This window comes from Actinotalea fermentans (assembly GCF_007991475.1).
Taxonomy (GTDB): domain Bacteria; phylum Actinomycetota; class Actinomycetes; order Actinomycetales; family Cellulomonadaceae; genus Actinotalea; species Actinotalea fermentans.
This window is the reverse complement of sequence record NZ_BJYK01000010.1, coordinates 1-57,438: the sequence shown is the minus strand read 5'-3', so window position 1 is coordinate 57,438 and position 57,438 is coordinate 1. Positions and strand designations below refer to the sequence as shown.

At 72.8% G+C, this 57,438-nt stretch carries 42 protein-coding genes; 25 read left to right on the top strand and 17 right to left on the bottom strand.

Translation table 11 applies throughout. The features are described 5' to 3' along the window. Nucleotides 1-68 precede the first annotated feature (68 nt). A complete protein-coding gene (gene mgrA / locus AFE02nite_RS15315) occupies nucleotides 69-1,127 on the bottom strand; it encodes an L-glyceraldehyde 3-phosphate reductase (protein WP_034246255.1) in 1,059 nt (352 codons plus the stop codon). A 113-nt stretch (nucleotides 1,128-1,240) separates the two neighbouring features. On the opposite strand from mgrA, the gene AFE02nite_RS15310 reads away from it, so the two are divergent. Both AFE02nite_RS15310 and AFE02nite_RS15305 read left to right on the top strand, forming a co-directional pair. Beyond that, nucleotides 1,241-2,005 (top strand): methyltransferase domain-containing protein, encoded by a 765-nt coding sequence (locus AFE02nite_RS15310; protein WP_034246257.1) that lies wholly within the window; start codon nucleotides 1,241-1,243, stop codon nucleotides 2,003-2,005. A 150-nt stretch (nucleotides 2,006-2,155) separates the two neighbouring features. Further along, on the top strand, nucleotides 2,156-8,740 hold the full coding sequence (locus AFE02nite_RS15305; protein WP_034246259.1) for an Ig-like domain-containing protein: 6,585 nt from the start codon (nucleotides 2,156-2,158) through the stop codon (nucleotides 8,738-8,740). A 4-nt stretch (nucleotides 8,741-8,744) separates the two neighbouring features. Here the strand turns inward: AFE02nite_RS15305 and AFE02nite_RS15300 are convergent, their stop codons facing one another. From AFE02nite_RS15300 to AFE02nite_RS17525, 3 genes are all read right to left on the bottom strand, one after another. After that, complete coding sequence (locus AFE02nite_RS15300; RefSeq protein WP_146819974.1) at nucleotides 8,745-11,087, bottom strand: ATP-binding protein; 2,343 nt, start codon at nucleotides 11,085-11,087, stop codon at nucleotides 8,745-8,747. Nucleotides 11,088-11,158: 71 nt separating this feature from the next. Then, on the bottom strand, nucleotides 11,159-12,253 hold the full coding sequence (locus AFE02nite_RS15295) for an FAD-dependent oxidoreductase (protein WP_034247425.1): 1,095 nt from the start codon (nucleotides 12,251-12,253) through the stop codon (nucleotides 11,159-11,161). Nucleotides 12,254-12,408: 155 nt separating this feature from the next. Further along, on the bottom strand, nucleotides 12,409-13,008 hold the full coding sequence (locus tag AFE02nite_RS17525; RefSeq protein ID WP_052113837.1) for a TetR/AcrR family transcriptional regulator: 600 nt from the start codon (nucleotides 13,006-13,008) through the stop codon (nucleotides 12,409-12,411). 108 nt (nucleotides 13,009-13,116) lie between these two features. Here AFE02nite_RS17525 and AFE02nite_RS15285 point away from each other — a divergent pair, with 108 nt between their 5' ends. The 3 genes from AFE02nite_RS15285 to AFE02nite_RS15275 all read left to right on the top strand — a co-directional run bounded on the left by AFE02nite_RS15285 (nucleotide 13,117) and on the right by AFE02nite_RS15275 (nucleotide 18,452). Beyond that, nucleotides 13,117-13,650: an acyltransferase gene (locus AFE02nite_RS15285; protein ID WP_261765662.1), complete on the top strand. Its 534-nt coding sequence runs from the start codon at nucleotides 13,117-13,119 to the stop codon at nucleotides 13,648-13,650. Between the two features lie 137 nt (nucleotides 13,651-13,787). Next, complete coding sequence (locus AFE02nite_RS15280; protein ID WP_052113835.1) at nucleotides 13,788-15,986, top strand: NTP transferase domain-containing protein; 2,199 nt, start codon at nucleotides 13,788-13,790, stop codon at nucleotides 15,984-15,986. 45 nt (nucleotides 15,987-16,031) lie between these two features. Further along, nucleotides 16,032-18,452 (top strand): GH36-type glycosyl hydrolase domain-containing protein, encoded by a 2,421-nt coding sequence (locus AFE02nite_RS15275; RefSeq protein ID WP_034247423.1) that lies wholly within the window; start codon nucleotides 16,032-16,034, stop codon nucleotides 18,450-18,452. 15 nt (nucleotides 18,453-18,467) lie between these two features. Here AFE02nite_RS15275 and AFE02nite_RS15270 read toward each other — a convergent pair whose 3' ends face one another. The 3 genes from AFE02nite_RS15270 to AFE02nite_RS15260 are packed head-to-tail and all read right to left on the bottom strand — an operon-like array spanning nucleotide 18,468 to nucleotide 21,616. Beyond that, entirely contained in the window at nucleotides 18,468-18,893 is a 426-nt protein-coding gene (locus AFE02nite_RS15270; RefSeq protein ID WP_034247421.1) for a hypothetical protein, read from the bottom strand. Nucleotides 18,894-18,917: 24 nt separating this feature from the next. Further along, nucleotides 18,918-20,396, bottom strand: a complete 1,479-nt coding sequence (locus AFE02nite_RS15265; protein WP_034247419.1) for a family 20 glycosylhydrolase — start codon at nucleotides 20,394-20,396, stop codon at nucleotides 18,918-18,920. Further along, nucleotides 20,393-21,616, bottom strand: coding sequence for an N-acetylglucosamine-6-phosphate deacetylase (locus AFE02nite_RS15260; protein ID WP_261765661.1), 1,224 nt, complete (start codon nucleotides 21,614-21,616; stop codon nucleotides 20,393-20,395). The genes AFE02nite_RS15265 and AFE02nite_RS15260 overlap by 4 nt, the downstream gene beginning before the upstream one ends. A 139-nt stretch (nucleotides 21,617-21,755) precedes the next feature. Between AFE02nite_RS15260 and AFE02nite_RS15255 the strand changes: the two genes are divergently transcribed. The 6 genes from AFE02nite_RS15255 (at nucleotide 21,756) to nagB (ending at nucleotide 28,000) form a co-directional block, all read left to right on the top strand. After that, nucleotides 21,756-22,907, top strand: coding sequence for an ROK family transcriptional regulator (locus AFE02nite_RS15255; protein ID WP_052113923.1), 1,152 nt, complete (start codon nucleotides 21,756-21,758; stop codon nucleotides 22,905-22,907). 145 nt (nucleotides 22,908-23,052) lie between these two features. After that, a complete protein-coding gene (locus AFE02nite_RS15250; RefSeq protein ID WP_261765660.1) occupies nucleotides 23,053-24,342 on the top strand; it encodes an extracellular solute-binding protein in 1,290 nt (429 codons plus the stop codon). A 124-nt stretch (nucleotides 24,343-24,466) separates the two neighbouring features. Continuing rightward, entirely contained in the window at nucleotides 24,467-25,423 is a 957-nt protein-coding gene (locus tag AFE02nite_RS15245) for a carbohydrate ABC transporter permease (protein ID WP_052113922.1), read from the top strand. Next, the gene (locus tag AFE02nite_RS15240; protein WP_034247871.1) at nucleotides 25,420-26,271 is read left to right on the top strand and encodes a carbohydrate ABC transporter permease; all 852 of its coding nucleotides are present in this window, start codon (nucleotides 25,420-25,422) and stop codon (nucleotides 26,269-26,271) included. Before AFE02nite_RS15245 ends, AFE02nite_RS15240 begins: the two co-directional genes overlap by 4 nt. Further along, a complete protein-coding gene (locus tag AFE02nite_RS15235; protein WP_146819970.1) occupies nucleotides 26,271-27,218 on the top strand; it encodes an ROK family protein in 948 nt (315 codons plus the stop codon). Before AFE02nite_RS15240 ends, AFE02nite_RS15235 begins: the two co-directional genes overlap by 1 nt. Beyond that, nucleotides 27,218-28,000: a glucosamine-6-phosphate deaminase gene (nagB, locus tag AFE02nite_RS15230; protein ID WP_034247865.1), complete on the top strand. Its 783-nt coding sequence runs from the start codon at nucleotides 27,218-27,220 to the stop codon at nucleotides 27,998-28,000. Before AFE02nite_RS15235 ends, nagB begins: the two co-directional genes overlap by 1 nt. 22 nt (nucleotides 28,001-28,022) lie before the next feature. On the opposite strand, the gene AFE02nite_RS15225 is transcribed toward nagB, so the two are convergent. After that, nucleotides 28,023-28,574 carry an arsenate reductase/protein-tyrosine-phosphatase family protein gene (locus AFE02nite_RS15225; RefSeq protein ID WP_261765659.1) on the bottom strand — a complete coding sequence of 184 codons (552 nt, stop codon included), beginning with the start codon at nucleotides 28,572-28,574 and terminating at the stop codon, nucleotides 28,023-28,025. A 111-nt stretch (nucleotides 28,575-28,685) separates the two neighbouring features. Here AFE02nite_RS15225 and AFE02nite_RS15220 point away from each other — a divergent pair, with 111 nt between their 5' ends. Both AFE02nite_RS15220 and AFE02nite_RS15215 read left to right on the top strand, forming a co-directional pair. Next, nucleotides 28,686-30,530 (top strand): DUF4012 domain-containing protein, encoded by a 1,845-nt coding sequence (locus tag AFE02nite_RS15220; RefSeq protein ID WP_034244910.1) that lies wholly within the window; start codon nucleotides 28,686-28,688, stop codon nucleotides 30,528-30,530. Nucleotides 30,531-30,634: 104 nt separating this feature from the next. Then, a complete protein-coding gene (locus AFE02nite_RS15215; protein WP_034244909.1) occupies nucleotides 30,635-31,141 on the top strand; it encodes a hypothetical protein in 507 nt (168 codons plus the stop codon). Between the two features lie 153 nt (nucleotides 31,142-31,294). Here AFE02nite_RS15215 and AFE02nite_RS15210 read toward each other — a convergent pair whose 3' ends face one another. Then, on the bottom strand, nucleotides 31,295-32,893 hold the full coding sequence (locus AFE02nite_RS15210; RefSeq protein ID WP_146819969.1) for a polysaccharide biosynthesis tyrosine autokinase: 1,599 nt from the start codon (nucleotides 32,891-32,893) through the stop codon (nucleotides 31,295-31,297). A gap of 161 nt (nucleotides 32,894-33,054) precedes the next feature. Between AFE02nite_RS15210 and AFE02nite_RS15205 the strand changes: the two genes are divergently transcribed. From AFE02nite_RS15205 to AFE02nite_RS17520, 6 genes are all read left to right on the top strand, one after another. Then, the gene (locus AFE02nite_RS15205; RefSeq protein WP_261765658.1) at nucleotides 33,055-34,596 is read left to right on the top strand and encodes a sugar transferase; all 1,542 of its coding nucleotides are present in this window, start codon (nucleotides 33,055-33,057) and stop codon (nucleotides 34,594-34,596) included. Between the two features lie 256 nt (nucleotides 34,597-34,852). Beyond that, entirely contained in the window at nucleotides 34,853-35,947 is a 1,095-nt protein-coding gene (locus AFE02nite_RS15200; protein WP_034244908.1) for a hypothetical protein, read from the top strand. A gap of 24 nt (nucleotides 35,948-35,971) precedes the next feature. Further along, nucleotides 35,972-36,835, top strand: coding sequence for a glycosyltransferase family 2 protein (locus AFE02nite_RS15195; RefSeq protein ID WP_146819968.1), 864 nt, complete (start codon nucleotides 35,972-35,974; stop codon nucleotides 36,833-36,835). Beyond that, nucleotides 36,832-37,938 carry a glycosyltransferase family 4 protein gene (locus AFE02nite_RS15190; protein ID WP_034244906.1) on the top strand — a complete coding sequence of 369 codons (1,107 nt, stop codon included), beginning with the start codon at nucleotides 36,832-36,834 and terminating at the stop codon, nucleotides 37,936-37,938. Before AFE02nite_RS15195 ends, AFE02nite_RS15190 begins: the two co-directional genes overlap by 4 nt. Before the next feature lie 353 nt (nucleotides 37,939-38,291). Further along, entirely contained in the window at nucleotides 38,292-39,317 is a 1,026-nt protein-coding gene (locus AFE02nite_RS15185; protein ID WP_034244905.1) for a hypothetical protein, read from the top strand. Between the two features lie 322 nt (nucleotides 39,318-39,639). Beyond that, nucleotides 39,640-40,392: a glycosyltransferase family protein gene (locus AFE02nite_RS17520; RefSeq protein ID WP_186814581.1), complete on the top strand. Its 753-nt coding sequence runs from the start codon at nucleotides 39,640-39,642 to the stop codon at nucleotides 40,390-40,392. Between the two features lie 18 nt (nucleotides 40,393-40,410). Here the strand turns inward: AFE02nite_RS17520 and AFE02nite_RS15175 are convergent, their stop codons facing one another. Together AFE02nite_RS15175 and AFE02nite_RS15170 are read right to left on the bottom strand one after the other, a co-directional pair. After that, on the bottom strand, nucleotides 40,411-41,016 hold the full coding sequence (locus tag AFE02nite_RS15175) for a class I SAM-dependent methyltransferase (RefSeq protein ID WP_186814580.1): 606 nt from the start codon (nucleotides 41,014-41,016) through the stop codon (nucleotides 40,411-40,413). 93 nt (nucleotides 41,017-41,109) lie between these two features. Beyond that, nucleotides 41,110-42,444 (bottom strand): UDP-glucose dehydrogenase family protein, encoded by a 1,335-nt coding sequence (locus AFE02nite_RS15170; protein ID WP_034244903.1) that lies wholly within the window; start codon nucleotides 42,442-42,444, stop codon nucleotides 41,110-41,112. A 175-nt stretch (nucleotides 42,445-42,619) separates the two neighbouring features. Here AFE02nite_RS15170 and AFE02nite_RS15165 point away from each other — a divergent pair, with 175 nt between their 5' ends. From AFE02nite_RS15165 to AFE02nite_RS15155, 3 genes are all read left to right on the top strand, one after another. Next, nucleotides 42,620-44,899: a putative bifunctional diguanylate cyclase/phosphodiesterase gene (locus AFE02nite_RS15165; RefSeq protein ID WP_034244899.1), complete on the top strand. Its 2,280-nt coding sequence runs from the start codon at nucleotides 42,620-42,622 to the stop codon at nucleotides 44,897-44,899. A gap of 1 nt (nucleotide 44,900) precedes the next feature. Beyond that, on the top strand, nucleotides 44,901-47,201 hold the full coding sequence (locus AFE02nite_RS15160) for a putative bifunctional diguanylate cyclase/phosphodiesterase (protein ID WP_052113560.1): 2,301 nt from the start codon (nucleotides 44,901-44,903) through the stop codon (nucleotides 47,199-47,201). A 68-nt stretch (nucleotides 47,202-47,269) separates the two neighbouring features. Beyond that, nucleotides 47,270-47,893, top strand: coding sequence for a 2-oxoacid:acceptor oxidoreductase family protein (locus AFE02nite_RS15155; protein ID WP_186814579.1), 624 nt, complete (start codon nucleotides 47,270-47,272; stop codon nucleotides 47,891-47,893). A gap of 46 nt (nucleotides 47,894-47,939) precedes the next feature. On the opposite strand, the gene AFE02nite_RS15150 is transcribed toward AFE02nite_RS15155, so the two are convergent. From AFE02nite_RS15150 to AFE02nite_RS15130, 5 genes are all read right to left on the bottom strand, one after another. After that, nucleotides 47,940-48,986 (bottom strand): LacI family DNA-binding transcriptional regulator, encoded by a 1,047-nt coding sequence (locus AFE02nite_RS15150; RefSeq protein WP_034247990.1) that lies wholly within the window; start codon nucleotides 48,984-48,986, stop codon nucleotides 47,940-47,942. Nucleotides 48,987-48,988: 2 nt separating this feature from the next. Further along, nucleotides 48,989-50,506, bottom strand: coding sequence for a GH1 family beta-glucosidase (locus AFE02nite_RS15145; RefSeq protein ID WP_261765657.1), 1,518 nt, complete (start codon nucleotides 50,504-50,506; stop codon nucleotides 48,989-48,991). After that, nucleotides 50,503-51,417 carry a carbohydrate ABC transporter permease gene (locus AFE02nite_RS15140; RefSeq protein ID WP_146819964.1) on the bottom strand — a complete coding sequence of 305 codons (915 nt, stop codon included), beginning with the start codon at nucleotides 51,415-51,417 and terminating at the stop codon, nucleotides 50,503-50,505. Before AFE02nite_RS15140 ends, AFE02nite_RS15145 begins: the two co-directional genes overlap by 4 nt. Then, a complete protein-coding gene (locus tag AFE02nite_RS15135; RefSeq protein WP_034247991.1) occupies nucleotides 51,414-52,445 on the bottom strand; it encodes a carbohydrate ABC transporter permease in 1,032 nt (343 codons plus the stop codon). The genes AFE02nite_RS15140 and AFE02nite_RS15135 overlap by 4 nt, the downstream gene beginning before the upstream one ends. A gap of 132 nt (nucleotides 52,446-52,577) precedes the next feature. After that, nucleotides 52,578-53,888, bottom strand: coding sequence for an ABC transporter substrate-binding protein (locus AFE02nite_RS15130; protein ID WP_034247992.1), 1,311 nt, complete (start codon nucleotides 53,886-53,888; stop codon nucleotides 52,578-52,580). Nucleotides 53,889-54,524: 636 nt separating this feature from the next. On the opposite strand from AFE02nite_RS15130, the gene AFE02nite_RS15125 reads away from it, so the two are divergent. Together AFE02nite_RS15125 and AFE02nite_RS15120 are read left to right on the top strand one after the other, a co-directional pair. Further along, on the top strand, nucleotides 54,525-55,583 hold the full coding sequence (locus AFE02nite_RS15125) for a YihY/virulence factor BrkB family protein (protein WP_146819975.1): 1,059 nt from the start codon (nucleotides 54,525-54,527) through the stop codon (nucleotides 55,581-55,583). Nucleotides 55,584-55,701: 118 nt separating this feature from the next. Next, nucleotides 55,702-56,106: a cupin domain-containing protein gene (locus tag AFE02nite_RS15120; protein ID WP_034250103.1), complete on the top strand. Its 405-nt coding sequence runs from the start codon at nucleotides 55,702-55,704 to the stop codon at nucleotides 56,104-56,106. 348 nt (nucleotides 56,107-56,454) lie between these two features. Here the strand turns inward: AFE02nite_RS15120 and AFE02nite_RS15115 are convergent, their stop codons facing one another. Beyond that, entirely contained in the window at nucleotides 56,455-56,967 is a 513-nt protein-coding gene (locus AFE02nite_RS15115) for a methyltransferase family protein (protein WP_146819963.1), read from the bottom strand. Between the two features lie 88 nt (nucleotides 56,968-57,055). Between AFE02nite_RS15115 and AFE02nite_RS15110 the strand changes: the two genes are divergently transcribed. Further along, entirely contained in the window at nucleotides 57,056-57,259 is a 204-nt protein-coding gene (locus AFE02nite_RS15110; protein WP_146819962.1) for a hypothetical protein, read from the top strand. The last annotated feature ends 179 nt before the right edge of the window (nucleotides 57,260-57,438 follow it).

The window sequence follows — 57,438 nt, the reverse complement described above, 5'->3', positions numbered from 1 at the left end:
GGTGGGTCAGGGGATGAGCCGGGGCTGGGCAGGGGCCCGGTGGGGCTGCGGGCGACCGCCGTCGGGCGTCAGCGCTTCTTCGGGCGCGGCGGGCCCTCGGCACCGCGCGAGGTCGCCCAGATGTCGATGCCGGCGTCGACGGCGTGCTGGTCGATCGCCGCGAGCTCCTCGTCGGAGAACTCCAGGTTGGCCAGCGCACCCAGGTTCTGCTCGAGCTGCTCGAGGTTGCGGGCGCCCATGACGAGCGACGTGACGCGGGTGTCACGCAGCGCCCACGCGAGGGCCATCTGCGCGAGCGTCTGCCCGCGGTCGCGGGCCATCGCGTCGAGCGCACGGATGTGCGTGAGGGCCTGCTCGGTGAGCAGCGTCGGGGCGAGGGACGTGCCGGTCGCGGCCCGCGAGTCGTCCGGCACACCGCCGAGGTACTTGCCCGTGAGCATGCCCTGCGCGAGCGGGGAGAACGCGATGACGCCGACGCCGAGCTCCTCGACGGCGTCGAGCAGGCCCTCGGTCTCGATCCACCGGTTGAGCATCGAGTACGAGGGCTGGTGGATGAGCAGCGGGGTGCCGAGGTCGGCCAGGATCGCGGCGGCCCGGCGGGTGTCCGCGGGGGAGTAGCTCGAGATCCCCGCGTACAGCGCCTTGCCCGACCGGACGGCCGTGTCGAGCGCGCCCATCGTCTCCTCGAGCGGCGTCGTCGGGTCGAAGCGGTGGCTGTAGAAGATGTCGACGTAGTCCAGGCCCATCCGCGCCAGCGACTGGTCCAGGCTCGCCAGCAGGTACTTCCGCGAGCCGCCGCCCTGGCCGTAGGGGCCGGGCCACATGTCGTAGCCGGCCTTGGTGGAGATGACCAGCTCGTCGCGGTACGGCGCGAGGTCCTCGCGCAGGATGCGCCCGAAGTTGCGCTCGGCCGACCCGTAGGGCGGGCCGTAGTTGTTCGCCAGGTCGATGTGGGTGATGCCCGCGTCGAAAGCGCGGCGGATCACGGCGCGCTGGGTGTCCAGCGGGCTCCGGTCGCCGAAGTTCTGCCACAGCCCGAGGGACAGCAGCGGCAGGTCCAGCCCGCTGCGGCCGGTGCGGCGGTAGGTCATGGCGTCGTAGCGGGCGTCGTCGGCGAGGTACGTCATGGGTGCAACTCTGCCACCCGGGCGTCGCCGGGCCGTGACGCGCGGCGTCCGGTCCGGACGCGCGGTGGCGCCCCGCGCGGGAATGCCGTTGACGCGGCGGCGAGGATGCGGGGATGCGGACCTTCGAGGAGCTGGTCGACGAGGCGGAGCGCGCGGACGTCACCGGGTGGGACTTCGGCTGGCTGGACGGCCGTGCCACGGAGGAGCGTCCGCCCTGGGGCTACGCGCGGCTCGTCGCGGGCCGGCTGGCGACGGCGCGGTCCGCGCTCGACCTGGACACGGGTGGCGGTGAGGTGGTCGCCCAGATGCCGGTGCTCCCGCCCCGCATGGCCGTCACCGAGGCGTGGCCGCCCAACGTCGCCCGGGCCCGCGAGCTCCTGGCGCCGCGCGGCGTGGACGTGGTGGCCGTGGAGCAGGGTGCGCCGCTGCCCTTCCCGGACGGGATTTTCGAGCTGGTGACGAGCCGCCATCCGGTGGCGCCGGCGTTCGGCGAGATCGCGCGCGTGCTCGCCGACGGCGGGACGTACCTCGCCCAGCACGTCGGCCCCGGGTCCGCGTTCGAGCTCATCGAGTGGTTCCGCGGCCCCCTCGGGGACGACGCGCGCCAGGAACGCGACCCGCGCCGGGAGGCGGCGGCCGCCGCCGCGGCGGGGCTGGACATCGTCGACCTGCGTACGGCGCACTGCCGGATGGTGTTCGGCGACGTCGGCGCGGTGGTCTGGATCCTGCGGCGCTGCGTCTGGTGGGTCCCCGACTTCGACGTGACCAGGTACCGCGAGGCGCTGCTCCGGATGGACGCGCACATCCGCGCGCACGGCAGCTTCGTCGCGCACTCGACGCGGACGCTCATCGAGGCCCGCCGAGCGCCCGCGCGGTAGCACGGGGCGGGCGCGCAGGCCGCCCGGGCGAAGTGTGCGGGTGGTGTGCGGGTGCTGCCCGTGGTCGCGGGCCGCTGCCCGCCGGGACGCTGGGCGTGGCATGGCGACCCGTGACCGGGGCCGTGCCTCCCTTCGACCCTGAGGACCCCCGTGCCTGCTGCTGCCCGCGCCCGACGACGGCGCGCCCCCCACCTGCTCGTCTCCGCCCTCGTCGGCGGCCTGATCGGCGTCGGCATCCCGGCTGCGGCCGCGCCGATGCCGGCGACCGCACCCGCGACCGCCCCGGCGACCGCACTCTCGACCGCCGCCGGACCCGCCGCGTACAGCCTGCAGCCCGTCAGTGGCGACTACCCGGGTGAGGGCGAGATCCTGAACACCGTCGTCGACGTGAGCGCGTCGGGGACCGAGGTGCTCTACGCGACGTACGGCCTGCCGGGAGCCCGCAGCGGCCTGCTCCTGCGTGACCGCGTCGCAGGCACCACGCGGCTGGTGGACCACGTCGCGGGGGCGCCTGACCAGCCCGCGGGAGCGTTCGGCGCCCAGCGGGCTGCGCTGTCGGCGGACGGTGGCACCGTCGTCTGGGTGACCCTCGACGACGAGTCCGTCGCCGAGCCGGGCGCGGCCGCCGAGGAGGCCTTCATCGCCCGGCCGGACGGGTCGATCGCGCGCCTGCCGCGCTCCCCGGAGGCGGGAGAGACGCCCGCCCGCGCCGTCGACGTCTCGGGTGACGGCTCCCGTGCCGTCGTGCTCCTCGGCGATCCGTGGAGCGAGGAGCCGAGCCACCGCGTCGAGGTCGTCGACGTCGTCGCCGGCACGGTGGAGGCGTCCCTGGCCCTGCCGGACTGGGCGAACGACGTCACGATCAGCGACGACGGCAGCACCCTCGCCTGGGTGGAGCTCGTGCCGGGCCCGCTCGACGAGAACGGCGAGCCGACGTCCGTGCGTGCGGTCGCGGTCGCCGCGGCCGACCTCACGCGCCGGGCGGGGCTGACCGACGCCGCCTACGGCACGCAGCCGTCGCTCGACGCGGACGGGTCGACGGTCGTCTACCAGGCCGAGGACGGGCTCGTCGCCGTCGACACCAGCGCAGCCGTCCCCGTGCGCACGCCGGTCCCCGTGGCCGAGGGCGTGTCGTCGGCCGCACGCCCCCGCATCAGCGGCGACGGCACCGTCGTCGTGTACGACGACGTCCAGTACGACGAGGGCTCGCTGCCCGGTCGCGTGTGGGCGGTCACCCTGCCCGACGGTGTGCCGGTGAAGGTCGCCGGATCGTCGGAGGACGAGCCGTGGGAGGAGCCGGTCGAGGGCCAGCCCACGTACCCCTTGGGCGAGCGGGCCTGGCGCGCGGCGCCGTCGTACGACGGCTCGGTGGTCGCCCTGTGGGTGGGCGACACGGTGGTCGCGGCCGTCCGCAACGAGGGCCCGGCGGACACGACCGCACCCGTGTGGCCCGACGGCGCCGCACTGACCGCGACGCCCCTGGCGCGCGACGCGCTGCGGCTGGCCTGGCCGACCGCGACCGACGACGGTCAGCTGCGCGGCTACGAGATCGTGGCGGACGGGCGCCCGTTGGCGGTCGTCCCGCCGTCGGCCCCGTCCTACGACGTGAGCCTGCTGATGGACCGGGCGCACGTCTGGACGACCTACTCCGTGCGGGCACTGGACGCCGCCGGGAACGCCGGGAGCCCCCTGACGGCCGAGGCGCGCGGCGGCGCGCAGGTATTCCTCTCCCGGCAGGGTCCGGACACGATCGTGCTCTCGTGGGAGGCCGCGGACGACCGCGTCGGCGGCACCGTGGCGGCCTACCGGGTGCTGCGCCGTGACGGCGGCCAGCTCGCGAGCGGTTCGGTCGGCGACACGTCGGCGTGGGTCCCCGTGGCCGACGTCGCGGCGTCGGCGGCGACCGAGTTCACCGACGCGGGCCTGCCGCTCCTGACCTGGTTCGACTACCGCGTCGACGTGGTTCTCGCTGACGGGTCCACGCGTGCGTGGTCGGCCCCGACGACGGAGCGCACCGACCTCCCCGAGCGCGGCGATCTCGTCCCCGCCGAGGTGCGCGCCGTCGACGTGCGGATGGAGTTCGAGGGTCTGCCCGCGGGTGTGCCCGTGGACCACTACCGGCTCGAGCGCCAGATGTGGTCGCCGACGCGTGAGACGACGTGGACGGCAGCCGGGACGACGGGGCCCGGTACGGGCATGCTGAGCATCTCCGCAGGCGACCTCGTGCCCCGCGCGACGTACCTGTGGCGAGTGGTCGCCGTGCTGGGCCTCGACTGGCCCGAGCGCGAGCACACCGGGACCCTCCTCACCACGACCGCGAGCGAGGGCGTGCAGCGGCTCGCCGTCGAGGCGCCGCGCACGGCCGACGGCGCCGCCCTGGTTCTCGGCAGCGACCTCACCGCCGTGGCGGAGGGCGAGCCGGGCATGACGGCCGCGCTGCGCATCTGGGCCGACGCGGGCCAGCGCACCGTCGCGGCCCCCGACGTGACGATGCCGATGGCGGAGACCGCGCCCGGTGTGTACGCGATCGCGCCGTACCGCCTCGACGGCGAGCTGCCGGCGGTCGGGTGGGCCGAGGTGGTCCTCGCCGACGGGGCGCGCGCCCACACCCGCGGTGGGACGGTGGGGCCGGTCAGCGGTCGCCTCGACCTGTCCGTCGCCGCGAGCGAGCACGACCTGCCCGGGCTGGAGCTCGTGCTGGCCGGCCCGCGGGGTACCCAGCGTCAGTCGGCGACGGCTCCCGGTGAGGCGGCGGTGCCGCTCTCGCCAGGGACATGGACGGCGAGCCTCGTGACAAGCGACGGAGACACCGTCGCCCGCTCGACGTTCAGCGTCCGCGCGGCGACGCCCGTGGCGCTGGACCTGACCCCGGTGCGGCACGCGGTCGTCACGGTCCGGGTGCTGCCGCCGGACGGCCAGCCGGCGCCGGCGCAGACGGTCCGGGTCCACGACGCGGAGGGGACCCTCCTGGCGACCCGGCGCCTTGCCTCCGGGGCCACCGACGTCGGCGTCGACGGGCTCCCGCACGGGACCGAGGTCGTCGTCAGCACGCGGCTGGACGACCAGTCGCGAACCGTCAGCCAGCCCTCGGTGCGCACCGTGCTCGAGCCGGGCGCTCAGACGGTCGAGCTCCGCTCGGAGGTGCTGCCCGCCTCGTCGGTCACCGCGAGCGTGCGGGCCGACGGCGCCGCGCTGCCGGGGGCCACGGTGACCGTCCGCCAGCGGGTGGACGGGCGCGACTGGGTGTTCAACGCGGTCACGGCCGCCGACGGCGTCGCGGCGATCCCCGCGCTTGCGGGCGCCGCGGACGTCACCGCGACGGCGCCGGGCCGGCTCTCCGGCGGTACGCCGGCGCGCCTCGCACCCGGGGACGCGAACCGGGTCGCACTGGACCTGCTGCCGGTCCCGGCGTACGTGGTCCGGCCCCGGCTGTTCACGACCAACGCGGGTGGCGAGCCGACGGAGCAGCCCATGGACTGGGCGACCAACACCCACCTGCGGGTCTCGCTCACGGTCGCCGGGCGCTACGTGCCCGCCGGTCCGCTCGTGCCCGTCGTGGGCGCGGAGGGTGACGTGGTCGAGCTCTGTGCCTACGGCCTGGAGCGCGGCCTCAGCCACGGCTGCGCCCGGGTGACCCTCGGCCGCGAGGCCGACGTCGAGCTCCGGCTGGACCTCGTGCAGGCCGGCGGGGTCACGGCACGGCTCGTCGACGGGTCCGGCGTCGGCGTCGCCTCGTGGACGGCGACGGTGCTCCGCCAGTCGACGACCGGGACGTGGGCCCCGGCGGGCACCGCAGGCGGCTACGGCGCCGAGGCGACGCTGGGCGTGCCCGAGGCCGGCACGTACCGGGTGGTGTTCCGGTCGGGCAGTGCCCTGTCGGCGCCGGTCGTGGTGTCCGTCGCGGACGGTCGCCTCGTCGACCTGGGCACGGTGCCGCTCTCCCCGGAGACCACCGGCACGGCCACCGTCATGCAGGCGCTGCCGACGCCGGTCATCCCGGGCGGGCTCCTGACCTTCCGGGTCGAGCTGCCCGCGGGCGGCGACGGCCGGTCCGCGCTGCGCGCGACGATCCCCGCGGGGACGACGCTCGAGGCCGCGTCCGTCACCGTCGACGGCGCGCCCGTGGCGGCGACGTTCGCCGGCGGCGAGGTGCGGGTGCCCCTGACCGGCTCAGCCGCGACCGTCGTCCGGTACTCCGTGCGGGTCGACCCGGCGGCGCCGTCGGGCACCGTGCGGTCAGCGGTCGCCGTGGTCGAGGACTTCGGCGGCACGCTGCGGCAGCTCGGCGCGGTCGTCGGCCAGGTGGCCGGGGTCACGTTGACCGGGCCGCGGACCGTCGTCTCGGAGTCCTTCCGGCTCACCGGGACGGCTCCCGCGGGCGTGCCGGTCGAGGTGCGCCAGGGCGACGTCGTCGTCGGTGGTGCCACCGCCGGACCGGGTGGGCGCTTCACGGTCGACGTCACGCTGCCCATCGCCCAGCGCGGTTCCCTGCACGAGCTGCGGGCGTACGCGAGCGCCGACGGCGTCGCGCTCTCCTCGGGCCCGTGGACGGTCCGGTACGAGCCGACGTTCGTCCAGCCGACGCGCATCGTCGTCGACAACGCCGGCGTGACCGCGGCGGGCTCGCGGAGCATCGCGATCGACCCGAGCCAGGGCGTGGCCGCGTTCACGATGGTCTACGTCCCGAGCCGACCGGTCACCGTGACGGCCGAGTTCGCCGACGCCTCCCGGGTGCACGACTACGTCGCGCACGTGGGCAACGCCGTGGCGACGGGCACCTGCACGGGGAACGCCTGCACGGCGGTCGTCCACCCGGCGTCGTCGGCCGAGGTCGGGGACATCTGGGTGGACTACGAGGTCGACGGCGTCCCGGTCGCCACGATCGACGACCTGGACGTGCCGACGGTCACGGAGCTGCGGCACCTGACGCAGGCCCCGTTCAACGACCCGCGGGAGGCGGTCGTGGAGGGCTCGGGCGACGAGCGCGCCGTCGGCTTCCTGCTGGGCGGGACGGGTGTCCCGGTCGAGGGCACGGTGCGCACGACGCTCGTCGAGGAGTACGAGCCCACCGCGGCGGACCAGCTGTTGCAGCGGGCGAGCGGTGTGCCCGCCCACGGCTTGTCCGTGACGGGCACCGAGCACTCCGACGGGTACGAGATCCGGATCCGCGGCACCGTCCCGGTGTCCTACCTGGCGCCGGACTCGGCGCTCGTGCCGGACGCGGTCGCCTTCATGCCGCTCGGCTGGGTGGACAAGGCGGGGGTCGCGATCGACATCGTGCTCAAGCTGAAGTCCGCGGGCGGCATCACCGTGAACCAGCTCAAGTCCTGGCTGGGCACCGGCGACGAGGAGTACAAGCTCGCGGAGCTGGAGACCTACATCAACGAGGAGATCCGGCCCTGCTCGCCGGACATCGCCGACCAGATGCAGGAGCAGGTCGACTACAGCCGCGCGACCGTCGTGGTCTACCGGACGGGCAGCGACCTGCTGAACCTCCTCGGCCTCCTCGGCGGCTCGTGGGTCGGTGGCGCCCTCGGCGGCATCGTGGCGCTCGGCGCGGACACGGCCATCTCGGAGACGCTCGACCTCGGCATCGGTCAGATGGTCAACGACGAGATGGCGCAGATCACCGAGTACGTGATGGCCCGCGAGAAGAAGTGCGACAAGCGGATCCAGTGGATCCCGCGCGAGCCCGGCAACCCGCCGGCCGCACGGCCGACCTGGATCTTCGACCCGAGCGGCTTCGTCTACGAGGCGCTGGAGAGCCAGCGGGTCGATGGCGTGACGGCCACGGTGCTGACCGGCCCGGGCCCCGACGGCCCGTGGACGCAGTGGGACGCGGCAGCCTTCGGGCAGTCCAACCCGCAGGTCACGACGTCGGACGGCCGGTACGGCTGGGACGTGCTGCCGGGCTGGTGGCTGGTGCGGTACGAGAAGCCGGGCTACCGCACGGCGTACAGCGAGCCGCTCCAGGTGCTTCCGGAGCACTACGACGTCAACGTCGGCCTGCACCGGCTCGCCGCCCCCGCGGTCGCGTCGGTCGCGCTGACCGAGGGCGCCGACGACGTCGACCTCACCTTCGACGAGTGGATGTCGGTGGCGTCGGTGCAGGCGGGCGTGCGCGTCACGTCGGCCGGTGCGCCGGTCCCGGGCACGCTCGAGGCGGTGGACCCGCAGCAGTCGCCCACGGGGGAGCTGGCGCGTTCGTTCCGGTTCCGTCCGTCGGCGCCGCCGGCGCCGGGGTCGGTCCTGCAGGTCACCGTCCCGGTGACGGTCGTCGACCACGGCGGTGTCGCGCTCGAGGCCGAGGCCGTCCGCGAGGTGACGGTGCCGGGACGGGTCGGGTTCGTGGGGTCGGTCGCGGCGGTCGGCGCGTACGTCCAGGGCGGGCGCGCGGGGAGCGTCGCGCTCGCGGTCACGGCGCGGGCCGACGGCTCGGTCGCGGGGCTCACGACGCTCGGGCTGCCGCGCCTGGGGACCCTGCGTTCGACGGGCCACGACCTGGTCACCGTCGACGGCGCGCGGGTGGTGGTCACGGGCCGGGGGACCCTCGGCGGCCGGGGCGACTACGCCTTCACCGTGACGCTCGACCGCGGGCGCACGTTCCTCGGCGACCGCGTGCGGCTCCAGGTGCGCGAGCGGGCGACCGGGCGGGTCGTCTACGACACCCAGCCGGGTGCGCCCGACGCGGCGGCCGCGACCACGCGGCTGGTCGGTCTGGTCGCCGTCGTGTGACGCGTCAGCCCAGGGCGGCGTGGACGGCGCCGGCCGCGTCGAGTGACCGGCCGGCGTCGGCCGCGTCCTCGTACGCGTCCTCGCCGAGGGCGTCGCGGGCGGCCGCCACGGCGGCGCGGAGGAGCCGCTCGTCCGGCTGGTAGTAGCCGTAGACCCGGGCGCCGACCTCCTCGCGCAGGCCCTCGGCCGCGCCCAGCAGGAGCGCGACCCGCTCGTGCCGCCCGGCGGCCGACTCGACGACCGCGAGGGCCTCGAGGAAGAACGCGAGGTTGGCGAGGTCGCGCGTCTCGCCCGAGAGCCGGATGCCCTCGTCGAGGTGGGCGCGGGCGGTGTCGTGGTCGCCGTCGCCGATCGCGGCCTGGGCGAGGGTGAACAGCGCGATGTAGGCCGCCAGGCGGTCGCCGCGCTCGTCCGCCGAGGCCAGGCCCACCCGGGCGGCCTCGCTCGCGCCGGCGCGGTCGCCGCCCAGCAGCAGCGTCGTGCCGAGCCAGGCGTGGCACAGGCCCTTCAGCCAGCGCGTGACGAGGCTCCCGGACGTCGGCAGCGCGGCGGCCGTCCGGAACGAGGACTCGGCCCCGGCGAGGTCGCCCGTGGCCAGCCGCACCAGGCCCTCGCCGGCGTGCGCGTGCGCCGCGACGTCGACGTCGTCGTGCTCGCGGGCGTACCGCCCGGCGGTCGCCCAGCGCTCGGCGCTGTCCTCGTACCGCTCGGCGGCGAAGCTCATCGCCGCTGCCGTGAGCGAGGCGTAGGCGTGCACGCGCGGGGGAGCGGGGAGCTCGAGCGCGGCCAGCGCCCAGCGCAGTCCCTCGTCGAGCTGCCCGCGCAGCCACCAGTAGAGCCACATCGCCCACGTCAGGCGCCCCGCGACCAGGCCGTCGCCGGCCCCGACGGCGCGCTCGAAGGCGGCGTCGACGTTCGCCTCCTCCGACTCCATGCGGGCCAGCCACGCCACCTGGTCGTCGAGCATGTAGCCGTCGGCGGCCCGCTCGGCCAGGCCGAGCACCCAGGCGGTGTGCGTCGCGACGGCGCGCTCCCGCTCGTCGCCGGTGAGGATCGACCGCGCGTACTGGGCGACGGGCTCGAGCATGGTGAACCGGCGCCGGCCGTCCGACCCCGGTCGGACGACCACGAGCGACTGCTCGACGAGGGCCTCGAGCGTGGCCAGGGTGTCGGTGCCGTCGGGCAGGACCCGCGCGGCGACCGCCTCGAACGCCTCGAGCGTGGCGCCGCCGTGGAAGACGCCGAGGAGTCGGAACGCGGCCTGGCTGGGCTCGTCCAGCAGCCGGTAGCTCCAGTCGAGCGTCGCGCGCATCGTCTGGTGGCGCGACGGCAGGTCGCGCGCCGTGGAGGTGGGGGCCTCGTCGAGGCGGCGCAGCAACGTGCGCGGGTCGAGGAGCCGGGCCCGGGCCGCGGCCAGCTCGAGGGCGAGCGGGAGGCCGGCGAGGCGCCGGCACGTCTCCGCGAGCGCGGCGACGTCGTCCGGTCCGAGCGGGAGGTCGGGGGCGACCGCGCGGGCGCGCTCGAGGAGCAGCGCGCCGGCGGGCGACGCGACGAGCCGGGCGAGGTCGTGCTCGTCCGCGGCGGGCAGGGCGAGGGGCGCGACGGGGTACTCGTGCTCCCCGCGCACGCGCAGCGGCGACCGCGACGTGACGAGCGCGACGAGGTCCGGGCACTGGGCGACGAGCCGGGCCACGTCGGGGGCGGCCGCCAGGAGGTGCTCGGCGTTGTCCAGGAGCAGCACGGCCCGCCGTCCGGCGAGGTGGCCGGCGACGGCGGTGACGAGGTCGCCGTCGGCGCGCAGCCCGACGGCCCGGGCCAGGGCGGGGAGCACCTGGGTGGCGTCCGTGAGGTTCGCCAGGCCGACGGCGAACGCCTCGCGGGTGTCGGCCGCGGCGTCGAGCACCGCGACGGCGAGGCGCGTCTTCCCGACGCCGCCCGGGCCGGTGAGCGTCACGAGCCTGGCGCCGCCGGAGGTGAGCAGGGTGCGCAGCGCGGCGAGGTCGGCGTCGCGCCCGTGCAGGGCCGTCAGGGGGACCGTGACGGACGTCGCGACCGGCTGCTCCGCCCGCGGTGCGGTGTCGGGCTGCGCGGGGCCGGGGACGAGCGAGGCGGCGGCGCGGCGTCGCACGGCGGCGATGAGCGCGGCCCGCGCCTCGGGGTCCAGGCCCAGGGCGTCCGCGAGCGAGCGGACCGTGTGCGGGTACGGCCGGGTGCGGACGCCGCGCTCGAGGGCGCTGACGCCGTGCGGCGTGAGGTTCGCCCGCGCGGCGAGCTCCTCCTGCGTGAGCCCGGCGCGTTCGCGCAGGTCACGGAGCAGTACGCCGAAGGTCGGGTCCGCGACGGGCACGGTCGCAGTGTAGGGGTCACGCCCGTCGACAGCTCCGGCCGCCCGGGTGACGTCGGCGGCTCAGGCCAGGCTCAGGCGCGGCCGAAGAGCTCTGCGACCGCCGTCGAGAACAGGTCCGCACCCTTGATCTGGCTGGTCTGCTCGGGGCCGACGACCTCGCGGCCGCCCCCGGGCACGCCGAGCTGCGACGCGCCGCCCTGCGGTCCGAGCGGCAGGACGATGCGCTCGTCGGCGGCCCGGTAGCGGGCGCTCGGGCGGCGTCCGGCGATGAGGTCGGTGATGTTCTGGGCGACCACGAGGGCGTGCTCGGCGGCGGCCGACGCGCGCTTGCTCTCCGGCACGTCGGTGATGTCCCCGACGGCGAAGACCGTGTCCTGCCCGACGACCGTGAGGTACTCCGTCACGCGCAGGCGCCCGTCCGGGCGCCGGGCCGCGGCGAGGTCCTCGTCGACGTAGCCGGTCTGCGGCCGCGAGCCGAAGCACCGGAACCACATCTGGGCCCGCACCTGGCTGCGGTCGGTGGTCTCGACGGTGAACGGCTCGTACGTGCCGACGTCGATCGGGGGCAGGTAGGCGAGGCGGGCGCCGGTGAGGAAGTCGACGCCGCGCTCGGCGAGCTGACCGCGGACGGCGGTGCGCAGCTCGGGCAGGAAGTCGCCGGCCGTGAGGACGTCCTCGGCCTCGTCGACGACGGTGACCGCGAGGTCGGGAAAGGCCGAGGTCAGCTCGCCGGCCAGCTCGAGACCGACGGGCCCGCCGCCGACGACGAGCACGCGCTCGCACCGGGCCAGGTCGTCGCGCAGGCGCTGCAGGCGGGCCACGGCGACGGCCGACTCGTCCTCGAGGAACTTGGCGGGGAAGGGGTACGCCGTGCCCGTGGCCAGCACGAGGTAGTCGGGTCGCACGGACTCGTACGGCGAGAGGTCGACGCGCGTCGGCGACACCCGGCGGGCCCAGTCCCGCACGACGCGCCCGCGGGTGAGCAGCTGGTCGTAGGGGTAGAAGACGCGGTCCTGCCAGGCCGGGTCCACGACGGCGCGCAGCGCCGCGCTCGAGTGGACGAACGCGTCCTTGGGCTCCACCAGCACCACGTCGGCGACGTCGTCGAGGCGCTTGGCCACACTCGCTCCGCCGTAGCCGCCCCCGACCACCACCACGCGTGCCATCGGTTCCCCTCGCAGTCCGCCGTCCACCGGCCGCGATCGTTCCCGGCCATCGTTCCCGGCCATCGTGCCACGCCCGGGTCCGATGCCGGACCCACCGCCCACGCGCGGCGGCGTGCCGCGTGGCAGGGCGCACCCGGGCGCCGGCCGCGCGCGCCTCAGGCGGGGGTGGGCACCGAGCGCAGGGCGGGCGTGACGATCTCGACGACGCGGCGGGCGACGTCGCGGGCGTCGTCGAGCGGGACGCCGACGAGCGCCCCCTCGAGCATCGAGAGCACGAGCATCAGGTCGCTCGCCGACATGTCGGGGGAGACGATGCCCGCCTCCCGGCCGCGGGCGAGCGTCGTCTCGAACATCGCAATGATCCGGGCGATGAGGTGCTGGATCCGTGCCTCGCCGTCGGACTCGCGGGCGAGCACCATGGCGACCCCGCGGGCGTGCGCCTGCACCTCGGCCATCCGCTCGAGCAGCCGGAAGACGAGGTCGGGCTCGTCCTCGTGCTCCGCGACGAAGGCCTCGTGCTCGGTGATGTGCCGCTCGTAGATCGCCACGGCGAGGTCGACGCGCCCGGCGAAGTGGCGGTAGAGGGTGCCGCGGCCGACGCCGGCCCGGCGGACGACGGCGTCGAGCGGGACGTCGGGGCCCTCGAGCGCGAACTCCACCTCGGCCGCCGCGACGAGGGCGGCTCTGTTGCGTCGCGCGTCGCGCCGCAGGGAGACCTGGTCGTCGGTCACGTCGTCGGTCACGTCGTCGCTCACACTGCGAGCGTAACCGTGACGTGCGTCACACGTCTGCCCGACGATGTGGCGGCTCGTGGTGGTTCGGCTCCGGTCGCGCGCGCGTGGATCGTCGGTAGCGTCGGACCGGTGACGAGGGTTGTCGGCACCGTCCGTCGCGCGCTGCTCGGGGCTGCGCGCGACGTCCTGCTGAACGCGGTCATCGGGTCTCCGCTCCTGCCCACGCGTGCCCGCTGGGTCGCCCTGCGTGCGGTGGGGATGCCGGTCGAGCGGTGCGGCGTCGCCTCCCGGGTGTGGTTCGGGTCGCGGGACGTGCGCATCGGCCGCGGGACGTACGTGGGGCACCACTGCCTCTTCGACACCTGGGCGCCGGTGACCATCGGGGCCCGCTGCGCCATCGCGATGCAGGTGTCCTTCGTGACGAGCAGCCACGAGCTCGGCGGCCCGGACAAGCGCGCGGGTGCGATGACGGCACGGCCGGTCACGGTCGAGGACGGCGTCTGGATCGGGGCGCGGGCGACGGTGCTGCCGGGCGTGACGATCGGGACCGGCGCGGTCGTGGCGGCGGGCGCCGTCGTCACGGAGGACTGCGCCCCGCACACCCTCTACGCCGGCGTGCCGGCCCGCGCCGTGCGCGCCCTGGACAACGCCCCGGCCCGGTAGGGCGCGACGCGGACGGTCTGGAGTTCCTGGCACGGACGTGGCAGACTGTTGTTAGTAAGTTTTCCTAACAAATACGATGCGCGGGCCGGGTCCGACGACGCCTCCCGCGCAGACGGCCCCGCAGCGGCAGGAGAGTCATGGCCAGCGATCCCCGAGCCCCGTCCGAGCGCCGGTCCAGCCGCGCCGCCGTCGTGCTCGCCGCGGGGCAGGACGACGCGTCGCGCGACCTGCTGACCAGGCCGCTCGGCGACTCGACCGTCGCGCAGGTCGCGCTCGCGAACGTGCGCGCGCTGGTCCCCGCCGAGCGGATCGTCGTCGTCGTCGCGCAGGGCGACACCGCGCTCCCGGCGCTCCTGGGGGACGACCTCACATACGTGGAGCAGACCGAGCGCCTCGGCACCGGCGACGCGGTGCGCGCCGCCCGGGGCGCCGTCGGGCCGGGCGTGGACCGCGTGCTCGTGACGTACGCCGACACGCCCCTGCTGCGCGTCGAGTCGCTGCTGGGCCTGCTGACCCGGCACGAGCTCAAGCAGGTCGCCCTCTCGCTCCTCACCGCCTCCGTGCCGCACCCCGACGCCGCGTACGGCCGGATCGTGCGCGAGGCGGGCCGCATCGTCGCCATCGACGAGCAGGTCGAGCGCGAGCCGGGCGACGGGGTCGTGGAGGTCAACGTCGGCGCCTACGTCGCCGCCCCGGCGCTGCTCTTCGAGGAGCTCGACCACATGGCCGCGGCCGGCGAGCACCGGCTGACGGACCTGGCGCGGCGCGTCATCGGGCGCGGGCTGGAGATCACCGCGTACCGGATCCGCGACACGGACGAGGTGCAGGGCATCAACACCCCGGCCGAGCTCACTGCGGCCGAGGACATCGTGCTCAAGCGGCTCTTCGTCCCGCGCAAGAACACCGACACCCGGATCGTCTTCGGCACGGGCGGGTGGCGCGCCGTCATCGGCGAGGGCTACACGCTGGCCAACGTCCGCCGCCTCACCCAGGCGATCGCCAACGAGGTGGTGCGCCAGGGCCTGGAGGACAAGGGCGTGGTCATCGGCGGCGACCGGCGGTTCCTGTCGCGCGACTCCGCGATCGCGGCGGCGGAGGTCTTCGCCGGCAACGGCGTCCCCGTGCGCCTGCTGCCCGACGACGTCCCGACCCCCCTGGTCACGTTCGCCGCCCCGCACCTGGGCGCGGCCTACGGGATCATCGTCACCTCGAGCCACAACCCGCCGGAGTGGAACGGGATCAAGGTCTTCCGCTCGGACGGGTCCCTGCCGCTGGACGAGGAGACGGACCGGTACACCGACGAGGCGAACGCGATGCGCGTCCGCGACGTCATCACGCTCGACATCGAGCTCGCGCGGTCGGCCGGGATGATCGACGAGCGCCCGCTCACCGAGCCGTACATCGACGCGATCGAGCAGATCATCGACGTGGACGCCGCCCGCGGGTCCGAGCTGCGCGTGGTCGTCGACCCGATGTACGGCACCTCCCAGCTGACCCTCGGCACGATCCTGTCCGACATGCGCGTGCGTGCCGACTTCATCCACGCGGCGCACAACCCGCTGTTCGGCGGCGTCGCGCCCGCGCCGGACCTGCAGCGGCTGTCCGCGCTCATCGGGATGATCCGCGACGAGCCCGGGCGCTACCAGCTGGGCCTGGCCACCGACGGCGACTCCGACCGGATCGGCATCGTCGACGAGCGCGGCGAGTACGTCTCGACCAACGACCTCCTGCTGCTCCTGTACTGGTACCTGTGGGAGGTCCGCGGCGAGCGGGGCGGCGTCGTGCGCAACCTCGCGACGACGCACCTGCTGGACCGCCTGGCGGCGCACTACGGCGAGCCTGCGCTCGAGGTGAAGGTCGGCTTCAAGCACGTGGTGGCCGCCATGGAGGAGATCGGCGCGGTGCTCGGCGGGGAGTCCTCGGGCGGCCTGACGATCCGCGGCTGGCTGCTCGGCAAGGACGGCATCTTCGCGTGCGCCCTCGTGGTGGAGATGCTCGCGCGCACCGGGAAGACGATCTCCCAGCTGCTCGACGACGTCCGCGCGATCACGGGCACCCTGCACACGCTCGAGGCCGCGGTGCCGTCGACGCCGGAGATGCGCGTGGCCGTGCCGCGGCGCCTCGCGGCCGAGCCGCTCACGCACATCGGGCCCTACCCGGTGCTGCGCGTCGGCCACCTCGACGGCGTGAAGCTCTACCTCGAGAACGACAACTGGGCGCTCCTGCGCTTCTCCGGCACCGAGCCGCTCCTGCGGATGTCGGTCGAGGCGGACACGCCCGACAAGGCCCGCGAGATGCTCGCCTGGCTCGAGCGCTTCGTCACCGCCGGCGTCTGAGGACGCCCCGCCCGACCCCCGCCCGCCCGACCCGACAGGACCCCCATGCGCTACGGCCACTTCGACGTCGAGGCCGACGAGTACGTCATCGAGCGTCCCGACGTGCCGGTCTCGTGGACCAACTACCTGGGCACCAAGAACCTGTGCACGGTGCTCTCGCACAACGCCGGCGGGTACTCCTACTGCCGCTCGTCGCAGCAGGGGCGGATCACGCGGTTCCGGCCGAACGGCGTCCCGCTGGACCGCCCGGGGCACTACGTCTACCTGCGCGACGACGCCGACGGCGACGTCTGGTCGGTCAGCTGGCAGCCGGTCGGCAAGCCGCTCGCGGCCGACGGCGTCCCGGACGGCGCCGAGTACACGGCGGCGCACGGCCTCGGCTACACGCGCTTCGAGTCGGCCTACCGCGGCATCCGCGCGACCCAGACGGTGTTCGTCCCGCTGGACGACGACGTGGAGGTGTGGGACGTCGTCGTGCACAACGACTCCGACGCGCGGCGCGAGCTGACGGTCGCGGGCTACGTGGAGTTCAGCTTCCACACCATCACGATCGACAACGAGAACCTGCAGATGTCCCTGTACGCGTCGGGCTCGTCCTACGCCGACGGGATCATTGAGGAGGACTTCCACTACGAGCCGTGGACGTTCCACTTCTTCGCGTCCTCGCGCACGCCCGACTCCTACGACTCGCTGCGCGAGGAGTTCGTCGGGCCGTACCGCACGGAGGCGAACCCGATCGCCGTCGAGCGCGGGCACGGCTCGAACCGCTCCGGCACCACCCAGAACCAGTGCGGCGCCCTGCTGCACAAGGTCGCCCTCGAGCCGGGGGAGTCCGCGCGCCTGGTCTTCCTGCTGGGCTACGGCTCGCGCGACGCCGTCGGGCGGGCGATGCGGGACAAGTACGCGGACCTGGCGACCGTGGACGCCGAGCGCGCCCGGCTGCGGGCGCACTGGCGCGCGAAGCAGGACCGCCTGCGCATCCGCACGCCGCACGAGGGCATGGACACGATGATCAACACCTGGACGCTGCTCCAGGCAGAGACGTGCGTGCAGTGGTCGCGGTTCGCGTCGTTCGTCGAGGTGGGCGGGCGCAACGGCCTGGGCTTCCGCGACACCGCCCAGGACGTCATGAGCGTCATCCACTCCAACCCGACGAAGACCCGGCAGCGGATCCTCGAGCTGCTGCGCGCGCAGACCGAGGCGGGCTACGGCCTGCACCTGTTCGACCCGGCCGCGTTCGACCCCGACGCCCCGCGCCTCCCGGACGTGCCGAGCCCGACGATCGTGCCCACGCGCTCGCGCGGCGACCTCATCCACGGCCTGGCCGACACGTGCTCCGACGACCACCTGTGGCTGGTGCCGTCGGTGGTCGAGTACGTCAAGGAGACCGGCGACGTCGCGTTCCTCGACGAGGTGGTCCCGTTCGCCGAGGGCACGCCCGCGACGGTGTACGAGCACCTGCTGCGCGCGATCGACTTCTCCTCGGCGCAGGTGGGCGAGAACGGGGTCGCGCTCGGCCTGCGCGCCGACTGGAACGACTGCCTCAACCTCGGCGGCGGCCAGACGGCGCTGGTCACCTTCCTGCACGCGTGGGCCATCCGCGCGCTGCTCGACGTCGCCCGCCCGCTGGGCCGCGCCGACGTCGGGCGGCTGGAGGCCGAGCTCGAGCGGATCGCGACGGTCGCGGACGCGGAGCTCTGGGACGGCGAGTGGTGGATCCGCGGCTACACGCGCGACGGCGTGACGATCGGCTCGGCGGCCAACGAGGAGGGCAAGATCTTCCTCGAGCACCAGGCGTGGCCCGTCATCGCGGGGATCACGACGCCGGAGCGCGGCCGCGCGTCGATGGACGCGGTCCGGCGCCTGCTCGGCTCGCGGTACGGCAACCACCTGAACTGGCCGGCGTTCACCAAGGTCGACGACACTGTGGGGTTCGTGACGCGCGTGTACCCGGGCATCAAGGAGAACGCCGCGATCTTCTCCCACCCGAATGCCTGGCCGATCATCGCCGAGGCGCTGCTGGGCCGCGGCGACGAGGCCGTCGCCTTCTACGACGCGATCCTGCCCTACCACCAGAACGACAACGTCGAGGTGCGCGGCGCCGAGCCGTACGCGTACGTGCAGTTCATCTACGGGCGCGACCACGAGCAGTTCGGCAAGGCCCAGAACCCGTGGCTGACCGGCACCGCCGGGTGGATGTACACCGCGGTGACCAAGTACGTGCTGGGCGTGCGGCCGGGCCTCGACGGGCTCGTGGTGGACCCGTCCATCCCGCGCGACTGGGACGGCTTCGAGATGCAGCGGGTGTGGCGCGGCGCGACGTACACGATCGAGGTGCGCAACCCCGGCCACGTGAGCCGCGGCGTCGTCGCGCTGGAGGTGGACGGCGCGCCGCAGGACCCGGCCGCGCCGATCGCCCCGCGGCCCGACGGCGCCCGCGTGCGCGTGGTGGCGACGCTCGGCTGAGCAGGCCCGCGGGCGTCAGGGCTTGAGGTCCTCGCGGACCTTGACGTTGGCGTCGGGGTCCTCGCTGCGCAGGCCGTCGGCCAGGGCGGCCAGGAACTGCTTCAGCGTGTGCAGGGCCAGCACCTTCGGCTCCTTGAGCCGCGTGAGGCGCGACGGCGCGACGAGCACCGCCTCCTCGACGTCGAGCCGCACCTGCGTGCGCCCGTCTTTGACCTCGGTGACCAGCCGGAACGACATGAGGCGCCGGCTGCCCACGAGGTCACGGATCTCGTACACGTCGGACTTGGGCGCCGTCGTGACGCGGGTGACGCGCTGGCGGCCGTTCCACAGGTCGCCCTTGGCGGCCTTGGCGGCGGCCAGGCCGCGCTGCTTCACCTGGGCGGTGGTCAGCGACGTGGTCGCGCGCAGGCGGCTGCGTACGGGCTCCGACAGCTGGGGCATGGGCGAACCCTACCGACCGGCGCCCTACCGGCCGGCGCCGGTCTCCCAGGCGACCTGCGGCGAGCGGTACCAGGGCAGCCCGGCGGCGTCCCACGTGGGCGCGTAGCGCGCCACGCGCACCGCGAAGTCCGGCCACGACCGTCGCGGCGGCACGGACCACGCCACCTCCGCCACGGCGGCGAGCCTCGGCAGGAGCAGCGTGAACAGCTCCTGCTCGTCGTGCACGTACTCCGTCCACACGGCCGCCTCGACGCCGGCGATCGAGCCCGGCAGCAGGCCGAGCACCGACTCCATGGGCTCCCACTCGTAGGCGTCGCGCAGCTCGGTGGTGCCCACCCAGTCGGAGCCGATCGGGGTGTCGGCGTCGTACTTCATGTCCAGGTAGACGTGCTGCGCGGGGGAGAGGACGACGCGGGCCCCCTGCCAGGCCGCGTCGACGAGGTCGCTCGTGTCGGCCCGCGGGTCCCAGAACTGCACGACCGTCGAGGGGGCGAGCGGGGTCTGGGTGATCTCCTGCCAGCCGACGAGCGTCTTGCCGGCGACACGGACCTGCTCGGCGATCGTCGCGATCATGCGCGAGTACTCCGGCCGTTGCATCGCGAGCGCCTCGTCGCCGCCGATGTGCAGGAAGGGGCCGCGGGTCATGGCGGCGACCTCGGTGACGACGTCGCGGATGAACGGAAGCGTGGCGGGCAGGTCGGGGTGCAGCCGGCTGAAGCCGACCTCGGTCCCCGTGTAGGCGGGGACCGGTTCGCCGCCGGGGTTGAGCTCGCCGTAGGCGTGCTGCGCGGCGTTGACGTGCCCCGGCATGTCGATCTCCGGGATGACGGTGATCCCGCGGGAGCCGGCATGCACCTGGATGCGTGCGTAGTCGGCGGCCGTGTAGAAGCCGGCCTGCCCGCCGTCGACGGCCGTCCGGCCCGAGATCTGCGTGAGGAGCGGGCGCGAGGGGAGCTCGAGGCGCCAGCCCTGGTCGTCGGACAGGTGCAGGTGCAGCACGTTGAGCTTGAGGGCGGCGGCGACGTCGACGACCTTCTCGACCGTCTCGACGGGGAAGAAGCTGCGCGCGACGTCCAGGTGCAGGCCGCGCCAGGTGAAGCGCGGCGCGTCGACGACGAACGCCGGCCGCAGGCCGCGCCCGCCGTCGGTCGTCGGGACGAGGAGCTGGCGCAGCGTGACCGCGCCGTGCCGCAGGCCGTCGAGGTCCACCGCGGTGACCAGGGCCCGCACCGAGTCGACCTGGATGCGGTACGCGCCCGGCGACGAGGCACCGGCCCCGCCGCTGAGCAGCCGCAGGACGATGGCGCCGGGCCGCCCGTCGTCGTGGGCGACGGGGACCTCGCGGTCCAGCAGGACGGAGAGCTGGGCGGCGGCGATCGCGCCCACCGCCTCGGCCTCGCCGACGGCGACGACGCGCGTGCCGGCGCCGAGCGGCATGGGGGCCCCTGGACGCCCGACGGCGTGCAGCGGCGCGGGCAGGATCGGTAGGGCGGGGGGCCTCACTGGTACAGCCACTCACCTGCCCGCATCACGCGCAAGGGCCTCATGTCCCCGTCGACCTCGAGGACGTCCGCGCGCAGGCCCGGCGCCAGCGCGCCGATGTCGCTGCGGCCGAGGACGGCGGCGGGGGTCGCGGTCGCGGCGGTCACGGCGTCGCGCAGGTCGACGCCCGCCGTCACGGTGGTCCGCAGGACGTCGAGCAGGTGCGCGGTCCCGCCGGCGATCGCGCCCGCCTCGAAGGGCTCGCCGGGCGCCGTCGCCAGCCGGGCCACGCCGCCGCGCACGACGACGTCCGCGGGGCCCAGCACGTAGCGCCCGTCGGGCATGCCGGTGGCCGCCATCGCGTCGGTGACCAGGGCCACGTTCGCGGCGCCGACCAGGGCGAACACCGCGCGGATGGTGCCCGGGGCGAGGTGCACGCCGTCGGCCACGAGCTCGACGACGGCGTCCCCGCGGGCGGCCGCGGCCAGCGCGGCGGGCACGGGGCCGGGCGCGCGGTGGTGCCAGGGGGCCATGCCGTTGAACAGGTGGGTGACGGTCGGCCGCCCGGAGCGTGCGGCGGGCGCCGCGCGCAGCTGGGCGCGGGCCTGCGCGAGCGCGCCCGCCATCACGGCCTCGGTGGCGTCGGTGTGCCCGAACGACGGCAGCGCGCCCGCGCTCCCGAGCGTCGCCGCGACGCCGTCGGGCCCCAGGACGCCGGGCACGTCGGGGGCGACGGTCATGGTCGCGAGCCAGCCACGGGCGGCCTCGGCGACCTGCCGCACCGCGTCGGGGCGGCCGTCGGTCATGAAGGCCGGATCCTGCGCGCCGCAGCGCGCGGGGGCCAGGAACGGGCCCTCGAGGTGGATGCCGGCCAGCTCGCCCGTGTCGGCGAGCTCGGCCAGGGTCGCGGTGCGCGCGAGGAGCGTCGCCAGGTCCGCCGTCACGAGGGACGCGACGAGCGACGTCGTGCCGTGCCGCAGGTGCTCGGTCGCGGCGACGTGCGCGGTCGCGACGTCGGGGGAGTCGGGGAAGCCCGCGCCGCCGCCGCCGTGGCAGTGGAGGTCGACGAGTCCCGGCAGGTAGGTCCGCGGCTGCGGCGCGGGCTCGGGCAGTGCGACGCCGTCGGGCGCCTGCGCGGCCGGGCCCACCCAGGTGATCCGGGCGCCGTCGGTGACGACGACGCCGTCGTCGAGCACCTGGTCCGGGGTGACGACGCGCCCGCGCAGGACGACGCCGCTCACGCCGCCGCTCACGCCGCCGCCCCCGTGGCGCGGCGGGCTGCTGTCACGTCTGGGCTCGGCATGCCTCGGCTCGACATGCCTCGATCCTCGACCCTTGACACGAGTTTGTAAAGAAGGTTCACTAACAAACGTGGCGACGATGACGCGGTCCCTCCGGCCCAGCACCAAGGTGCTGCCCGGCGACGTGCGGGCGAGGCATCGCTCCATGGTGCTCCAGCACCTCTTCCACTCCGGTCCCGGCTCGCGCGCCGACCTCGCGCGCAGCACCGGCCTGACCCGCGTCACCGTCTCCGACCTCGTCGGCGAGCTGCTCGCCGAGGGCCTGGTCGCCGAGCTCGGCCAGGAGGCGGAGGAGGGCAAGGTCGGCAAGCGCGGCACGCTCGTCGGGCTGCGCACGGACGCCTTCCAGATCGTCGCCGTCGACCTGCGCGACGACGAGCTGCTGCACGGCGCGCTCGTCGACCTGGCCGGCGCCGTCGTCGAGCAGCGCACGGCGCGGTTCACCCAGCCGCAGGGCGAGGTCGCGCTCGCCGACCTGACCACCTTCTGCCGCGAGCTCCTCGCCGCGGCCACCTGCCCGGTCCTGGGCGTGGGCGTGGCCTCGCCCGGCATCGTCGACGCCGATGGGCGGGTGCTCGAGGCCCCCAACCGCGAGTGGTACGACCTGCCGCTGGCCGCGACCCTCACCGCCGCGCTCGGCGTCCCCGTGCACGTGGGCAACGACGCCGACGCCGCCGCGCTCGGCGAGTGGACCTACGGCGGCGCGCTGGGCGGCAGCCTCCTCGTCCTGACCGTCGGCCAGGGCGTCGGCGCGGGCATCGTCGTCGACGGCGCCCTGGTCCAGGGGCACGGGCACGCCGCGGGCGAGCTCGGCCACGTCACCGCCGTCGACGAGCGCGACGCGCCCGACGGCCCCGTCGGTCCTCCCCGGCCGTGCGCCTGCGGGCGCACCGGCTGCCTCGAGACCGTCCTCGCGCTGCCGGCCCTGCGCCGCCGCGTGGCCGGGCTCGACCCTGAAGCTGCCGACGCCGCACTGGCGTCGGTCGGCCGGCGCCTGGGCATCGTCCTGGCGCCGGTGGTGTCCGCACTGAACCTCGCCGAGGTGGTGCTCAGCGGCCCCCCCGAGCTGCTCGGCGGGCCTTTGCGCGACACGGCCCTGGCGGTCATCCGCGAGCGGACCATGCCGGTGACCAGCCGGGGTCTGCAGCTGCGGGTGACCACCCTGGGCGAGGCGGCCCCGCTCTCGGGGGCGGCCGTGCTCGTGCTGTCCGGTCAGCTCGGAGTCTCGTGAGGACTCCGAGCTGACCGTCCTGGCAGGTCCTCAACCCTCCGACGACGCCATGGCGGCGCCGTCAGCGCACCGGGAAGGAACCCACGTGAGAATGGTACGGAAGACGGGAAGGCGGGGTGCACTCGCTGCGGCAGCTGTCGGCACGATGCTCGCCAGCCTGACCCTCACCGCGTGCAGCGGTGACAGCGACGAACCCTCGGACGAGCCGGCCGGTGACGACGACGTCGCCGCCGAGGGCGCGGAGATCACCCTGTGGCTCGCGGGCGGCGACACGCCCCAGGAGCTGCGGGACTACCTCATCGACACGTTCGCCGCGGAGAACCCTGGCTCGACGCTGACGATCGAGGAGGTGGGCTGGGGCGACCTCGTGACGCGCCTCACCACCGCGCTGCCCGACGCCGCGAACACCCCCGACGTCGTCGAGATCGGCAACACCCAGTCGCCGACCTTCACCACGGTGGGCGCGTTCCGCGACCTGTCCGGCATCTACGACGAGCTGGGCGGGTCCGACCTGCTGCAGTCGTTCGTCGAGGTCGGCTCGGTCGACGGCAAGCAGTACGCCCTGCCGTACTACTTCGGCTCGCGCTACATGTTCTACCGCAAGGACATCTGGACGGCCGCCGGCCTCGAGGTCCCGACGACGCTCGGTGAGTTCGCCGACGCCGTCGCGCAGCTCAAGACCGACACGCAGTCCGGCTTCGCCATGGGCGGCCAGGACTGGCGCAACGGCATCTCGTGGGTGTTCGCCCACGGCGGCGAGCTCGCGACCGTCGACGGGGACACGTGGACCTCCACGCTGTCCGACCCGAAGACGATCGAGGGCCTGGAGGCGTGGCAGTCGATCTACCAGACGGCCTCGAACATCCCCGCGACCGAGCGCGACGTGGCGTACTGGGACTTCCTCAACGACGGCACCGACGGCGCGGCCCCGGCCGCGGCGACGATCATGGCGCCGGGCTGGGCCCGCTGGTCGCTCGGCGACCTCACGACGAACGACGCCGGCGAGGAGGTCCGTGACGGCATGGCCGACACGAACAAGTGGGGCATCTTCGGCCTGCCGGGCGTGGACGGTGGCCTGGCCCCCGTGTTCGCCGGTGGCTCGAACATCGCGATCTCGGCGCAGTCCCAGAACCCTGAGCTGGCCGAGAACCTCCTGCGGATCATCTTCTCGGAGGACTACCAGACGATGCTCGGCCAGAACGGCCTCGGCCCGGGCAACACGCAGTACACCTCGTCCCTCGGCGACGACGAGTTCGCCCAGACGATGATGGACACGGCCGCCGCCTCGAAGCTCACCCCGGCTGCTCCGGGCTGGGCCGCCGTGGAGGCAGCGTTCGTGTACGAGGAGCTGTTCCAGAAGATCGCCGAGGGTGGTGACGTCGCCGCTCTCGCCGCCGAGTACGACGACATCATCACGCCGATGCTCAACGGCTGACGCTCTGCCCGGTCGCGGGGGCACGTCACCCGCCCCCGCGACCGGGACCGGCCCCATCCGTCGGCCACGTCCGCCGCCGACGCCCCCGTCCCGCACCCCTCACCCTTGGACCTGGAGGCCCACCATGGCGGACACGCTCGTCCGTGCTGCGCCGGTGCAGGCGACCGGCCCCCGCCGACGCGCGGGGTCACGCACCCGGCCGCGTTCCGGCCCCGCGTACCTCCTCCTGCTGCCCGCCGTCGCGATCCTGCTGCTCGGCCTGGGCTACCCCGTGTACTGGCAGGTCGTCACCTCGCTGCAGGAGTACGGCCTGGCGCAGCAGTTCGGCCAGCCGCCGGAGTTCGTCGGCCTGGAGAACTACGCGCGCATCTTCGCCGAGGACGACCTGTGGGCCGTCGTCGTGCGCTCCCTGATCTTCTGCATGGTGAACGCGGCGGCGACGGTCGGCATCGGCCTGGCGCTGGCGCTGCTCATGCGCGCGGTGCGCCCGTGGGTGCGGCTGGTGCTGCAGAGCTGCCTGCTGCTGGCCTGGGCGATGCCGATGGTCGCCGCGGTCACGGTGTGGCGCTGGCTGTTCGACTGGCGCACCGGCGTCGTGAACTGGCTGCTGGTGCAGATCGGGTTCGACGGCTACGCGGGCCACAACTGGCTGGCCCAGCCGCTGTCCTTCTTCTTCGTGGCCACGGTGATCATCGTGTGGATGTCCGTGCCGTTCGTGGCGCTGTCGATCTTCGCGGGGCTCACGCAGGTGCCCGACGAGGTGCTCGAGGCCGCGCGCATCGACGGCGCGGGCCCGGCCCAGACGCTCCGGCACATCCTCGTGCCGATGGTGCGGCCGGTCATCGCGATCGTGCTGCTCCTGCAGGTGATCTGGGACCTGCGGGTGTTCGCGCAGATCCGGCTGCTGCAGGACTCGGGCGCGCCGGTGTCGGAGACGAACCTGCTGGGCAACTTCATCTTCGAGCTCGGCATCGGGCGCCAGGACTTCGCCGGCGCGGCCACCGTCTCGATCCTCGTCCTGCTGCTGACGGTCCTGCTGAGCTGGCCGTACGTGCGCAGCCTCATGAAGGAGCTGTCATGACCGCGGCCAGCACGCGCCGCCGCGTCGGCCGGGGCGCCCTCGGTGCCCTCGCCCTGCTCGTCGCCGCGCTGTGGGTGTTCCCCGTCTACTGGATGGTCCTGTCGGCCGTCACCCCCGACGCGTACCTGCGCACCGCGACGCCGTCGTTCCTGCCGACGCACTTCACCACGGGCAACATCGAGGCCGTGGTGAGCGGCTCGGGCTTCCCGACGGCGCTGCGGATGAGCCTGGCGGTCACGCTCGTCACGGTGCTCGCCGTGCTGGTCTTCGCGTTCCTCGCGGCGCTCGCGATCAGCCGGTTCCAGTTCCGCGGCCGGCGCTCGTTCGTGCTCGCGGTGCTGTTCGTGCAGATGCTGCCGGCCGAGGGCCTGTTCATCGCGCAGTACAAGATGCTGTCGACGGCGAGCCTGCTGAACTCCGTGCTGGGCATCTCGGTGCTGTACACGGCCGCGATCGTGCCGTTCACGATCTGGATGCTGCGCGGCTTCGTGGCGAGCACGCCCGCCGAGCTCGAGGAGGCCGCCATGGTGGACGGGCTCTCCCGCTTCCAGGCCTTCCTGCGGATCACGCTGCCGCTGCTGGCGCCGGGCCTGGTCGCCTCCGGCGTGTACGCGTTCCTGCAGGCGTGGAACGAGTTCACAGTGGCGCTCGTGGCCCTGCCGTCGGAGAGCGCGCAGACGCTGCCGCTGTGGCTGCGGACGTTCCTCGCGGCGTCGATCAACCGCGGCGTGAACTGGGCGGAGGTCATGGCGGCCTCGAGCCTGCTCGCCGTACCGGTGATCATCTTCTTCCTGGCGGTGCAGAACCGGATGACGTCCGGCCTGGTCTCCGGGGCGGTGAAGGGCTGATGACGATCACGGGAGCGGACCTGCGGGTCGGCCTGGACCTGGGCGGCAGCAAGGTGCTCGGCGTGCTGCTCGAGGGCGACACGGTGCGCCGGACCCTGCGGGTGCCGACGGACCTGGGTGCCGAGGGCGTCGTCGGGAGCGCGGCCGGAGTCGTCGCGGGGCTGTGCGAGGCGGCGGGCGTCGAGCCCACGCAGCTCGCCGGCGTCGGGATGGCGCTGCCCGGGATCGTGGACCCGGCGACGGGCACGGTCTCGCACGCGGTCAACCTGCGCATGGACCTGCCGGACGTGCCGGTCGGCGCCCTCCTGTCGGAGCGCCTGGGCGGGCTGCCGGTCACGGTCGAGAACGACCTGAACGCGGCGGCGCTCGGTGCGGGGGAGACCCTCGGCTACTCGGACATGGCCTACCTCGCGCTCGGGACGGGCCTGGCGGCCGGGCTGCTGCTCGACGGCCGTCTGCGCCGCGGGCACGCGGGCGCGGCGGGGGAGGTGGGGCACCTGCCCTACCGGCCCGGTGGCCTGCCGTGCGCGTGCGGCCAGCTGGGCTGCCTCGAGATGTACGCGTCGGGCTCGGCGCTCGACGTCGCGTGGCCCTCGCGCACGGGCTCGCCGTCGCCGGCGGAGGTCTTCGCGGCGGCGGCCGACGGCGACGCCGCGGCCGTGGCTGTGCGCGACACGTTCGTGGACGCCGTGGCGACGGCTGTGCGGTACCTGGTGATGACGTTCGACGTCGCGCACGTGGTGCTGGGCGGCGGGGTGGCGAACCTCGGCCCGCAGCTGGTGCAGCATGTGCGGGACGCCGTCGAGCGCCACGTGGCGGTCTCCCCGCTGCTGGCGGGGCTGGGGATGCCGGAGCGGATCGAGCTGACGCCCGCGGGCGTGCCCGTGGGCGCGGTCGGGGCGGCGCTGGCGACGCGCGGCGCGGTGGACGTGGAGGTGGTGGGCTGATGGAGGTCGTCATCGGTTCGGCGGCGCAGGTCGCGCGCTGGGCGGCGGACGCGGTCGAGGCGCTGCTGCGCGCGCGGCCGGACGCCGTGCTCGGCCTGGCGACGGGCTCCTCGCCCCTGGCGCTGTACGACGAGCTGGCGCGTCGGCACGCGGAGGCGGGGCTCTCGTTCGCGCGCGCCCGCGCGTTCCTCCTGGACGAGTACGTGGGCCTGTCGCCGGAGCACCCGGAGCGCTACCGCGCGGTCATCGAGCGGGAGCTGGCCAGCCGCGTGGACTTCGCGGAGGGCGCGGTCCACGCGCCCGACGGCGGCGCGGCGGACATCGCGGCGGCCTGCGCCGCGTACGAGGCGGCGATCCGCGAGGCGGGCGGGGTGGACCTGCAGATCCTCGGGATCGGCACGGACGGGCACCTGGCGTTCAACGAGCCGGGCTCGTCCCTGGCGTCCCGCACGCGCATCAAGACCCTCACCGAGCAGACCCGCCAGGACAACGCGCGGTTCTTCGACGGGGACGCGGACGCGGTGCCCCGGCACGTGCTCACGCAGGGCCTCGGCACGATCATGGAGGCCCGGCACCTGGTGCTCCTGGCCACCGGCCGGGCCAAGGCGGAGGCCGTGCACCGCATGGTCGAGGGCGGGGTCAGCGCCATGTGGCCGGCGTCGGTGCTGCAGCTGCACCCGCACGTGACGGTGCTGCTCGACGACGCCGCCGCGAGCCGCCTGCAGCTCGCCGACCACTTCCGGCAGACCTGGGCCCACAAGCCTGCGTGGCAGGGTCTGTAGGGCGTCTTCCCGGAGGTGCGGGTCAGCCGCGCAGCGCGCGGACCAGGCTCGCCGTCGCCTCGCGCACCTGCGCGAACGCCTTCTCGTAGGCGGCGTCGCCGCGCTGGTACGGGTCGTCGATGTCGTCGTCGGCCGGGTCCACGGGCACGCGGCCGCGCTGCGCGGCGGCCAGGGGCAGCAGGGCGGCGAGCCGCTCGGCGGGCGTGCCGGCGGGCAGCTCGGGCGCGACGGCGTCGGCGAAGCGCGCCAGCTCCCGGTAGGTGAAGGTGCGCCGGACGGCGGCGGGCAGCAGCTCCACGACGTGCCCGCGGTGGCGCCGCGTCATGGCGACGACGACGCTCGCCTCGCGCACGTGCGCGGGCGTCAGCTGGCGGGCCAGGAACGCGTCGTACGGCGTGCCGGTGGCGGCCAGCAGTCGCGCCATCGGGGGATGCACGCCCGCGCCGACGACGGCGTGGGTACCCGCGCTCGCGACCTGCACCCCGGCGTCCGGCCCGAGCGCGTGGGCGAGCAGCAGCTCGGCCGCGGGGGACCGGCAGATGTTGCCGGTGCAGACCATGAGGACGGTTGTCACGCGGACAGTGTGCGGGGTGGGGACCGGACGAGCCCAGGACGATCGGGGTGGCGCGCCGACGCTTCACCCGGCCCGGGTAGGCTCGCGCCGGTGTCGGGCGAGGAGGGGCGAGTGCCAGTTCGTGACGCCGCGGCGGGGGGCTCGGGCCACGGTCCGGCCCACCTGAGCGGACGACGCCGGGCCCGGCACCGCGGCCGCTGGCTGCTGGTCGCGGGTGTCGTGGTGCTCGCGGCGCTCGGCATGGCCTGGTGGCTGTTGAGCGACGCGCGGACTGCTCGGGCCGAGCTCTTCGAGGCCGCCGCACTCGTCTCCGAGCTGCAGGCCGACGTGCTCGCCGGCGACGACGCGAGTGTCGACTCCGCGGTCGCCGCGCTGCAGGCGCACGCGGAGGCGGCGCTGGACGCGACGGACGGCCCGCACTGGGCGATCGCCGCCCGGGTGCCGTGGGTGGGCCCGAACGTCGAGGCCGTCCGGACGGTCGCGGTGGTGATGGACGACCTGGCCCACGACGCCGTCCCGACGCTGCTCGAGGCGACGGACGTGGTGGACCCCTCGGCCCTCGCGCCGGTGGACGGGCGGATCGCCCTCGACCCCTTGGTCGAGGCCGCGCCGCGGGTCGTGGCCGCCGACGAGGCCGTCCAGGCCGCCGTGGCCAGGATGGACGCGGTCGACGCCGAGGCGCTCTGGCCCTTCGTCGCCGACGCCTTCGAGGAGGCCCGGCAGGAGGTGGACGAGGTCTCCGTGACGACGGCGACGGCGTCGCGCGCGGTGCGCCTGCTGCCCCCGATGCTGGGCCGGGACGGGCCGCGGACCTATCTGGTTCTGGTGCAGAACAATGCGGAGCTGCGCGCCACCGGGGGAATTCCCGGGTCAATTCTTCTGCTGCGTGCCGACAACGGCGGCGTGGAGATTCTTGATCATCGTTCCGGCGGATCCCTCGGCGATCTTCCGGCCCCGGTGACGGAGCTGACGGACGCCGAGATGGCTTTGTTCGGCGAGGACCTCGCGGCCGACATGCGCGACGTGACCTTCACACCCGACTTCCCGCGTGGGGCGTCGATCGCACGGCAGATCTGGGCACAGGAGGTGGGCGGAGAGGTCGACGGCGTCGTGTCGGTGGACCCCGGGACGCTCGCGCTGGTGCTCGGTGCCACGGGGCCGGTCCCGATGCCGCCGGGCGCGGTCGCCGACGTGACGGGCGGTCAGCTGACCGCCGACAACGCGGTCGAGGTGCTGCTCAGCACCGTGTACCTGACGCTGCTGGACCCGCGCGAGCAGGACGAGTTCTTCGCGCAGACCGCGGCGGGCGTCTTCGGTGCGCTGGTGGGAGGCGCGGGCGAGCCCTCGGCGACGATCGAGGCGCTCGCGCAGGCCGCACGCCAGGGCCGGCTGCTCGTGTGGTCGGCTCGGGAGGGCGAGCAGGCCTTGCTCGCGGACACCGTGCTGAGCGGTGCGCTGCGCGGGGAGGCGGGCGACTCGCCGGTGATCGGCGTGTTCCTCAACGACGGCAGCCAGGCGAAGATGAGCTACTACCTGGACGTCTCGACCGAGGTGGGGGGGCAGACATGTGCCCCGGACGGCTCGCGGCTGGTCGAGCTGGACGTGACGCTGACGAACACGGTGGACCCCGCGCTCGTCGGGACGCTGCCGACGTACGTGACGGGTTCCGGGACGGTCGTCCCGATCGGTGAGGTGCGCACGAACGTGCTCGTCTACGCACCGACGGGCGGTCAGATCGAGGACGTGACGATCATGAATGACGTGCCAGGCGTCTCCTCTCAGGTGCAGAACGGGCTCCCGGTCGTGGGCAAGACCGTGCAGCTGAAACCTGGTCAGAGCGTTTCGGTCGTCGCTACCATCTCCGTGGATCGGGTGCACAGGGGGCCTGTCGTTCTTCGAACTTCACCCGGACGAGTGGTGCAAGACGTGCCATTAGTCGGGGTCCAGTGCTCATGATCCGGCATAGGGTTGCCGATGCCCGGGGGTGTCGTTCGTGTTGCGGCACGCATGTGGCACGTGACCGGCACTGACTGCGCAGACCAAGCAAGGGGCTTACCGCTATGAATCTCCGTCGCACCCTCCTCACCTCCGTCGGGACGCTCACGCTCGTCGCGCTTCCCGCCGTCGCCATGGCGTACGACGCGCCGGGCTACGACACGACGGTCAACGACTCGACGCCGGCCGTCGGCCAGGCCATCACCATCAACACCCTGGGCCAGACGCCCAACGAGCAGCTGACGCTGACGATCACCTCGAACCCCGCGACGATCGGCAACGACCAGATCCAGGTGGCGGGCACCAAGAGCCTCGCGAAGACCGCGAACGCCTCGGGTGACGCCTCGTGGTCCGTGACGTTGAACGCGGCCGGCACCTACACGGCGCGCGTGACCAACGCGGCCGGTGCTCTCGTCGGCGACGAGGTCCTGACTGTCGCCGCCGCGCCGGGCTCCTCGCTGAGCGACACGGGCTTCGACGGCATGGAGCTCGCGCTCGGCGCCGGCGCCCTGATCCTCGCCGGTGGCGCTGCTGTGGTCGTGGCGCGTCGCCGCCAGGCCGTCCGGGCCTGAGCCCAGTCGCCTCGCCTGACACGAGGGCCTCGCCGCTGGAGCGGCGGGGCCCTCGTGCTGTCTGGCCTGCGAACGGCCTGCCGGCCGTGAACATGGAGGAGGCCCGCTCAGCCGTGCGGCTGGGCGGGCCTCCTCAGGTTCGGGCGGCGGGCGTCAGGCGATCGGGCCGCCGGGCCAGCGTCCGGGACGGACCTCGTCGGGCTCGGTCTGCAGCAGTGCGTCGAAGCTGCCGGTGGGCTGTGGCTGCGGCGCGGCCTCGGGGGTGTGACGGGTGGTGACCCGGGGCGGGGTGGCGCTCGGCGGTGGGGTCAGGCGCGTGACGGGCGCGTTGGCGTGCCCGGCCGCCCGCGAGGAGCGTGCCTTGGGCGCGGGGCGTCGGGCGCCGCGCCGCTGACGCGGGGCGTTCTCGTCCGAGCCGTAGTAGTGGTAGGAGTACCCCTCGCCGTGCTTGCGGGCGAGGTGGTTGACGACGACGCCGAGCACGCGGGCACCGACGGCCTCGAGCGAGCCCATGGCGTCGGCGAGCTCGTGCCGGTGCAGCCGGTTGGCGCCGGTGACGACGAGGGCGCCGTCGACGAGCCGGGCGAGGATCGCGGCGTCGGTCACGGGCAGCAGCGGCGGGGTGTCGATGATGACCAGGTCGTAGCGCTTGGTGAGCTCGTTGATGAGCCACGCCATGGCGGCGGAGCCGACCATCTCGCTGGGGTTGGGTGGCACCTGCCCGGACGGCAGCACGTGCAGGTTGCCGGTGCCCCAGGGCTGGACGACGTCCTCGATGCTCGCCTTGCCGATGAGCACGGTGGTCAGGCCGACGCTGCCCTCGACGCCCATGTACTCGGCCACGGAGGGCCGGCGCAGGTCGGCGTCGACGATGACGACGCGCGAGCCCGCGTCGCTGAGCGTGATGGCGAGGTTCACGGCGACCGTGGACTTGCCCTCGGTGGGCAGTGACGAGGTGACGACGATGGCGGAGAGCCGCTCGGCGACGTCGAGGAACTGCAGGTTGGTCCGCAGCCGGCGGAACGCCTCGGCGCGCGGGCTGTGCGGGTCCGTCTGGACCACCAGGGACTTGCCGACGGACTCCTCGTCGTGCGCCATCGAGGTGAGGATCGAGGCGGTCGTGACGGAGCGGACGTCGTCGACGGTCCGGACGCGGGTGTCGAGCACCTCGCGCAGGATGGCCAGGCCGAACCCGGCCGCGAGACCGAGGAGCAGGCCGAGCGCGACGTTGAGCTTGAGGTTGGGCGAGGACGGCTCGGTGGGCGCGCTGGCGGTGCGGACGGTGTTGATCTCGACCGGGGACGGGCCCTCGTCGGGCTCCTCGAGGGCGGTGACCTGCTCCGCGAGGCTCTCGGCGACCGCGTTCGCGATGTCGCTGGCGGTCTGCGGGTCGGGGTCAGACGCGCGGATGTTGATCAGCGACGTGTCGAGCGGCGAGTCGGCGCTGACGCTCTCCGCGAGCGTGTCCGGCGTGGTCGCCAGGTCCAGGTGCTCGATCACCGGGGTGAGCACCAGGGGGGTGCTCGCGAGGTCGGTGTAGGACTTCACCTGGCGCTGGCTGAAGCTGCTGCCCTGCAGCAGGTCGGTGGTCGTCTCACCGGTGCGGACGGAGACGTAGACCTGGGCGCGGGCGGTGTAGACCGGCGTGGTCGCGAGCGTGACCGCGACGGCGGCGCCGGTCAGCAGCACGGTGATCAGGGCGATCGAGATCCACCGCTTGCGGACGATGGCCAGGTAGTCGCGAAGCTCCATCTGCCTCTGGTTCTCTGTGTTTCGGCGTGTATCCCGCCGGTGCGACACGGGCTCGTCATGGTCTCACGCCGAACCCGGGCCGACGCCAGACATCGGACCCGGGTGAAAAGGATGATCGATTCAGCTTCCGCCCGAAACCGCCCAAGTGTCCCGTCTTTCGCGTGCGCCGCAGCGTCTACCCTTGCCGGGTCAGGATTGGGCCGAGGGGACTGGTAGTGAACAGTGTCGACGCACGGGGAACTGTGGCGGGCGAAGCATCCGCCGCACCGGCGCCCGCTGCTCTGCACCCCTGGTGGCACGGATATCTGACCCGGCTCGTCGTCACCGACGTGGTGGCTGTGGGTGTCGCCGTCTTCGGCGCCTATGTGGTGCGTTTTGATCCGGCTGGCGGAGCGACAGTGGACGGACGACTGTCCCCGTCGTATCTGCTCGTCTCCGTTCTGATCATGTGGCTGTGGGTGTTCGCTCTTGTGGCCGGCCGCACCCAGGACCGCAGGCTGGTGGGGAGCGGCCCGGAGGAGTACCAGCGAGTCGCGTCGGTGACGTGGCGCGTCTTCGCGGCGATCGCGATCCTCGCTTATCTCCTGCGCATGGAGATCGGCCGCGGGTACCTGGCGATCGCCTTCCCGTTGGGGCTCGTCCTGCTGCTGGTGGGCCGGTTCGTCTGGCGGCAGTGGCTGCACCGGGCGTGGGCCCGCGGCGACGGGTGGAAGCGGATCCTCGTCGTCGGACACCGAGGCAAGGTCGAGATGCTGCTCGCGGACCTGGCTCGTCGCCCGGGTGCTGGCTACCGTGCAGTCGGTGTGTGTCTGCCTGCCGGTGAAGCGGCTGACGGGCGCGTGGGTGACGTCCCCGTGATCGGCGCGGTGGAACAAGCCGCTGCGATGGCCCGCGAGCTGAGGGTCGATGCCGTGGCTGTCGTCGGCTCCGACAAGGTGACGACACACACCGTGCGCCAGCTCGGCTGGGACCTCGAGGGCAGTGGAATCGACCTGGCGCTCGCCATGTCCCTCACGGACGTCGCCGGGCCACGGGTGATCATGCAGCCGGTCAGCGGGCTGCCTCTCGTCTACGTCGACGAGCCGAGATTCACAGGGCCGAAGTACCTGCTCAAGTCCGTCGTGGACTGGGTCTCGGCCCTGCTCATCACCGCCGTCCTGTCGCCCCTCCTGCTGGCCATCGCCGTGACGGTCAAGATGTCGAGCGCAGGCCCGGTGCTCTACCGGCAGTCCAGGGTGGGCGTGAACGGCAAGGCCTTCCAGATGCTCAAGTTCCGCAGCATGGTGGTGGGGGCGCACGAGCGTCTCGCCGAGGTGTTGGCGGCCGAGGGTGTCGAGGAGGTCGGGCTCTTCTACAAGCCGAAGAACGACCCACGCGTCACACGCGTGGGACGCGTGCTCCGCAGGTACTCACTGGACGAGCTGCCCCAGCTCCTCAACGTCCTCCGGGGCGAGATGTCGCTCGTGGGCCCGCGACCGCAGATCGACGCGGAGGTCGCTCAGTACGACAGGCACGCGGGACGTCGGCTCCTGGTGAAGCCGGGGATGACGGGCCTGTGGCAGATCTCGGGCCGCAACGACGTGTCCCCGGAGGAGGGCATCCGGATGGACGTGTACTACGTCGAGAACTGGAGCCTCTTCGGGGACGCGATCATCCTCGCGCGCACCGCAAGGGTTCTCCTGTCCGGGGAAGGCGCGCGGTGAGGGCGTGGCGTGCCCTCCTCGGACGTGTGGGCGCCGAGCGGAGTGGTCACGCTATCGGCTCAGACCGCGGTGTTGGGGCAGTCCGTCACGGTGGGAACCGTCCGTGAGGCCGAACGCTGCACGGCCTTCACTGCGGAATTTTGCGGGCTTGTTGACAGCGCGAACAGTTGGGGCGGCCGCTCATGCCGTTGCCCTCCTCCTCGTTGTGCGACATACACCAGTTGAGGCCTTCGGCGGCCTCTCGATCACCATCTCGGTGCTCACCGCCGTGGCGGCCTTTCTCACCTTGGGCCTCCCAGGGTTCGCTCTCCGTGCCGCCGCCCTGAAACGGCCACATGCCGTCGCGTACGCACTCACCCTCAACCTGCTGAGCTCCAGCGGTTTCCTCATTGTGGGCGGCACGTGGGCCGTCTTGTCGGGGTACGTCGGAGCGAAGCCGGCGATCATGGTAGCCCTTGCTATTGCTTGCGAGAAGAACGCCGAGGCGCGCATCGCACTAGGTACACAGTTCGGCCGAGCGCGCCTCGTGAACCTCCTCATCTCTACTCGCGGCTTCCTCGCGTTGGGGAGCGCGCTTGCGGCCATCCAGGTGGGCCTAAGCGTGATGGACTGGTACGCCTACGGCAGAGCGGCTGGCGCGATTCTCTTGGGAACTGTGCTGGCGGCCGCAGTTCGGGACTGGCCGCTAACCTTTCGGCGCCCTCGCGATGGGTCGCTCGAATCGATGCTGAGTCTCGCGGTCGCGAGCGCCGCTGCGGCGATACGCCAGCTCGACGCGTGGATCGTTGGAGTGTTCGGTGGCGTCGGCGCTGCAGGCGTCTTTGGTGCGGCCTTGAGAATGATCACTCCGTTCGACCTGCTGTCGTCCGCAGTAAGTGTGGTCGTCATGGCGCCGAGTGCCCTCGGCGATCCCGAAGGGGTGAGACGAGCACTCCTGCGAATCGCGCGATGGAGTGCCGCCGCCGCGCTAGTGCTTGGAGCCGCCTGGCCGCTGCTCCTTGAAACCGCGCCGCTCATATTGGGTGAGGACTATCGAGCCGCGGGCCCTGCGCTCGCCTGGCTTGCTTTGGCATCACCCGCGCTCGTCGCGCTTCCGGTGACCGTCACGGCAATGCAGGGTCAAGGGCTCGGGCGTCGGGTCGCAGGAATCTCTGCTGTGTTCTCGGCGATCTTCCTGGTCGCAATCGCTCTCGGCACCGAACAGGCCGCCGCGGCAGGGGCCGCCGCGGCATATGCACTGACCACGTGGCTACGGTACGCTGGCCTCTTGGTCAGCTGCGCCAAAAGTTGGGAGACGCGGAAACGCGCAACGCTCGTAGGCCAAACAGGAGAGGCGCAGTTTGGTGAGTGATAGGACGTGCGAACGGTGGGTGGCATGAGACCGCTCGAAGTCGTGGTCGTCACCTACCGGTCGGCCATCGAGATTGGCGATTGCATCGATTCAGTCGTGCAATATGCGCCGGCTGGAACTATGGTCCACGTGGTTGACAACGCTTCTCCGGACGGGACCGTTGACCTCGTCAATAGCGTGTACCCTCAGGTACACTTAGTCGCCCGGACAGACAATGCCGGGTTTGCAGTCGCCAACAATGTCGCACTTCGCGAGGTGCGCTCCGAGTACGTTCTCCTTCTTAACCCTGACGCGCGGCTGATGCCCGGCACGGTTCAGCGCTTGATTGAGCGCCTCGACGGTGACGCCTCGATTGGACTGATTGGGTGCCGTCTCCTCAGGGAAGACGGGACAGTCGACCATGCGGCCAAGAGGTTCATTCCAAGCGCCCGCGAGGCGGCGGTGTACTTCTTGGGGCGCCTCGTTGGCAAGCGGGGCTCTCGGTATGTTGCCTCAGAGATCGGTGACCGCGAGTACGCCGAGGTCGACGCCGTTAGTGGCGCCTTTATGCTCATCCGTACGGCAGCCTTGCTGCGGGTCGGGCTGTTCGACGAGTCGTACTGGATGTATGGCGAGGATCTCGACCTGTGCTCGCGCTTCCGCGAAGACGGATGGCGTGTCATGTACGAGGGTGGCGTCACGGCCATCCATATCAAGGGGGCGAGTACAGGTATTCGGAGCCCTAAGCTAAACTACGAGTTCCATCGGAGCATGGTGCGCTTCTTCCGGCGCCACGGGGACGAGTCCCCCTTGGTCGCGGCGCTGACGCCGGTGGCGATCTGGTGCAGGTTCGTCCTTACCGTCGCGTATGACGAGGCGCGGCGTCTCGTCCGGACGGTCTCGCGATGAGGCTCGTGGTGGACGCGCTCGTCGCGAAGGGCGGGCAGGCTGGCCTGCGCACCCATGCCCTGGGCCTGACCCGTGGGCTGGCGGGCATGCAGGGCCTGCGCACGACGGTTGTCGTTGATGGTGCGGCAGGTCTGGAATGGGACGACAGGCTTGACGTCGTCGAGGCGCGCTTGCGACGAAACACGGCCGTGCACCGCGCAGCCTGGCGCGCCGTCCACATGCGCCGGCTTGTGCGACGGGCGCGGGCGGACGCGGTCTTGGTCACGTCCCCAGAGTGGCCGTGGACGCGAGGGACGCCGACGTTCATCTGGGTACACGACCTCGGCCCGGCGATGGCCCCCGGCCTTTACGGTCGGGCGCGTTGGCTGCGTTATGTGGCGACACTCGGTAGGACGCTTCGGCGGTGTGACGGCATCTTCGCGGTAAGTAACGCGACCAAGCTCGATGTATCGCGTTGGGCCGGGGTTGAACGCGGTCGAACGGTCCGTGTCGTTCCGATCGCCGGTCAAGTGCTGCCCGATAGCGGGCAGTTGCCGACACCGGTGCGCGGGATCGGCGAGTTCGCTCTCTATGTTGGCGCGTTCCTTCCGCACAAGAACGTGGCCACTCTGCTCGAGGCATGGAAGGACGGTGCGGCCGGGCTGCCTCTTGTCTGCGTTGGCCCGGACTACGCTGGGGAGAAGGCTCAGCTGCTCGATCCGCTCGTAGAAGGGGACTGGATTGTCAGCCCCGGCTTCGTGGAGCCGAGCGAACTAGGGGCTCTTTATAGAGAGGCGCGGGTCGTACTCCTCCCAAGTCTGTTCGAGGGCTTTGGGCTGCCATTGGCTGAGGCGCAGCAGTTCGGAGCGCCCGTGATCGCAAGCAGGCTGCCGCCTTACGCGGGCATTGCGCGCGAGAATGTTCGATTCGTGGACGATCCCACGTCGCCCGACGAGTGGGTTACGGCCACCCGAGATGTGCTCACAAGTCGTCTGCGCCGAAACGTGCCGGGACGTACGGCCCCGGAATTCTCGGGTTGGAGCGAAGTTGCTCGCGCAACAGTCGAGGGGATTCGCCTCACGGGCCGGGAGCCGAGGGCTGGGTCTGGAACAGGCCCATTGTGAGCGCGAACGGGATCACTGGGCAGATCAGTGAACCAGCTGCGGGCGAGCGGGCGGACTCGGCTGTTGTGCCCGTCAATTTCCATTGGCTCTGGGCACCCGGGGGTCTCATGGTCATTCTCGCTATTCCTGCGGTCGTCTGGACCTTCCTGCTTCCGCCGGACGCCTTTCCTGTTTTGTTCGGTCAGCCCGCCTTTCTCAATGCCAGTCTCCGTTCGGTCGCCCTGCTCTATTGCTCGCTGATGCTCGCAGTGTTCCTTGTCGGGTCACCCGCGCGGGGACGCTATCGCGGGAGCATCCGGCTTGGGCCTTCACATTTACGTTGGCTTGACCAGGCGGTTCGCTCAACGACGGCAGTGACAATCGGCGCATACCTTCTGTGGTTCGGAATTGCGGTCGCGCGAGGACTTCGTCCCGGCGACGTCATCGCGCTCCTTAGCGGTACGAGGGGCTCGATGTACGTACTCCGGAACAACTACTTCGAGTCGGTCGGTGGTGTGACGACCTGGATGCAGATCGGCGCGATCGTCGTGCCTTTGGCGGTACTCCGTGCCCGTGCTGGAGGGCGGTCGGCCAGGAATGTGATCCTAACGGTGGCCGCCCTGGCACTACTTCGGGCGGTGCTTAACAGTGAGCGCCTCGCCCTGATCGAAATCCTCGCGAGCTGGCTTGTGGCATCACTCATTCTGCGTAGTGCGCCGCCGCCGGTTCTTAGGCGGGCGTGGGGCGGGCCGGCTCTCATTGTGGGCACGTGGGTCTCGCTGTTTGCATTCTTCGGAGTCTTCGAGTTCTTCCGGTCATGGGCGACCGTCCGTGATTCCTACGGGGGGTCGTTCTGGGCGTACGTGCAGAACCTGCTGCTCGGCTACTATGCAACGGCCCTGAACAACTCCGGCTTCGATCACTACCTCCTCGGCCGGGAGAGGCTTCCATCCGCCTTATTTGATGGCGACATCTATGACTCAGTCTTTGGGCCATCGCCGATTGAGGGTGCTGCCCGGGTCTATGGGCTCGAGACTTACACGAATCGCTCTGGAGTCCTGAGCCCCTACGTCGCCCTGGGGCTACTCGGTGGGGCGCTGGTCGTTGTGGCGGTCGCATTGTGGTTCAACGTGCTTGCACGCCGTGCGGCGAGAGGGCGCGTCGTGGCGACGGTCGTCTACTGCGCTTCTGCGGTGGGGCTGCTCGAGTTCGCGCGCATCTTCTACTTCGGCTCGTCACGGTTTCTCCCGGTCGTTGTGGCGGGTGCTGTGCTATCCGTCTGGTTCCGCGTCGTTGATGCGCGAGCGCGCACGGCGTCGACGCTGGGCGCGGGCCAGTACCAACGTCTGGTCGGGCCTAGCGTTGACCGGCGCGGGGCGGGCCGGTTCTCTCGTGGCTGAGAAGGGGGCCTTGGCGGCGCGGACCGTAGTCTTCCTGAGCCACACCCATCGGCACGGTGACTTCGTTGTCGGGAGCCACCATCTGTCGCGGGAGTTCTCGGCCATGGGATGGCGTGTGGCGCATGTGTCGACGCCGTATTCGTGTGTGCATCTGGTGACCGGCCATGGCTCGCGCGGCCGGAGAGAGGGTGCCCTGGCGGGTCCGACACTCGCTTCGGATGGTGTTCTGGACTACGTACCCCGCGCGCTGCTTCCAGCGCCTGCTGGATCCGCTGGGCCGATTGTGCGTGTGCTCGCGCGGTACGGGTTCCGTTCTCCCGATGTGGTGCTCCTCGACCAGCCAAAGCTCGCTCGAGTCGCCGGCCTACTCGGGCGGCAAGGGTGCGTCGTATATCGCCCGACAGACATCTACGTTGGCCGGGCGGCGCGCGCGTACCAGAACCTGGCACTTCGGGTTGCCGACGCTGTGGTGGCGACTTCGAGGCCCGTGCTTCGGGACCTGGGGCCGCTCTCGATGCCCGCGATAACGATTGAGAACGGTGTGGAGTTTGACCGGTTCGCGATCAGAGGGGACGTTGAGAGGGGTGGTGTCGTCTACGTCGGCGCCCTTGACGAACGGTTCGCCTGGGAGGATCTGGCCGTCCTGGCGTCCGCGTTTCCTGCGGTCGATTTCCGGATCTACGGACCTGTACCAAGGTACGTGCCCGATGTCGCGGCGAACGTCAACCTTCTCGGCGCGGCCCCGTACTCGGCGGTCCCGCAGCTCCTCGCGGCGGCGAAAGTGGGCTTGCTCCCCCTTACCGCTCGGGCTGAGAACTCCGGCCGGAGTCCGATGAAGTTGTATGAGTACCTTGCCGCGGGCCTGGGCGTTCTCGCTTCGAAGACTCCCGTCACGGAAGCACTCGCTGGTGCAGTCGAGACTTATGACTCCCCAGCGCAAGCCGTCGCGGGGTTGTCCCGGCTGCTGCACGAAGGCGGACCCGCGGGCGGCGAGGAACTGGCCCGCCAGCAGGATTGGCGACAGAAGGCGGAGGCGATCGCTGAGTTTGCGCTGGGTATCGCGCGCCGGACGTGAGACGGCGCGGCCGGGTACCTATTCCGGTCTACGCCATACGGTGGTGGTCCCTGCCTGAGGTTTGAAGGGCGCTAGGCCTGTGATCACTTGGCTAGGCCATCCGGCGAGGAGGTTGTGGGCGCCCGCGTACCGGGGCCGCTCGGAGTCATCCAGGAGAAGCAGGCCGCCCGGCCGGACCTTGGCGGCGGCCTCAGCGGTGCACCTGACCCGTTCTCGGCCATCAACGACGATGACGTCGAAGTACTCGTCTGGGAATGCGCGGATTGCCTCGACGTAGTTGGCGTATCCGTCGGAATCGTCATGAACGAGTATGTTCGTGCGAGGGTTGCCGTCGGTGGCGGCAATGAGACTTTGGGCCCACGTGGGGTCGTGCTCCACGGTCACGACCGTGCCTACCCGATCGCTGAACCACATCGTGGAACCGCCGCCCCCAAACTCGAAGACCTTCGAGTCCGGGGAGACGTTGGCCTCGAGCAAGTTGATGACGTCGAACGGGAGCCAAGGCAGACGCTGTTCAACAGGGGAGCCGGATCGGGCGCGGATCCATTTGGCGATGTGCTTAAGCTGCCGTGGGGATCGCGCCAATTGCGAGGCGAGATAGCCGAGTCCGCGTAGGCTTGCCACGATGGGTCTCCGTCCGTGGGTCTCTTTGATAGAAGTCGTGACGTTACAGTGGATCGGGCGAGGTTGTTGCCGTCGCGACGATCTGTCACAGGCTCAACTCCGCCCCATCGCCTTGTAGGTCCACCCGGCGCTTCGCCACGCCACCGGGTCCAGCGCGTTCCGGCAGTCGAGGATCGACCGGCGCGCCGCCAGCGCGCCAGCCGCCACGGGGTCGAGCGCCAGGTACTCCCGCCACTCCGTCGCGAGGAGCACGAGCTCCGCGCCACTCAGGGCGGCCTCAAGTGACGGCTCTACCGGGAGCAGCGGCCGGACGCGGCGCACGTTCTCCAGTGCGGCCGGATCGGTCACCACGACGTCCGCACCCCGCTCGTGCAGCATCGACGCGACCGCCAGCGCGGGGGAGTCGCGCACGTCGTCGCTGTCCGGTTTGAAGGAGGCGCCGAGCACCGTGATCCGGCGGCCGCTCACGTCGCCGTCGCACGCGGCGATGGCCAGGTTCACCGCGTGCGCACGCCGCCGCAGGTTCACCGCGTCGACCTCGCGTAGGAACGTCAGCGCCTCGTCCGCCCCGAGCTCGCCCGCACGCGCCATGAACGCCCGGATGTCCTTCGGGAGGCAGCCGCCGCCGAAGCCCAGGCCCGCACGCAGGAACTTCGGGCCGATCCGCTCGTCGTAGCCGATCGCCTGCGCGAGCTCGGTCACGTCCCCTCCCGACGCCTCGCAGAGCTCGGCCATCGCGTTGATGAACGAGATCTTCGTCGCCAGGAAGGAGTTGGCGGCCACCTTCACGAGCTGGGCCGTCGCGTAGTCGGTGGTCAGCCGCGGGATCCCGCGCCCCAGCGCGTCCGCGTACACGGCATCGAGCGTCTCGCGCGCCACATCACCGGCCTCGCCCGGGGGCAGCCCGTAGACGATGCGGTCGGGGGAGACGGTGTCCTGGATGGCGAAGCCCTCGCGCAGGAACTCCGGGTTCCAGAGCAGTGTCGCGGCGCCACCGGTCGCCTCGGCGAGCCGGTCGGCCAGCCGCTCGGCCGTGCCCACCGGCACCGTGGACTTGCCGACGACGAGCGCCGGTCGCCCCGCTTCATGTGCCCGCAGATGGGGCAGCAGCGCCTCGAACGCGGTGTCCACGTACGTGAGATCGGCGGCGCCGCCGTCGGGCCGCTGCGGGGTACCGACGCACAGGAAGTGCACCCGCGCATCGGCCGCGTCCGCGATGTCGGCGGTGAAGCGCAGCCGGCCGCTGGCGACGGCCCGGGCGAGGAGCTCGTCGAAGCCTGGCTCGTGGAACGGCGCCCGCCCGGCCGCGAGCGCGGCCAGGCGCTCCGCGTCGGTCTCCACGCCGACGACGTGGTGGCCGAGGTCGGCCATGCACGCCGCGTGGACCGCGCCCAGGTAACCGCAACCGATGACGGAGATCGCCCCCATGCGCGGCAGCCTAGAGGCGGGCGGCGCGGGAGACCCGGCACCTACGTCCGCATCGCGTCGGCGCCCCCTCCCCGGGTCCCCTTTTCACCCCGCGACCTCGATCTTCACTCCGCTCACGACCTTCACTCCGCCGCCCCGGAAGCCGATGGCCAGGTATGAGGTGGAGGTGAGTCCGATGTGGCGGTGGCTGGCGCTCGGCGGCGTCCTCGTCGCCGTGGAGTCGGCGCTGCCCCTCGGCCTCGGACGTGACCTGCTCTACCTCGGCTTCTCGGTGGGCGCCGTCGTCATGACGGTGGTCGGCATCCGCCGGCACCGGCCCGTGCCCCGCGCGCCCTGGGTGCTCTTCGCCGTCGGTATCGGGCTGTGGGCCGGCGGCGACGCGCTGTGGGCGCTCTTCGACCACGTCCTCGACATCGACCCGTTCCCGAGCGTCGCCGACGTGCTCTACATCGCCGCGTACCCGGTGCTGGCCGCGGGCGTGCGCGCCCTCGCGCGAGCGCGCAACCCGCGCGGCGACGCCACGGCGATGCTCGACGCGATCCTCGTGGCCACCGTCGCCGTCGCGGTGCTCTGGATCCTCGTGATCGGGCCGACGTTCGAGTCTCCCGAGACCGACTTCCTCAGCGCCGCCGTCGCCTCCGCCTACCCGCTCGGCGACGTCGTCCTGCTCATGTACCTGGCGTACCTCGCCGGGGACACCCGGTTCCGCTCGCCCGCGCTGCGCATGTTCGCCCTCGGCATCGTCGTCACGCTGGCCGCCGACCTGCTGTTCGCCCTCGTCGACTACCTGCCGTGGGTCGGCGAGGGCGGGAACAGCCTCGACTTCCTGTGGCTGACCGGATACCTGCTCCTGGGCGGCGCGGCGCTGCACCCGTCCATGGCCGCGGCGGGGGAGCGGCAGCCGGGACTCGCCCTGACGGCGTTCGCCGGCCTGGGCAAGCTCGCCTTCCTCGGTGCCTGCCTGCTCGCGCTGCCCGGTACCGCGCTCGTCCAGCGGCTGCTCGGCGAGGACCCGGACTCGGTCGAGCTCGCAGTGGCCGGCGTCGTCGTGATCCTGCTGGTCTTCGTCCGGATGATGGTGATGACCCGCCAGCTGGTGCGGCAGTCCGACCGGCTCGCGGCGCTCGCGGCCTCGGACGCGCTCACCGGCCTGCCGAACCTGCGGCTGTTCACCGACGAGGTGGCCGTCCGGCTCGCGGACCCGGAGCAGCCGCGGGTGCCGATCATGCTCGTCAACCTCGACCGGTTCGCCGAGATCAAGGAGACGCTCGGCTTCCGCGTCACCGACGAGCTGCTCCGGGCCGCGGGCCAGCGCCTCGCGGGCGTCCTCGGCGACCGTGGCATGATCGCGCGCGTCGGCGGCGACGCGTTCGGCGTCGTGGTCTTCGACCACACGATGCGCTCCGACGACCTCGCCACGTGCGCCTCCCAGCTGCGCAGCGAGCTCAGCGAGCCGTTCACCCTCTCCGACGTCAGCGTCTCCATCGACGGCCTCGTCGGCGTCGCCGTCGGGCCCGACGACGGCGGCACCCCGACCGAGCTGCTGCAGCGGGCGGACGTCGCGCTCTCGGCCGCCCGCAGCCGGCCGGACCGCGTCGCCCGCTACTCCGGCCGCCTGCCCGCCGACGGCACCCTCACCCCCCATCTCATGAGCGAGCTCCCGGCCGCGCTCGCGAGCGACCAGATCGTGCTGCACTACCAGCCGCAGGTGGCCGTCGACACCGGGCAGGTCATCGGGGTCGAGGCCCTCGTGCGGTGGCAGCACCCCGTGCACGGGCTCCTGCCACCGGCGGCGTTCATCCCCGCCGCCGAGCGGACCGGCCTCATCCGCCCCATCACGCGCGCGGTGCTCGACCGCGCGCTGGCCTACGCCGCCGACCTCCACGCCGACGGCCGTCGCCTCGCCGTCTCCGTCAACCTCTCCGTGCGGGACCTTCTGGACGCGCAGTTCCCCCAGGAGGTCGAGCAGGCGCTGGCCCGGCACGGCGTCGACCGGTCGCTCCTCGAGCTCGAGGTCACCGAGAGCATGGCGATGGTCGACCCGAACCGGTCGCTGCGGGTGCTGCACGACCTCGCCGAGCTGGGCGTGCGGCTGTCCGTCGACGACTACGGCACCGGGTACTCCTCGCTCGCCTACCTGCAGCGCCTGCCCGTGCAGCGGCTGAAGATCGACCGGTCCTTCGTCATGGGCATGGTCCACGACTCCGCGAGCGTCGCCATCGTGCGCTCCACCGTCGAGCTGGCCCGCAACCTCGGGCTCACCGTCGTCGCCGAGGGCGTCGAGGACGACGCCACGCTCCTCGCGCTGCGCGACATGGGCTGCGCCGTCGCGCAGGGCTTCGGCCTGGGCAGGCCGGTCCCGGCGGACCGCCTGCTCGACGTCGTCGACGCCATCGAGCGCCGCCTGGCAGGCGTCCTCGCCGACACCCTCGTCCTGCCGCAGCAGGTGGGCTGACATGACGGACCGTTCGGCGACCCTCGGTCGCGTGTGGTGGCTCGTCGCCGGTGCGGTGGTCGTCGGCCAGCTGCTCCTGCCCAAGGGAGTCGGGCGCGACGCCGCCTACCTCGCCCTGGGCCTCGGCGCCGTCGGGATGACCTGGTGGGGCCTGCGCGCGCCCGACGCGCGGCCACGGGCCGCGTGGTGGCTCCTCCTGGTCGGTCTGCTGTCCTGGGTGATCGGCGACGCCGGCTGGGCCCTCGCCGGGCACATCGCCGGCGGTGAGGCGTTCCCACCCGTCACCGACGCGTTCTACCTCGCCGGGTACGCGCTCTTCACGGCAGCGCTGTTCGCGATCGCCCGCTCGCGCCGTTCGCGCATCGACATGGACGCCGTCGTCGACGGCCTCATCGTGGCCGTCGTCGTCGCGCTGGTCATGTACGTCTCGTTCGTCTCGCCCGTGTGGGAGTCCGCCGGGGCGGTGTCGATCGACAGCTACGCGACCCTCGCCTACCTGGCGTTCGACGTGCTCATCGTGTTCCAGGTCGGCTACCTCGCCCGCGTCGAACGGCACCGGCGGCTCGGCCTGAGCCTCGTCGGCCTCGCCTTCCTGTCGGTCTTCGTCGGCGACCTGCTGCAGACGCTCGCCGTGCGCTTCCCCGACATCGGCTCCGCGCAGCAGCTCATCCACTCCTGGTGGCTCCTCGCGTACCTGCTGCTCGGCGCGGCGCCCGCGTACCGGTCGATGTCCGGTCTGCGCCCGGTGCCGGGCGACGAGGCCGTACGGCCGATCAGCGCCCGGCAGATCGCCCTGCTCGGAGGCGCCCTCGTCGTCGTCCCGTCCGTGCCCGGCGTCCAGATCCTTGTGGGTGTGCCCGTGGACAGCGCCGCGTCGATCTGCGCCGCCGTCGCAGTCATCGCCCTCGTCTGCCTGCGCCTGGGCATCGCGGCCGCCCGGATGCGCGAGCAGGCCGCCCAGCTCGCGCGCGCCGCCCAGACCGACGGCCTGACCGGCCTGGCCACCAGCCGGCACTTCGCCACGCTGCTCGACCGCCGCGCCGAGGCCGCCTCCCGCCAACCCATCCTCGTGCTCATCGTGGCGCTGGACCGGCTCACCGAGATCACCGACACCCTCGGCTACCGCGTCGGCGACGAGCTGCTGAGCGCCGCCGCAGCCCGTGTCCAGGCCGAGGTGGGCGAGCTCGGGACCGCCGCCCGTCTCGCCGGGGACGCGTTCGCTGTCGTCGTCGACGCGGGCGAGGACCGCCACGTCGACGCCGTCGAGTGGGCCGCCCGGCTGCGCCAGTCCCTGACCACCGCCTTCACCCTCTCCGACGTGTCGGTCTCGGTGGACGCGCTCGTGGGGGTCGCCGTCGGGCCCGACGACGGCGCCGACGGCGCCGAGCTCCTGCAACGCGCCGACGTCGCGCTCTCCGCGGCGCGCAACCGGCCCGAGGGCGTCGCCCGCTACACCGGCCGCATGCCGTCGGACGGCGTGCTCGCGCCGCACCTCATGAGCGAGCTCTCCCGCGCCCTCGAGCGCGAGGAGATCGTCGTGTACTACCAGCCCCAGGTCGACGTCGCGACGGGCGAGGTGCGCGGCGTCGAGGCGCTCGTGCGGTGGGCGCACCCCGTGCACGGCCTGCTACCACCTGCCGCCTTCATCCCCGCCGCCGAGCGCACGGGGCTGATCCGGCCGCTCACGTTCTACATGCTCGACCGGGTGCTCCGTCAGGCGGTCGAGTGGCGCGAGGCAGGCACGCCACTGCGCGTCGCCGCGAACCTGTCCGTGCGTGACCTTCTGGACCCGACGTTCGCCAAGCGCGTCGAGCGCTTGCTCGCCCAGCACGGCATGGACCGGAACGTGCTCGAGCTCGAGCTCACGGAGACGATGGCGCTCGTCGACCCCGAACGCTCGATGGAGGTGCTCCAGGCGCTCGCCCACCTCGGCGTCGTGCTCTCCATCGACGACTTCGGCACCGGCTACTCCTCCCTCGCGCACCTGCAGCGCCTGCCCGTGCACCGGCTCAAGATCGACCGCTCCTTCGTCACCGGGATGATCGACGACGACGCGTGCGCCGCCATCGTGCGGTCCACCATCGAGCTCGCCCGCAACCTCGGCATGACCGTGGTCGCCGAGGGCGTCGAGGACGACTCCACCTTCATGAGCCTGCGCGACATGGGCTGCGACGTCGCCCAGGGCTTCGGGCTCGGCAGGCCCGTACCGGCGGACCAGATCGAGGCCCTGGTCGGGGTCATCGAGGACCGCGTGCCGCGGATCCTGCGCGCCGGGGTGGCACAGGGCCAGCGGATGATCTGACGCGTGGACGTAGGTCCCGCGCATCGGGCCGACCGCGGCCGGTAGACAGGGCACGGAGGGGGGCACCCGTGATCGTGACCACCGGTGTGTCCGCGGCCGTCGCCGCGGGGGACGTCGTCGGCGTGCGCTTCCACGGCCGCGGCGGGCAGGGCGTGCTCGCCCTCGCCGAGGGGCTGGCCCTCGCCGTCCGCCACGACGGGCACCCCGCGTCCGCCTGGTCCTTCGGCGCCCAGCGCACCGGGGCGCCGCTCGTCTGCTGCTGCCGCATCAACGACGCCACTCCGGGCACCGCGCCCCTGGCGGACCCGCGCGTCGTCGTCGTGCGCGACGTGAGCGTCATGGGCGCCGTCGACGTCCTCGACGGCCTGGCGCGGGACGGCTGGCTGCTGCTGGACACCCCCCACCGTCCCGCGGAGCTGGGCCTCGGCCCCGTCGCCGCCGCCCTGCCGCCGCACCACGCGGCCGCCGTCCCCGCCAGCGAGCTCGCCCGCACCCACCTCGGCCGCCCGATGCCGAACTCCGCGCTCCTGGGCGCGCTCGCGGCCCTGACCGGCGTGGCGAGCTTCGCGGCGGTCGAGCACGCCATCACCGAGCGCACCCGCCGGCACAGCTCACGCCGCGCCGTGCGCGGCGCCCTGGCCGCCGCGGAGGCGGCCTACACCCTGCTCGCCAGCGTCGAGCAGGCCGGCTGACCGCCACGGCGTCGGGGATCCCAGGCCCGGCGCCGTGGCCCCACCGTCAGGCCGACTCGCGGAGCACCAGGCGCGGGCTGAACAGCGCGGGCTCCGTCGGCACCGGCTCGTCGCGCAGCATCGCGGCCAGGAGCGTCCCGGCCCGGGCCGCCATGTCGGCCAGCGGCTGGACGACGGTGCTCAGCGGCGGGTCGGTGCTCTCCGCCACGCCGATGTCGTCGAAGCCGAACACCGCGACGTCGTCCGGCACGGACAGCCCGCGCGCGGTCAGCGCGAGCATCGCGCCCGAGGCCATGAGGTCGTTCGCGACGAACACGGCGTCCAGGTCCGGCACCCGGTCGAGCAGCCGCTCCATCGCCTCCGCGCCGCTGCGCGCCGTGAAGTCCCCGAACTCGACCGCGTCGTCGGGCATGCCGGCGGCCGCCAGCGCCTCGCGCCAGCCGACCAGGCGGTCCAGGCCCGCCGTCATGTCGCCCGGGCCGGCGATGGTGCCGATCCGCCGGCAGCCCCGCTGCACCAGGTGCTGGGTGGCGAGCCGGGCGCCGCCGGTGTTGTCCGTGTCCACGTAGTGCGACACCGGCAGGTCCAGCGGGCGACCGATGAACACGGTCGGCAGGCCCGAGGAGACCAGGGCCCGGTTGAGCCCGTCGTCCCGGTGGTGCGACGCGACGACCGCGCCGTTCACGTGACCCGTGATCGCGTAGCGCCCCGCCTTGCGGGCGCTCGCCGCGTCCCGCGCGATGAGGAGGACCATCTGCAGGCCCTCGTGCTCGAGCGCCATCGACAGCCCGTCGACGATCCCCGCGAAGAACGGGTCCGTGAGCAGCCGGCGGTTCGGCTCGGGCACGATGAGCGCGACCGAGCCGGTGCGGCGCGTGGCCAGCGACCGCGCGACCGGGTTCGGGACGAACTTCAGCTCGGCGATCGCGGCCTCGACCGCCTTGCGGGCCTCCTCGCTGACGAGGTGCCCGCCGTTGATCACCCGCGACGCCGTCGCGCGGGAGACGCCGGCCAGCGCCGCGACCTGCCGGATCGTCGGCGCACCCGTGCGACCGGGACGTGTCGACGTCGTCCCGGCGACCGGCGTCTCCATGGTCACGGACCGACCGTACCTGCCCCGCCGAGCCCCCCGGACCGGATGACCGCCGCGTAGGCGAGGGCGCTGCGCTTCGGCGTCCGCCGCTGCGTCGCGAAGTCCACGTGCACCACGCCGAACCGCTTCGCGTAGCCGTACGCCCACTCGAAGTTGTCGAGCAGCGACCACACGAAGTACCCGCGCACGTCCGCGCCGCGGGCCGCCGCATCCGCCACCGCGGCCAGGTGGTCCAGCACGTACGCGGTCCGCTCGGCGTCGTCCACGGAGCCGTCGGGGGAGACGACGTCGTCGAACGCGGCGCCGTTCTCCGTGACGTACAGCGGGATGCCGGCCGGGCCGGTGTACTCGCGGTGCAGGTACTCGAGCAGGCGGCGCAGCCCGTCGGGCTGCACCTCCCAGTCCATCGCCGTGCGCGGCAGCCGCCGCGACACGAGCGTCGAGGACCCGAGACCCACGTTCGGGTCCGACGTCGGCCGCGTCACCGCGGCCTGGGTGGGCAGGGCCTCGTCCTCGGGCACGTCGAGCGCGCAGACCGCGCCGCCGTTGTAGTAGTTCACGCCCACGAAGTCGACGGGGGCGGCGATCTCCGCCAGGTCGCCGTCGCGCACGGGGATCGTGACGCCCGCCGACGCGTACGCCTCGGCGGCGCCCTCGGGGTAGCGGCCGAGGAGGGCCGGCTCGAGGAACACCTCCTGCAGCAGCATCTCGGTGCGCCGCGCGAGCACGGCGTCCTCCGGGTGCCACGGGTGCGCGGCGTCGGACACCGTGCAGTTCACGGTGAAGCCGAGCGTGATGTCCCGGTCCACCGAGCGCAGGGCCCGGGCGGTGCGTCCGTGCGCGAGCAGCAGGTGGTGCATCGCCGAGACCGCGGCCTGCGGCTCCTGCCGGCCCGGCGCGTGCTGGCCGCCCGAGTAGCCGAGGAACGCCGAGCACCACGGCTCGTTCAGCGTGCTCCAGTGCCGCACCCGGTCGCCCAGACGGTCGTGCAGGGCCAGCGCGTACTCCGTCATCCGGTCGGCGACGTCGCGGTTGGTCCAGCCGCCCAGGTCCTCCAGCCACTGCGGCAGGTCCCAGTGGTAGAGGGTCAGCCACGGCTGGATGTTCCGCTCGAGCAGGCCGTCCACGAGCCGGGAGTAGAAGTCCAGCCCGCGCGGCTCGATCCGCCCCGGCTCCGGCACGATGCGCGGCCACGACGTCGAGAACCGGTAGGCCTGCAGCCCCAGACGGGACATCAGGTCCAGGTCCTCCGGCCAGCGGTGGTAGTGGTCGCAGGCCACGTCGCCGTGGTCCCCGCCGACGACGGCGCCCGGCACCCGGCAGAACGTGTCCCAGATGGAGGGGGTGCGGCCGTCCTCGGCAGCGGCGCCCTCGATCTGGAACGCCGCCGTGGCCGCCCCCCACAGGAAGCCCGGGGGGAAGACCCGCCGATTGCCGGCGGGGTCGCCCTCGGTCTCGGTCGCCGGGGAGGTCCGGGAGGTGCCCGTGGTGGGGCCACTGACCGTCATGGTGCTGCTCATCCCTTCACCGCGCCCTGCATGATGCCCGCCACCAGCTGTCGGCCCGCCACGATGAACAAGGCGATGAGCGGGATGACGGAGATGACGACGCCGGCCATGATCAGCGCGATGTCCTTGAAGAAGCCCGCCTGCAGCAGCTGGAGGGCGACCGGCAGCGTCGGGTTCTTCGTGCCGAGCACGATCGACGGCCAGAAGAAGTTCGTCCACGACGCGATGAACGTGAAGAGCCCGAGCATCGCGGCGGCCGGACGCGCGGCCGGGAGGGCCACGTTCCAGAACGTGCGGATCATGCTCGCGCCGTCGACGCGCGCGGCCTCGATGAGCTCGTAAGGGAGCGCCGCGTCCAGGTACTGCGTCATCCAGAAGACGCCGAACGCCGTCACCATGCCCGGCAAGATCACGGCCCACAGGCTCCCGACCAGGTCGAGCTCACGCATGACGATGAACAGCGGGACGACGCCGAGCTGGGTGGGCACCGCCATCGTCGCGATCACGAAGACCAGCAGCTGGCGGCGGCCGCGGAAGCGCAGCTTGGCGAACGAGTAGCCCGCGAGCGTCGCGAACATCACGACGGACACGGCGGTCGCCGTGGACACGATGATCGAGTTGAGGATCGCCTGCCACAGGTCGATGTCGGCTTCGAGCACGCGCTTGAGGTTGGTGAACAGCTCGCCGGAGGGCAGCAGCTTGGGGATCGGGTTCTGCGCGATCTCGGCCGAGGTGGACGAGGCCAGCTGGACGGCGAAGTACAGCGGGTACGCGGAGACGAGGATCGCCAGGCTGAGCAGCGTGTACGTGAGCCAGCGCGGACGCCGCTCCGAGCCGACGCCGGTCTTGCGCCGCCGGGCGGCGCTCCGGGCGGCGCCGGCACCGGCGGTCTGGCGGATCACGGGGATCGAGGGGGCGCTCATCGTGCGCTCCTTCCAGCGACGCGCTTCGCCCCACGCGTGGTGCGCAGGGTCGGCTCGGCGGCGATCCGCCGGGTGATCAGGTAGTTGCCGATCGCGAAGATCACGATGACGAGGAAGAGCAGCCAGGCGACCGCGGCGGCGCGGCCGAGGTTCGTGTTACGCCAGCCGAGCTCGTACAGGTAGAGCGTCACGGTCAGCCACTGGCGGTCGTTCCCGCCCTGGCCGAAGTTGTCGAACATCCGTGGCTCGTCGTAGATCTGCAGGCCGCCGATGGTGGAGGTGATGACCACGAAGATGATCGTCGGCCGCACCATCGGGATCGTGACAGAGAAGAACTGGCGGATGCGGGAGGCGCCGTCGATGACAGCGGCCTCGTACAGGTCCTGCGGGATCGCCTGCATCGCGGCCAGGAAGATCAGCGTGTTGTAGCCGGTCCAGCGGAAGTTGACCATCGACGCGATGGCCACGTGCGACCAGAACGGGTCGGAGTGCCAGGCGATCGGGTCCATGCCGACCTGGCCGAGGATCGCGTTGATCATGCCCGAGTCGTCGGCGAACATCTTGGAGAAGACGAGCGTGACCGCGACCGGTGCGACGACGTAGGGGAGCAGCACGCCCATCCGCCAGAAGGTCCGCGCGCGCAGGTTCGCGTGCAGCAGCGCGGCCAGCATCAGGGCCATCAGCACCTGCGGCACCGACGACAGCAGGAAGATCGAGATGGTGTTGCGCAGGGCCTTCCAGAAGAACGCCTGGTCGAGCACCGTCGTGAAGTTCTCGAGCCCCACGAAGTCGCCCTGACCGCCGAGCAGGTCCCACTCGTGCACCGAGACGAAGCCGGTGTACAGCAGCGGGAACAGGCCGGTGATCGCGAAGACGATGAAGAACGGCGAGATGTACAGGTAGGGCGAGATCTTCACGTCCCAGCGGCCGAGCGTCTGGCGGAAGCCGATGCGGCGCGGGGGAGCGGAAGGGGCGGTGGCCGCGGCGCCGCGTGCGCGCCCGGGTCGGGTCGGGATCTGCGTGGACATGCGGGTCCTTGGGGTGCTCGAGCCCAGCGGGGCTCAGGGTGGACGACGCCCGACGACGGGGTGCGCGCCGCCGTCGGGCAGGGGTGCGGCCGGGCCGCCGGCAAAGGGGAGCCGACGGCCCGGCCGGGAGAGTCAGAGCGCCTGGACGGCCTCGACCCACTTGGCCCACGACGACGCGGCGTCGTCGGTGCCGTCCACCTCGACGCGGTTGATGGCCTGGGCCATCGCGTCGTTGATCGCGAAGTAGTTCGGGCCCTTGTACGGCGCCACGGTCACGGCCGCGGCGCGCTCGGCGAAGATCGTGCCGATGGGGGCGTTGTTGAAGAACTCGTTCGTGATCGTGCCGAGCTCGTCGGAGTTCTGCGCCTCGACCTGGCTCGGGAAGTTGCCGGTGGTCTGGAAGGCGACGAGCTGCTGCTCGGGCGCGGTCAGCCAGTCGGCGAGAGCCTTGGCCTCCTCAGGGTGCGACGACTGCGTCGGAACCGTGAGGAAGGAGCCACCCCAGTTGCCGCCGCCGCCGGGGAAGACGTTGGCGATGTCCCAACCGGTCACGCCCTCGGCGTTGCCGGAGATGACGCCGAGCATCCAGGACGGCGCGAGCATCACGGCGAAGCCGTTGTTCTGGAACGAGTTGACCCAGTCCTCGTTCCACTGCTGCAGGCCGGCCGAGAGGTCGGTGTGCGACATGATCGTGTCGTAGATGTCCTTGACCTCGGAGTTGTCGACGGCAACGATGTCGTTGCTCTCGGGGTCCTCGTACGCGGCCTCGATCTGGTTGATCATGCCCTGGTAGATCGCGGCGCCCGAGTCGTAGAACGGGACGTCCGAGTTGGCCGTGAACTGGTCGCCGACGGCGAAGAAGTCGTCCCACGTGGCGCCCTCGCCACCGAAGAGCTCGGCGACGGCCTCACGGTCGGACGGCAGGCCCGCGGCCTCGAAGAGGTCGGCGCGGTAGGCGATGGCCTCCGGGCCGATGTCGATGCCGTAGCCGACGAGCTTGCCGTCGGGCGTGGTGGCCTGGCCGACCTTCCAGTCCTGCCAGCGACCCTCGACGGAGTCGGAGGCCAGGTCCACGAACTGGTCGGAGTACTGCATGATCTCCGGCATCCAGTCGACCTCGACGCCGACGACGTCGGCGAGGCCGGAGCCCGCGGCGAGCGAGGTGTTGAACTGGTCGCGAGCCTCGTTCGATGTGGCGAACTTGTTGTGCTCGATCGTGATGTTCGGGTGCTCTTCCATGTACTGGTCGAGCAGCGTGTCGTAGCCCCACTCGTTGAACGTGGAGATCGTGAGCGTGATCTCCTCGTCGGTGGTCTCGGTGCCGCCGTCGCCGGCCGGCTCGTCGGTCGTGTCGTCGCCGCTGCCGCCGCACGCGCTCGCCAGGAGCGCGATGGTGGACATGCCGGCGACGAGCGCGAACGCCCGCTTCCTCGTCGTGCGCACTGATGGACTCCTTCGTCTCGTCGACGACGCCGGTGCCTCCTGCGTCGCCTGTGCTGCCGGCGACGGGTCTGCCGCCGTCGGCCGTCTGTGCGCACGCTCTGGGACCGGTCTCAGTCACATAGGGACAAGACCCGTCTCGACGGTGAGACCGGTCTCAGTGCGTGTGTGGCAACCGTGCTGCCCGGCACCTACCGGTGTCAAACCTCGTAATCGAACTGTGACCCCCCGGCGCGCCTCTGAAACGCCCCGAACGCGCCGCGTTCGCGTCGCTCAGCCGTTTGGGGTGGTCGCGCAACCACGCCCGTCCCGCCCGGCTGGATGGTCGCGCGACCACGCAAGAACGGCCCGATCTGTGGTTGCGCGACCACCAAGACGGCGCTCCCGCGCCCCGACGCCGCCGTGCACGCCGTCGGACGCAGCCTGCGGCGCGTGGCGGGTGGGCCGCTGGGCGCCGTCCCAGGGCTCCCGGACCGCCTGGGGACGGCCGCTCGGCGCGCGCTGCGCGCGCCGCCGGGTGATCCTCGACTCGTGACCACGGACGACCCCGACCACCTCGACCGGTTCCGCACGCGCGGCGCGCACGCGGCGCCGGCCGACGGGCCGGCGAGCACGCCTCCGGCGGACCCGTCGGCGACGATCGGCGCCGCCGTCGACCGGGCGGACGCCCCGGACCCGGAGGACCCGCGCAAGCCGCCGTCGCCCCCGGACCTGACGCGGCCGTCCTGGCGGTACGCGCTGCGGATGACCGTGCGCGAGTTCCAGACCGACAACGCGACCGACCTCGCCGCAGCCCTGACCTACTTCGCCGTCCTGGCGCTGTTCCCGGCGGTCCTGGCGCTGGTCTCCGTGTTCGGCCTCTTCGGCGACGCGCAGGTGGTCGTCGACCGGGTCATGGCGCTCGTCGACGAGATGGCCGGCGACCTCGACCTCCAGCAGGTCCAGACGGTGGTGGAGGACCTCGCGTCGCAGGACCGCGCCGGCATCGCGCTGATCACCGGCCTGGTCGTGGCGCTGTGGTCGGCGTCGGGCTACGTCGCCGCGTTCTCGCGTGCGATGAACCGGATCTACGAGATCGACGAGGGGCGGCCGTTCTGGAAGCTCCGGCCGGTCCTGCTGCTCGTGACCCTCGTGACGGTGCTGCTCGTCGCCGTCACCCTCGCCGCGATGGTGCTCTCCGGGCCGGTCGCGGAGGCGATCGGCGGCGCCATCGGGCTCAGCGACGTCGCGGTCACCGTCTGGGACATCGCCAAGTGGCTCGTCATCGCGGTGCTCGTGGCCCTGACCATCGCCCTGCTCTACTGGGCCACGCCGAACGTGCGGCAGCCGAGGTTCCGCTGGATCAGCGTCGGGTCCTTCGTGGCGCTCCTCGTGTGGGCGCTCGGCACAGCCGGGTTCGCGTTCTACGTCGCCACGTTCGGCCGCTACGGGGAGACCTACGGGGCGCTCGCGGGCGTCATCGTCTTCCTGCTGTGGCTGTGGATCACCAACAACGCCCTGCTGTTCGGCGCGGAGCTCGACGCCGAGCTCGAGCGGGCCCGCGAGCTGCAGGCCGGCATCGCCGCCGAGGAGACCCTGCAGCTGCCGCCGCGTGACACGCGCGCGAGCGCCAAGCGCCGCACCAAGGGCGCGCAGGCGGTCGCCGCCGGCCGCGCCCTGCGCCTCGCCCGCGGCCGGAGGGCGGGCGCGGCGTCCTGAGCCCGACCGGGTGCTGAGCCCGACCGGGCCTGAGCCCGACCGGGGCCCGAGCCCGACCGGGGCCTGAGCCCGCCATCGTTTCCCCGACCATCGTGTCCCCAACCATCGAAGGAGAGCCGTGGAGCACTACACGATCGCTACCGTCGCCGAGGAGAGCCCCGACTTCCGCCGGGTGCTCTGGACGGGCGAGCACACGCAGCTGGTGGTCATGACCATCCCGCCGGGCGGCGAGATCGGCGAGGAGATCCACGAGGGGGTGGACCAGATCCTCACGTTCGTCAGCGGCGTCGGCGAGGCGGTGGTCAGCGGGCAGAAGCGCAAGGTGGCGGCGGGTGACCTCGTCGTCGTCCCCGCCGGGCGCAAGCACAACTTCCTCAACACGGGGGAGAACCCCCTGATCCTCTACACGGTGTACGGCCCGCCGGAGCACGCCGACCAGGCCGTGCACGCGACCAAGGAGCAGGCGGACGAGCTGGAGGAGGCGGGCAAGGACGAGCCGCCGGCGTCGTCGGACGCCTCCTGACCCCGCCGCCGACGCCCGGCCCATGCACCCGCGGCCGACGCCCGCCTCCGTGCACCCGCCGCCGACGCCCGCCTCCGCGCACCCGCCGCCGCTCTTGTGACTGATGTGACCAGTGCGCACCGTGGGGCGTCCCATCAGCCTCACCAGCACCAGCAGTCCCAAGCGCGGCGGTCTGTGCCCGCGGGAGCTGGTGCGACGGTGCGTGGAGGGCGTGCAGGCGCGCGGCGGTCTGTGCCCGCGGGAGCTGGTGCGACGGTGCGTGGAGGGCGTGCAGGCGCGCGGCGGTCTGTGTCCGCGGGAGCTGGTGGGTGCGGCGGTCCGTGTACGCGGGAGCCGGTGGGTGCGGCGTCAGCGGGGCAGGCCGAGGAAGCGGGGCGTCCGCGCGCGGTAGGCCTCGAAGGTCGGCCCGTAACGGGCGGCGAGGCGACGCTCCTCGCGCACGGCCTTCCTGGTCAGGACGGCGAGCAGCGCACCCCAGGCGAGCAGCGGCTCGGGCCGTCGGCGCAGCACGGCCCACCCGGACGTGCCGAGGAGCAGCCCGCCGTAGATCGGGTTCCTGCTGACGGCGTAGGGCCCGGTCGTGAGAAGCGGCGCGTCGTCGGGCGGCTCGACCCGCGGCGTCAGGCGGGTGCCGTGGGCGGACCCGGCCGCGACCGCGAACGTCGCGCCGGCCACCATGGCGGTGCCCGCGGCCGCCGCTGCGCCGGGGCCCAGCCGCCAGCGCGGCCGCCCGGGCCAGGCCAGGGCGGCGAGGCAGGCCGCCTGGGCGACGACGACGGCGTCGTCGGGCCCGATCCAGCGGCCCCAGCCCGGGCGCCGGGCGAGGGCGGCAGCGAGGGCGTGCGCGGGCGACGACGGCATGGCCCCAGCATCCCATAAGGCATTGACAACTGTCGATGGTTAGTCCACAGTCGAGCCATCGATGGTTGTCTATGAAAGGCAGAGCGTGATGTCTCCCGAGTCCCTCCTGCTGCTGCACCACGCCATGCACGCCGAGCTGCTCGCCGAGCTCCGCGCCGGACGGCGGGGCGGCTCACGCCGGCTCCGCCGCGCCGCCGACGCCGTCGCGCGGGCCTTCGCGGTGCGCGGGTCGGCCCAGCGACGCATCGAGCTCTCCGGCCGATCGATGGTGGGTTGCGTCGTCTGCGCGTGAGGCTCGCGCCCGCGGCACGTGCGAAGTCCGGCGTCGGCGGGCACATCCGCCGAGGTCGGCCGCCTGTGCTGCTCCAGCCGGGTGACAACGGACCGTGCAAAAGGGCCAAGGTCCCATCTATGCCCGTCGCGTCCCGGAAATACTTCAGAGCATGGGTGACCACCAGCTCCGGGTGATGA

What these genes read in the sequence shown, in the direction of transcription:
- AFE02nite_RS15275 (WP_034247423.1), top strand. Translation starts at nt 16,032, where the DNA reads ATGCGCTACGGCCACTTCGACGTCGAGGCCGACGAGTACGTCATCGAG.
- AFE02nite_RS15240 (WP_034247871.1), top strand. Translation starts at nt 25,420, where the DNA reads ATGACCGCGGCCAGCACGCGCCGCCGCGTCGGCCGGGGCGCCCTCGGT.
- AFE02nite_RS15310 (WP_034246257.1), top strand. Translation starts at nt 1,241, where the DNA reads ATGCGGACCTTCGAGGAGCTGGTCGACGAGGCGGAGCGCGCGGACGTC.
- nagB (WP_034247865.1), top strand. Translation starts at nt 27,218, where the DNA reads ATGGAGGTCGTCATCGGTTCGGCGGCGCAGGTCGCGCGCTGGGCGGCG.
- AFE02nite_RS15165 (WP_034244899.1), top strand. Translation starts at nt 42,620, where the DNA reads ATGTGGCGGTGGCTGGCGCTCGGCGGCGTCCTCGTCGCCGTGGAGTCG.
- AFE02nite_RS15110 (WP_146819962.1), top strand. Translation starts at nt 57,056, where the DNA reads ATGTCTCCCGAGTCCCTCCTGCTGCTGCACCACGCCATGCACGCCGAG.
- AFE02nite_RS15250 (WP_261765660.1), top strand. Translation starts at nt 23,053, where the DNA reads ATGCTCGCCAGCCTGACCCTCACCGCGTGCAGCGGTGACAGCGACGAA.
- AFE02nite_RS15235 (WP_146819970.1), top strand. Translation starts at nt 26,271, where the DNA reads ATGACGATCACGGGAGCGGACCTGCGGGTCGGCCTGGACCTGGGCGGC.
- mgrA (WP_034246255.1), bottom strand. Translation starts at nt 1,127, where the DNA reads ATGACGTACCTCGCCGACGACGCCCGCTACGACGCCATGACCTACCGC.
- AFE02nite_RS15270 (WP_034247421.1), bottom strand. Translation starts at nt 18,893, where the DNA reads ATGCCCCAGCTGTCGGAGCCCGTACGCAGCCGCCTGCGCGCGACCACG.
- AFE02nite_RS15255 (WP_052113923.1), top strand. Translation starts at nt 21,756, where the DNA reads ATGACGCGGTCCCTCCGGCCCAGCACCAAGGTGCTGCCCGGCGACGTG.
- AFE02nite_RS15150 (WP_034247990.1), bottom strand. Translation starts at nt 48,986, where the DNA reads ATGGAGACGCCGGTCGCCGGGACGACGTCGACACGTCCCGGTCGCACG.
- AFE02nite_RS15160 (WP_052113560.1), top strand. Translation starts at nt 44,901, where the DNA reads ATGACGGACCGTTCGGCGACCCTCGGTCGCGTGTGGTGGCTCGTCGCC.
- AFE02nite_RS15190 (WP_034244906.1), top strand. Translation starts at nt 36,832, where the DNA reads ATGAGGCTCGTGGTGGACGCGCTCGTCGCGAAGGGCGGGCAGGCTGGC.
- AFE02nite_RS15280 (WP_052113835.1), top strand. Translation starts at nt 13,788, where the DNA reads ATGGCCAGCGATCCCCGAGCCCCGTCCGAGCGCCGGTCCAGCCGCGCC.
- AFE02nite_RS15215 (WP_034244909.1), top strand. Translation starts at nt 30,635, where the DNA reads ATGAATCTCCGTCGCACCCTCCTCACCTCCGTCGGGACGCTCACGCTC.
- AFE02nite_RS15135 (WP_034247991.1), bottom strand. Translation starts at nt 52,445, where the DNA reads ATGTCCACGCAGATCCCGACCCGACCCGGGCGCGCACGCGGCGCCGCG.
- AFE02nite_RS15195 (WP_146819968.1), top strand. Translation starts at nt 35,972, where the DNA reads ATGAGACCGCTCGAAGTCGTGGTCGTCACCTACCGGTCGGCCATCGAG.
- AFE02nite_RS15145 (WP_261765657.1), bottom strand. Translation starts at nt 50,506, where the DNA reads ATGAGCAGCACCATGACGGTCAGTGGCCCCACCACGGGCACCTCCCGG.
- AFE02nite_RS15115 (WP_146819963.1), bottom strand. Translation starts at nt 56,967, where the DNA reads ATGCCGTCGTCGCCCGCGCACGCCCTCGCTGCCGCCCTCGCCCGGCGC.
- AFE02nite_RS15210 (WP_146819969.1), bottom strand. Translation starts at nt 32,893, where the DNA reads ATGGAGCTTCGCGACTACCTGGCCATCGTCCGCAAGCGGTGGATCTCG.
- AFE02nite_RS15245 (WP_052113922.1), top strand. Translation starts at nt 24,467, where the DNA reads ATGGCGGACACGCTCGTCCGTGCTGCGCCGGTGCAGGCGACCGGCCCC.
- AFE02nite_RS15140 (WP_146819964.1), bottom strand. Translation starts at nt 51,417, where the DNA reads ATGAGCGCCCCCTCGATCCCCGTGATCCGCCAGACCGCCGGTGCCGGC.
- AFE02nite_RS15295 (WP_034247425.1), bottom strand. Translation starts at nt 12,253, where the DNA reads ATGGCACGCGTGGTGGTGGTCGGGGGCGGCTACGGCGGAGCGAGTGTG.
- AFE02nite_RS15170 (WP_034244903.1), bottom strand. Translation starts at nt 42,444, where the DNA reads ATGGGGGCGATCTCCGTCATCGGTTGCGGTTACCTGGGCGCGGTCCAC.